This window comes from Acidovorax sp. 56, assembly GCF_002749705.1.
Taxonomy (GTDB): domain Bacteria; phylum Pseudomonadota; class Gammaproteobacteria; order Burkholderiales; family Burkholderiaceae_C; genus Acidovorax.
In genome coordinates this window covers 1,139,368-1,195,950 of the sequence record NZ_PEEV01000001.1, presented here as the reverse complement: position 1 = coordinate 1,195,950, position 56,583 = coordinate 1,139,368, and the positions used below count along the sequence as shown (strand labels likewise).

The 56,583-nt window shown below is 63.7% G+C and carries 52 protein-coding genes and 1 tRNA gene (2 of these 53 cut by a window edge); 35 read left to right on the top strand and 18 right to left on the bottom strand.

Annotation, left to right across the window (positions count from 1 at the left end):
- On the bottom strand, positions 1-2,522 hold the 5' portion of the coding sequence (locus tag CLU88_RS05200) for a GGDEF domain-containing phosphodiesterase (protein WP_143225951.1). 241 nt of this gene lie to the left of the window's left edge; only the first 2,522 of its 2,763 coding nucleotides appear in the window; the start codon lies at positions 2,520-2,522; its stop codon lies beyond the left edge, outside the window.
- A gap of 133 nt (positions 2,523-2,655) precedes the next feature.
- Positions 2,656-3,792, bottom strand: a complete 1,137-nt coding sequence (locus tag CLU88_RS05195; RefSeq protein WP_099655677.1) for an iron-containing alcohol dehydrogenase — start codon at positions 3,790-3,792, stop codon at positions 2,656-2,658.
- Between the two features lie 112 nt (positions 3,793-3,904).
- On the opposite strand from CLU88_RS05195, the gene CLU88_RS05190 reads away from it, so the two are divergent.
- From CLU88_RS05190 to CLU88_RS05180, 3 genes are read left to right on the top strand one after another with little or no spacing between them, the layout of a single operon-like run.
- Positions 3,905-4,774 (top strand): 2-keto-4-pentenoate hydratase, encoded by an 870-nt coding sequence (locus CLU88_RS05190; protein ID WP_099655676.1) that lies wholly within the window; start codon positions 3,905-3,907, stop codon positions 4,772-4,774.
- 55 nt (positions 4,775-4,829) lie between these two features.
- Positions 4,830-5,798, top strand: a complete 969-nt coding sequence (locus CLU88_RS05185) for an alpha/beta hydrolase (RefSeq protein WP_233205378.1) — start codon at positions 4,830-4,832, stop codon at positions 5,796-5,798.
- A gap of 5 nt (positions 5,799-5,803) precedes the next feature.
- Complete coding sequence (locus CLU88_RS05180) at positions 5,804-6,661, top strand: YbgC/FadM family acyl-CoA thioesterase (protein WP_099655675.1); 858 nt, start codon at positions 5,804-5,806, stop codon at positions 6,659-6,661.
- A gap of 69 nt (positions 6,662-6,730) precedes the next feature.
- Here the strand turns inward: CLU88_RS05180 and CLU88_RS05175 are convergent, their stop codons facing one another.
- Positions 6,731-7,657: a folate-binding protein YgfZ gene (locus CLU88_RS05175; protein ID WP_099655674.1), complete on the bottom strand. Its 927-nt coding sequence runs from the start codon at positions 7,655-7,657 to the stop codon at positions 6,731-6,733.
- 45 nt (positions 7,658-7,702) lie between these two features.
- On the opposite strand from CLU88_RS05175, the gene mltG reads away from it, so the two are divergent.
- From mltG to CLU88_RS05145, 6 genes are all read left to right on the top strand, one after another.
- Positions 7,703-8,692, top strand: a complete 990-nt coding sequence (gene mltG / locus CLU88_RS05170; protein WP_304528991.1) for an endolytic transglycosylase MltG — start codon at positions 7,703-7,705, stop codon at positions 8,690-8,692.
- Between the two features lie 28 nt (positions 8,693-8,720).
- On the top strand, positions 8,721-9,398 hold the full coding sequence (gene tmk / locus CLU88_RS05165; protein WP_099655672.1) for a dTMP kinase: 678 nt from the start codon (positions 8,721-8,723) through the stop codon (positions 9,396-9,398).
- Entirely contained in the window at positions 9,395-10,423 is a 1,029-nt protein-coding gene (locus CLU88_RS05160; RefSeq protein WP_099655671.1) for a DNA polymerase III subunit delta', read from the top strand. Before tmk ends, CLU88_RS05160 begins: the two co-directional genes overlap by 4 nt.
- Positions 10,424-10,428: 5 nt before the next feature.
- A complete protein-coding gene (locus CLU88_RS05155; RefSeq protein WP_099655670.1) occupies positions 10,429-10,788 on the top strand; it encodes a PilZ domain-containing protein in 360 nt (119 codons plus the stop codon).
- A 62-nt stretch (positions 10,789-10,850) separates the two neighbouring features.
- A complete protein-coding gene (locus CLU88_RS05150; RefSeq protein WP_099655669.1) occupies positions 10,851-11,672 on the top strand; it encodes a TatD family hydrolase in 822 nt (273 codons plus the stop codon).
- Positions 11,666-12,337 carry an ankyrin repeat domain-containing protein gene (locus tag CLU88_RS05145; RefSeq protein ID WP_099655668.1) on the top strand — a complete coding sequence of 224 codons (672 nt, stop codon included), beginning with the start codon at positions 11,666-11,668 and terminating at the stop codon, positions 12,335-12,337. Before CLU88_RS05150 ends, CLU88_RS05145 begins: the two co-directional genes overlap by 7 nt.
- 86 nt (positions 12,338-12,423) lie before the next feature.
- On the opposite strand, the gene msbA is transcribed toward CLU88_RS05145, so the two are convergent.
- The gene (gene msbA, locus CLU88_RS05140; RefSeq protein WP_099655667.1) at positions 12,424-14,211 is read right to left on the bottom strand and encodes a lipid A export permease/ATP-binding protein MsbA; all 1,788 of its coding nucleotides are present in this window, start codon (positions 14,209-14,211) and stop codon (positions 12,424-12,426) included.
- A gap of 330 nt (positions 14,212-14,541) precedes the next feature.
- On the opposite strand from msbA, the gene tolB reads away from it, so the two are divergent.
- The 5 genes from tolB to CLU88_RS05115 all read left to right on the top strand — a co-directional run bounded on the left by tolB (position 14,542) and on the right by CLU88_RS05115 (position 18,183).
- Positions 14,542-15,867, top strand: a complete 1,326-nt coding sequence (gene tolB, locus CLU88_RS05135) for a Tol-Pal system beta propeller repeat protein TolB (RefSeq protein WP_369827601.1) — start codon at positions 14,542-14,544, stop codon at positions 15,865-15,867.
- Positions 15,868-15,911: 44 nt separating this feature from the next.
- Entirely contained in the window at positions 15,912-16,448 is a 537-nt protein-coding gene (gene pal, locus CLU88_RS05130; RefSeq protein WP_099655665.1) for a peptidoglycan-associated lipoprotein Pal, read from the top strand.
- A complete protein-coding gene (gene ybgF, locus CLU88_RS05125; RefSeq protein ID WP_099655664.1) occupies positions 16,448-17,230 on the top strand; it encodes a tol-pal system protein YbgF in 783 nt (260 codons plus the stop codon). The genes pal and ybgF overlap by 1 nt, the downstream gene beginning before the upstream one ends.
- Before the next feature lie 19 nt (positions 17,231-17,249).
- Positions 17,250-18,059 carry a ThiF family adenylyltransferase gene (locus CLU88_RS05120; RefSeq protein WP_233205579.1) on the top strand — a complete coding sequence of 270 codons (810 nt, stop codon included), beginning with the start codon at positions 17,250-17,252 and terminating at the stop codon, positions 18,057-18,059.
- Between the two features lie 48 nt (positions 18,060-18,107).
- Positions 18,108-18,183: transfer RNA gene (locus CLU88_RS05115), tRNA-Lys, on the top strand.
- A gap of 143 nt (positions 18,184-18,326) precedes the next feature.
- Here the strand turns inward: CLU88_RS05115 and CLU88_RS22705 are convergent.
- On the bottom strand, positions 18,327-18,524 hold the full coding sequence (locus CLU88_RS22705) for a hypothetical protein (protein ID WP_143225950.1): 198 nt from the start codon (positions 18,522-18,524) through the stop codon (positions 18,327-18,329).
- Between the two features lie 332 nt (positions 18,525-18,856).
- Here CLU88_RS22705 and CLU88_RS05110 point away from each other — a divergent pair, with 332 nt between their 5' ends.
- From CLU88_RS05110 to CLU88_RS05065, 11 genes are all read left to right on the top strand, one after another.
- On the top strand, positions 18,857-19,570 hold the full coding sequence (locus tag CLU88_RS05110; RefSeq protein WP_099655662.1) for a YebC/PmpR family DNA-binding transcriptional regulator: 714 nt from the start codon (positions 18,857-18,859) through the stop codon (positions 19,568-19,570).
- A 151-nt stretch (positions 19,571-19,721) separates the two neighbouring features.
- Positions 19,722-20,003 carry a DnaJ domain-containing protein gene (locus tag CLU88_RS05105; RefSeq protein WP_099655661.1) on the top strand — a complete coding sequence of 94 codons (282 nt, stop codon included), beginning with the start codon at positions 19,722-19,724 and terminating at the stop codon, positions 20,001-20,003.
- Positions 20,000-20,575: a hypothetical protein gene (locus tag CLU88_RS05100; RefSeq protein ID WP_099655660.1), complete on the top strand. Its 576-nt coding sequence runs from the start codon at positions 20,000-20,002 to the stop codon at positions 20,573-20,575. Before CLU88_RS05105 ends, CLU88_RS05100 begins: the two co-directional genes overlap by 4 nt.
- Positions 20,576-20,607: 32 nt before the next feature.
- The gene (locus tag CLU88_RS05095; RefSeq protein WP_099655659.1) at positions 20,608-21,360 is read left to right on the top strand and encodes a hypothetical protein; all 753 of its coding nucleotides are present in this window, start codon (positions 20,608-20,610) and stop codon (positions 21,358-21,360) included.
- A gap of 169 nt (positions 21,361-21,529) precedes the next feature.
- Positions 21,530-22,822 (top strand): hypothetical protein, encoded by a 1,293-nt coding sequence (locus CLU88_RS05090; RefSeq protein WP_099658665.1) that lies wholly within the window; start codon positions 21,530-21,532, stop codon positions 22,820-22,822.
- Between the two features lie 114 nt (positions 22,823-22,936).
- A complete protein-coding gene (locus tag CLU88_RS23445) occupies positions 22,937-23,155 on the top strand; it encodes an EAL domain-containing protein (RefSeq protein ID WP_199173509.1) in 219 nt (72 codons plus the stop codon).
- 104 nt (positions 23,156-23,259) lie between these two features.
- Complete coding sequence (locus CLU88_RS05085; RefSeq protein WP_233205377.1) at positions 23,260-24,432, top strand: GGDEF domain-containing protein; 1,173 nt, start codon at positions 23,260-23,262, stop codon at positions 24,430-24,432.
- 164 nt (positions 24,433-24,596) lie between these two features.
- A complete protein-coding gene (locus CLU88_RS05080; protein WP_099655657.1) occupies positions 24,597-25,205 on the top strand; it encodes a DUF1569 domain-containing protein in 609 nt (202 codons plus the stop codon).
- Between the two features lie 289 nt (positions 25,206-25,494).
- Positions 25,495-26,592, top strand: coding sequence for an HlyD family secretion protein (locus tag CLU88_RS05075; RefSeq protein WP_099655656.1), 1,098 nt, complete (start codon positions 25,495-25,497; stop codon positions 26,590-26,592).
- Entirely contained in the window at positions 26,589-29,345 is a 2,757-nt protein-coding gene (gene rbbA / locus CLU88_RS05070) for a ribosome-associated ATPase/putative transporter RbbA (protein WP_099655655.1), read from the top strand. Before CLU88_RS05075 ends, rbbA begins: the two co-directional genes overlap by 4 nt.
- A gap of 1 nt (position 29,346) precedes the next feature.
- Positions 29,347-30,537 (top strand): ABC transporter permease, encoded by a 1,191-nt coding sequence (locus CLU88_RS05065; RefSeq protein ID WP_099655654.1) that lies wholly within the window; start codon positions 29,347-29,349, stop codon positions 30,535-30,537.
- 180 nt (positions 30,538-30,717) lie between these two features.
- On the opposite strand, the gene CLU88_RS05060 is transcribed toward CLU88_RS05065, so the two are convergent.
- The 8 genes from CLU88_RS05060 to CLU88_RS05020 all read right to left on the bottom strand — a co-directional run bounded on the left by CLU88_RS05060 (position 30,718) and on the right by CLU88_RS05020 (position 39,488).
- Positions 30,718-31,986: an amidohydrolase family protein gene (locus CLU88_RS05060; RefSeq protein ID WP_099655653.1), complete on the bottom strand. Its 1,269-nt coding sequence runs from the start codon at positions 31,984-31,986 to the stop codon at positions 30,718-30,720.
- Between the two features lie 65 nt (positions 31,987-32,051).
- Complete coding sequence (locus CLU88_RS05055) at positions 32,052-32,597, bottom strand: hypothetical protein (protein ID WP_199173424.1); 546 nt, start codon at positions 32,595-32,597, stop codon at positions 32,052-32,054.
- The gene (locus CLU88_RS05050) at positions 32,594-33,517 is read right to left on the bottom strand and encodes an ABC transporter permease (RefSeq protein WP_099655652.1); all 924 of its coding nucleotides are present in this window, start codon (positions 33,515-33,517) and stop codon (positions 32,594-32,596) included. Before CLU88_RS05050 ends, CLU88_RS05055 begins: the two co-directional genes overlap by 4 nt.
- Before the next feature lie 114 nt (positions 33,518-33,631).
- On the bottom strand, positions 33,632-34,693 hold the full coding sequence (locus CLU88_RS05045) for an ABC transporter permease (protein WP_099655651.1): 1,062 nt from the start codon (positions 34,691-34,693) through the stop codon (positions 33,632-33,634).
- Complete coding sequence (locus CLU88_RS05040) at positions 34,690-35,535, bottom strand: DUF2971 domain-containing protein (protein WP_099655650.1); 846 nt, start codon at positions 35,533-35,535, stop codon at positions 34,690-34,692. Before CLU88_RS05040 ends, CLU88_RS05045 begins: the two co-directional genes overlap by 4 nt.
- Position 35,536: 1 nt before the next feature.
- On the bottom strand, positions 35,537-37,096 hold the full coding sequence (locus CLU88_RS05035; RefSeq protein ID WP_233205376.1) for an ABC transporter ATP-binding protein: 1,560 nt from the start codon (positions 37,094-37,096) through the stop codon (positions 35,537-35,539).
- Between the two features lie 186 nt (positions 37,097-37,282).
- Positions 37,283-38,254, bottom strand: coding sequence for a 5'-methylthioadenosine/S-adenosylhomocysteine nucleosidase (locus CLU88_RS05025; RefSeq protein ID WP_199173423.1), 972 nt, complete (start codon positions 38,252-38,254; stop codon positions 37,283-37,285).
- Between the two features lie 223 nt (positions 38,255-38,477).
- Positions 38,478-39,488 (bottom strand): BMP family protein, encoded by a 1,011-nt coding sequence (locus CLU88_RS05020; protein WP_099655648.1) that lies wholly within the window; start codon positions 39,486-39,488, stop codon positions 38,478-38,480.
- 395 nt (positions 39,489-39,883) lie between these two features.
- Between CLU88_RS05020 and CLU88_RS05015 the strand changes: the two genes are divergently transcribed.
- Positions 39,884-41,617, top strand: coding sequence for a nitrite reductase (locus tag CLU88_RS05015; protein WP_099655647.1), 1,734 nt, complete (start codon positions 39,884-39,886; stop codon positions 41,615-41,617).
- A gap of 160 nt (positions 41,618-41,777) precedes the next feature.
- Here the strand turns inward: CLU88_RS05015 and upp are convergent, their stop codons facing one another.
- A complete protein-coding gene (gene upp, locus CLU88_RS05010) occupies positions 41,778-42,407 on the bottom strand; it encodes a uracil phosphoribosyltransferase (RefSeq protein ID WP_044394847.1) in 630 nt (209 codons plus the stop codon).
- Positions 42,408-42,511: 104 nt separating this feature from the next.
- Positions 42,512-43,486 (bottom strand): threo-3-hydroxy-L-aspartate ammonia-lyase, encoded by a 975-nt coding sequence (locus tag CLU88_RS05005; RefSeq protein WP_099655646.1) that lies wholly within the window; start codon positions 43,484-43,486, stop codon positions 42,512-42,514.
- Between the two features lie 204 nt (positions 43,487-43,690).
- Here CLU88_RS05005 and CLU88_RS05000 point away from each other — a divergent pair, with 204 nt between their 5' ends.
- Together CLU88_RS05000 and CLU88_RS04995 are read left to right on the top strand one after the other, a co-directional pair.
- Positions 43,691-44,467 (top strand): basic amino acid ABC transporter substrate-binding protein, encoded by a 777-nt coding sequence (locus CLU88_RS05000; protein WP_099655645.1) that lies wholly within the window; start codon positions 43,691-43,693, stop codon positions 44,465-44,467.
- 97 nt (positions 44,468-44,564) lie between these two features.
- On the top strand, positions 44,565-45,332 hold the full coding sequence (locus CLU88_RS04995) for an amino acid ABC transporter permease (protein WP_162995947.1): 768 nt from the start codon (positions 44,565-44,567) through the stop codon (positions 45,330-45,332).
- 9 nt (positions 45,333-45,341) lie between these two features.
- On the opposite strand, the gene CLU88_RS04990 is transcribed toward CLU88_RS04995, so the two are convergent.
- From CLU88_RS04990 to CLU88_RS04980, 3 genes are all read right to left on the bottom strand, one after another.
- Positions 45,342-46,199 carry an enoyl-CoA hydratase-related protein gene (locus tag CLU88_RS04990; RefSeq protein ID WP_099655643.1) on the bottom strand — a complete coding sequence of 286 codons (858 nt, stop codon included), beginning with the start codon at positions 46,197-46,199 and terminating at the stop codon, positions 45,342-45,344.
- Positions 46,200-46,541: 342 nt separating this feature from the next.
- Positions 46,542-47,384, bottom strand: a complete 843-nt coding sequence (locus tag CLU88_RS23085) for a hypothetical protein (protein ID WP_099655642.1) — start codon at positions 47,382-47,384, stop codon at positions 46,542-46,544.
- A gap of 200 nt (positions 47,385-47,584) precedes the next feature.
- Entirely contained in the window at positions 47,585-49,135 is a 1,551-nt protein-coding gene (locus CLU88_RS04980) for a helicase HerA-like domain-containing protein (RefSeq protein WP_099655641.1), read from the bottom strand.
- A 242-nt stretch (positions 49,136-49,377) separates the two neighbouring features.
- On the opposite strand from CLU88_RS04980, the gene CLU88_RS04975 reads away from it, so the two are divergent.
- From CLU88_RS04975 to rng, 7 genes are all read left to right on the top strand, one after another.
- Positions 49,378-50,097, top strand: coding sequence for a YebC/PmpR family DNA-binding transcriptional regulator (locus CLU88_RS04975; protein WP_099655640.1), 720 nt, complete (start codon positions 49,378-49,380; stop codon positions 50,095-50,097).
- A gap of 218 nt (positions 50,098-50,315) precedes the next feature.
- Positions 50,316-51,611, top strand: a complete 1,296-nt coding sequence (gene purD / locus CLU88_RS04970) for a phosphoribosylamine--glycine ligase (RefSeq protein WP_099655639.1) — start codon at positions 50,316-50,318, stop codon at positions 51,609-51,611.
- Positions 51,612-51,757: 146 nt separating this feature from the next.
- Complete coding sequence (gene hemF, locus CLU88_RS04965) at positions 51,758-52,702, top strand: oxygen-dependent coproporphyrinogen oxidase (protein ID WP_099655638.1); 945 nt, start codon at positions 51,758-51,760, stop codon at positions 52,700-52,702.
- Between the two features lie 226 nt (positions 52,703-52,928).
- Entirely contained in the window at positions 52,929-53,849 is a 921-nt protein-coding gene (gene rsfS, locus CLU88_RS04960) for a ribosome silencing factor (protein ID WP_099655637.1), read from the top strand.
- Between the two features lie 74 nt (positions 53,850-53,923).
- Positions 53,924-54,391 carry a 23S rRNA (pseudouridine(1915)-N(3))-methyltransferase RlmH gene (gene rlmH, locus CLU88_RS04955; RefSeq protein ID WP_066690244.1) on the top strand — a complete coding sequence of 156 codons (468 nt, stop codon included), beginning with the start codon at positions 53,924-53,926 and terminating at the stop codon, positions 54,389-54,391.
- A gap of 101 nt (positions 54,392-54,492) precedes the next feature.
- Complete coding sequence (locus CLU88_RS04950; RefSeq protein WP_099655636.1) at positions 54,493-55,128, top strand: nucleoside triphosphate pyrophosphatase; 636 nt, start codon at positions 54,493-54,495, stop codon at positions 55,126-55,128.
- Positions 55,129-55,160: 32 nt separating this feature from the next.
- A protein-coding gene (gene rng, locus CLU88_RS04945; protein ID WP_099658662.1) for a ribonuclease G crosses the window boundary here: on the top strand, positions 55,161-56,583 show its 5' portion. Its footprint extends 68 nt past the window's final position; 1,423 of the gene's 1,491 nt are visible here — the first part of the coding sequence; its start codon is at positions 55,161-55,163; its stop codon lies beyond the right edge, outside the window.

Here is a 56,583-nt window from a genome sequence, read left to right as displayed (position 1 = left end):
GCGCCAGCAATTGATCGGTCAATCTTCAGCGTGTCCGCGGGCACCTGGGCTACCCAGGCCAGGGTGGCTTTGCCAATGCCAAAGTCGTCAATCGCCCAGCGCACCCCCAGCGTCTGGTGGCAGTGCTGCATCAGGGCTTGCAGGGCCTGGGGCTCGTGCAGCCCTGCGCTCTCTTGCACCTCCAGCTGCAGCAGGTGGGCGGGCAGTGGGGCAAACAGGGCCAGCAGGTCTTGCAGCCGTGCGGCAAAGTTGCTGCGCAGCAGGTGCTGCGTGGCCACGTTCACCCCCACGGTCCAGTCCAGCCCTTGCGCGTGCCACAGCCGCAGCTGGGCCAGGGCCTCGGTCAGCACCCATTCGCCCAGTTCGGCCGCCAGGTCGGCGTCGTCGATCAGCGGAAGAATCTGCTCTGGCCCTTGCAGGCCGCGCTCAGGGTGTTGCCAGCGCAGCAAGGCCTCCACGGCCACGATCTGGCCGTTGGCCAGGTTGACCTGGGGCTGGTAGTGCAGGCGCATTTCGCCGGTGCGCAGCGCCTGAGCGATGCGGGTTTGTTGCGTGTGGGGGGTTTGCAGCGCGGCATCGTTTTGTGCGTCAAAAAAGCGCACTTGCTGGCGGCCTGCCTGCTTGGCCTGGCACATGGCCTGGTCGGCCTGGCGCAGCAATGTGGTGGGGCAGGCCTGCAGCTGCGGGTACACGGCCACGCCTATGCTGGCGGTGATGTGCAGTTGCAGCGCATCGATGGCATAGGGTTGCCCCAGTTGCTCCAGCAGTTGGGCAGTGCGCGCCTCGATGGCTTGCAGGTGGGGCTGGTGCCCCAGCAGCAGCACAAATTCGTCTCCGGCCATGCGGGCCACGGCGTCGTGCGGGCCGGCAAAGGCGCGCAGACGCAAGGCCACTTCGCGCAGGGCGCGGTCGCCGGTGGCGCTGCCGTGCTGCTGGTTCAGGCGCTGGAAGTGGTCCAGGTCGATCATGCACACGGCCAGCAGGGTGCCTTGCTGTTGCGCGGTGAAGAGGGCATGCGTGAGGCTCTCGGCCAATGCCGCCCGGTTGTGCAGGCCGGTCAGTGCATCGTGGTGCGACTGCCAGGACACCTGGTGGCGAAAGTGCCTGCTTTCGGACACATCGTGGAACACCAGCACGCAGCCCACGGCCACGCCGTTGCTTTTGCGGATGGTGGAGGCGGTGTATTCAATGGCGTAGCGCTCGCCCGAGCGGTGGATCAGGATCGGGTGTGCGCGCGGTGGGCTGTCTGCAAGGGCGGTGATTTCTGTCTCTTGCGCATCTGCATTCAGCGGCGGGTGCAGTGCATCGGCCAGCCTAAAGACCTCTTCCAGGGGCCGCCCCATGGCCTGGTGGACCTTGCAGCCAGTGAGGAACTGGGCCGTCTCGTTGATGGTTTCGATGGTGCCGTGCAGGTCGGTGGTGATGATGCCATCGCCCCCTGGCAAATGGGGCGCAGCGGCGTGCGCCTGGCTCAGCGCCTGCCGGGTGCGCTGCCGGTCGCTGGCCGTGACCAGGGTGCCTATGGTTCCGGGGATAGGGGCTGCGGGTGGCTTGGCGGGTGTGGGCTGTGCGTCCGGTGTTGGTGGGGTCTGCGCTTGCAGTGCGAGAGGGGGTTGTGGAAGGGCCGCGGGCTGAGCTTCATCTGTGGCCATGGGCAGGGGGCTTTGAAACAGGCGCTGCCATTCTTCGCGCACGTCCAGGCACACGCCGTCGCTGCGGCGCACGGTCACGGGCATGGGGGCGGCTTCAATCAGCAACTGTGCCAGCTCCAGTTGCTGTGCGTGCCGTTGCAGACTGTCTTTCTGGCCCTGCACCTGGGTCTGCAATTGCAGAGCCGTGGCGTTGAAGCTGTGTGCCACGGCGCGCTCTGAGGGTGATCCCCGCTCCTGCATCCTGGCCGTGAGGTGGCCGCGTTGCAATTGGCGGTGTGCGTGCAGCAGCCGCCGCATCAGGCCCACATGCTGGTGCACCAGCCAGGCCAGCAGGGTCAGCACAAACACCACGTTGAACAGCGATATGCCGGTCTGCACCTGCAGGTTGTCCCAGATCTGGTCCACCAGCACATGGCTTTGCAGCGCAATCTTCAGGCGGGCCACCGTGCCGTCGGGCAGGGTTTCGCTCAGCTCCAGGGTGGGGGGCTGCACTTGGACCCATTTGGCAAACCAGGCGGGCGCGTCAGGCGTGCCTGGGGGCTTTTGGGCCGAGACACCCGTGCGGCCCTGCACTTGCCATTGCACGGTGTACAGCGAGGAGGCAAAGTACACCGTGCTGTCTTGCAGCACGCGCTGTGCTTGTTCGGGCTGGTCTGGCGGCAGGCGCTTGAGGGCCGTGAGCAAGGCGCCGCCGATGCGCGTGGCCTCTGCCTGGGCGCGTTCGTGGGCAGCGGTCACCTCGGACTCGACCATGTAGTGGTAGCGCACTGCGCTGACCGCCAGAATCACCAAAAGCAGCGGGACAAAAACGCGCAGGTAGACGCTGCGGGCTTGCCACGGCGTCTTGGGCGTTTCTTCGGAGAGGGGCATGGGGTCGGTCACGGGCGACGTTCTGCGGGCTGGGCCCAGCGGTCAAAACGGTCCGTGAGTGTAAAGGCGCAGGGTGCCGCCCGGCGATGGCCTGCGCCCAAGAGAAGGCGCCGGCGATGCCTATCGCAGGCGCCTAAAGGCTCTGGGCCAGCATCTCGCGGTATTCCTCGGGCGTGGCAATGCGTGGATTGGTCTTGTGGCAATGGTCGGCCAGGGCGCCTTTGATCACATCGTCAAACTCCTCGGGCGTGACCCCCATGGCCGCCAGGCCCGTGGGCAGGCCCAGGCGGGCGTTCATGTCTTGAATGGCGGGGGCCACGTCGCCCGCAGAGGCCAGGCCCATGGCGTGTGCCATGCGTTCGAGCCGACGCTCTGCCTGCACCGATGCGCAGGTGGCGTTGAAGCGAATCACAGCGGGCAAGAACATGGCGTTGAGCGTGCCGTGGTGTAGGCGCGGGTTCACGCCGCCCAGGCTGTGGCTCAGGCTGTGCACGCAGCCCAGGCCTTTTTGGAACGCCATGGCGCCTTGCATGCTGGCGCTCATCATGTTCAGGCGCGCTTGCCGGTCTGCGCCGTTGCGGGTGGCCTGCTCAATGCTGGCCCAGCCGCGCTGCAGGCCATCGAGCGCAATGCCGTCGGCAGGCGGATTGAAGGCGGCCGACATGAAGGTCTCCATGCAGTGCGCAATCGCATCCATGCCGGTGGCGGCCGTGAGCATGGGGGGCAGGCCCAGGGTCAGCTCCGGGTCGCAAATGGCGGCCTTGGGGACCAGGTTCCACGAGTGAAAACCGAGCTTGCGGTGGTCGTCCACGATGATGATGGCGCCGCGCGCCACCTCGCTGCCGGTGCCACTGGTGGTGGGCACGGCAATGACGGGCGCCGTGCGTTCGCTGATGCGGGGCGAGCCACCCTCGATCGTGGCGTAGTGGGTCAGGGGGCCTTCGTGGGTGGCGGCAATGGCAATGCCCTTGGCGCAGTCGATGGCCGAGCCGCCGCCCACGGCAATCAGGCCATCGCAGCCCTGGGCCTGGTACACCTGCACGGCCGCACGCACAGCGGCCTCGGTGGGGTTGGCGGGGGTTTGGTCAAACACTGCCACCGACAAGTCAGGCAGGGCGTCCAGCGCCTTTTGCAGCACGCCAGCGGCTTTCACGCCGGGGTCGGTCACGATCAAGGGGCGGGTGATGCCCACGCGCAGGCACTCCTGGTGCAGCAGCTTCACTGCGCCAAACTCGAACTGGATCTGGGTCACGTAGTTGATGAAGGCCATGGTGTGTGAGCGTGTGTGAATAAGGACGCCAGCGATTACGATAGCCCGCCGACGCGTTGAACAGGTTCTCAGGACAGGTTCCCAAACCCCACTTTAAAAGCAGGAGACGCAGATGAACACGAAGCAAACCCTGATGGCGGCCCTGGTGGCCGTCGCCTGCGCGACAAGCGCCCAAGCCCAATGCCTGAGCGATGCACAGGCCGCCGAGCTGGTCGCCAGCTATGTGGCCAAAACACCGGCCGCCAATGTGGAGGGCTTGTCGGACGCAGACGGCGCCTGCACCCGTGCCAAGGTCAATGCGCTGCTGGCCCAGCGCCTGGGCAAGGTGGTGGGCTACAAGGCGGGGCTGACCAACCCGGCGGTGCAAAAGCGCTTTAACACCGACAAGCCGGTGTGGGGCAAGCTGTACGAAGGCATGGTGCTGGCCAACGGCGCTGCCGTAGATGCGGCCTTTGGCGCCCGCCCGTTGTTTGAGGCCGACATGCTGGTGCGCGTGAAAAGCGCCGACATCAACCAGGCCAAAACCCCCATGCAGGTGCTGGAGGCCATCGACCAGGTGATTCCGTTCATCGAACTGCCCGACCTGCTGGTTCAGGCGCCGCCCAAGCTCAACGGTGCGGGTGTCAGCGCCATCAATGTGGGGGCACGCTTGGGCGTGGCGGGTGCACCGCTGCTGGTGCCGGAGTACCGGGCCGAGCGTTATGCGCTGCTGCAAGCCTTGGCCGACATGCAGGTCAGCCTGACCGATGCCTCGGGTGCCCGGCTGGGCGGTGGCAAAGGCAGCGATATTCTGGAACACCCCCTCAACGCCGTCGTCTGGCTGGCGGGCGCCTTGGCGCAAGAGGGGCTGGCGATGCAGCCGGGTGATCTGATCAGTCTGGGCTCGTTCTCGCCGCTGTTGCCGCCCAAGGCGGGCCTGTCCGTCACGGCCACCTTTGATGGCCTGCCGGGCGCAGCGCCTGTGCGCGTGACCTTCAAATAAGTCCGAGGCCACCCCCAGCCCCCATCCCAGATATTGTCGACAGGAGCTTTGCGTTTTGACCGATTTGCACATTCACCACACCCGCCTGACCCCGCAGATGCGCGGCGTGCTACAGAGCATGGCCCGCGCGGGCCATCCTCCGCTGCACACCCGCACGCCCGAGGAGGCGCGCAAAGCCTACGAGGCGGGCGCGGGCGTGCTGGAGGTGGCCAAGGCGGCACTGCCCCGCGTGGAGGACTTTCACATTCCCGCGCGTGACGGCCACCGCCTGCCTGCGCGCCTGTATGCGCCGGTAGCGGCTGGGGGTAGTGCGCTGCCCTTGCTGCTGTACACCCACGGGGGTGGCTTCACCATCGGCAGCATTGCCACGCACGATGTACTGTGCCGCGAGCTGGCTCGCCTGTCCGGGGCCATGGTGGTGTCGCTGGACTACCGCCTGGCGCCTGAGCACCGTTTCCCCACGGCGTCCAACGATGCCTGGGACGCATTGGCCTGGCTGGCCCAGCATGCGGCCACGCTGGGGGCTGACCCGGCGCGGCTGGCGGTGGGCGGCGACAGCGCAGGCGGCACGCTGGCCGCCGTCAATGCCATTTGTGCCCGCGATGCAGGCTTGCCCCTGGCACTGCAACTGCTGTTTTACCCCGGCTGCGCAGCGCACCAGGACACGCCTTCTCACGCCACGTTTGCCCGTGGCCTGGTGCTGGAGGAGCCCGCCATCAGCTGGTTCTTTGGCCACTATGTGCAAACCCGCGCCGAGCGTGAGGACTGGCGCTTTGCCCCCTTGCATGCACCCGATGTGGAAGGCGTGGCCCCGGCCTGGATCGGGCTGGCCGAGTGCGACCCGCTGGTGGACGAGGGCGTGGACTACGCCGACAAGCTGCGCGCCAGCGGTGTAGCGGTGGACCTGGAAATCTACCGGGGTGTGACCCACGAATTCATCAAGATGGGGCGGGCCGTGCCAGAGGCACTGAAAGCCCACGCCGATGCAGCCCTGGCGCTGCGACAAGCCTTTGCCATGGAGTGAGCCTGATGCAACGCCAGAACTTCCGTTGTGTGCACCGCCTGCGGGTGCGCTGGGCCGAGGTGGACATGCAGAAAATCGTGTTCAACGCCCACTACCTCATGTACATCGACACCGCCATGTCGGACTATTGGCGCGCCCTGGCGCTGCCGTACGAGGCCAGCATGCAGACGCTGGGCGGCGAGATGTATGTAAAAAAAGCCACGCTGGAGTACCACGCCTCGGCCAAGCTGGACGACACCCTGGAGGTGGGCCTGCGCTGCGCCCGCATTGGCAACTCGTCCAGCCTGTTTGAAGCGGGCATCTTCAGTGGCGACAAGCTGCTGGTGAGTGGCGAGCTGGTGTATGTGTTTGCCGACCCCTCGATGCAGACGTCCACCCCGGTGCCCCCTGCGCTGCAGGCCATGCTCGAAGGTTTTGAAGCAGGTGCAGACATGGTGGAGGCGCGCACGGGCGACTGGAACGCCCTGGGCCGCGATGCAGGCCGCCTGCGCACGGCGGTGTTTGTGAGAGAGCAAGGCATTGCCGCCGATGTGGAAGCCGATGCGCTGGACGCCAGCGCACGCCATGCTGTGCTGTACAACCGCCTGGGCCAGCCCGTGGCCACCGGGCGGCTATTGCAGCAGGCCCCAGGCGTAGGGCGCATTGGCCGCATGGCGGTCGATCGATCTGTGCGTGGCGCCCAATGGGGCCGTGTGCTGCTCAACACCTTGATGGATGCCGCCCGCGCGCGCGGCGATCAACAGGTGCAGCTGCATGCGCAGTGCAGTGCCCAGGGGTTTTATCAGCGTGCAGGGTTCGCTGTGGCGGGCGAGCCCTACCAGGAGGCTGGCATTGCCCATGTGCTGATGGCGCGGTATTTTTAGGTTGGAGCGAGTACAGCGGGGCAGTGTGCGCGCTCCCAGCTTGACTGCCTGACTGCCCCGGTTTCTCGCTCAAATGTCGTCGAGCAACGGGTAAGGCAGGGGCAGCAGTTGCAGCGCAATGCCATCGGCCGCGCCTGCAGGCACAACGCTCAAGGCGTGCTCGGTGGCCGCAATTTGCAGGGACACCAGGGCATCCACCCCGCTGCCCTCGGGGCTGGGCGCCACCTGCACCACGGTGCCGCAGGGCTGCTCCGGGTCGTTGGCGGCAAACACCTCGCTGCCCACCGCAAAGCCGTTGTCGGCATGGGCCAGGTAGGTGCGGCGCTTGAGCGTGCCACGGAACTGGCTGCGGGCCACCACCTCTTGTCCGGGGTAGCAGCCCTTCTTGAAGTTCACTCCGCCAATGGATTCGTAGTTGAGCATTTGCGGCACAAAGGCATCGACCAGCGGCGCGGTCAACGTGACTACGCCACTTTGGACTTCGCTCCACAGCCAGACGGAGGCATCAAGCAAGGGGCCTTGCGGGGCGGCGCTGCCTTGGGGTGTGATCCACAACGCGCGTGGCTGGCCTGCGGCGGGGTACAGGTGAACGAGGGTGTTTTGATCCAAATCGGCCTTGGACCAAGCAGGATAAGCGCTGCCAGCTATCGAATTGATAGTTTCCCCGGCCAGTCCATACAGCGCAAAGTCAGCGGAGGCGTCGCTGAGCTTGGCCTTGGCGCGCAGCACAAACATCGAAAGACGTTTGAGTGTGGGGGGCAGCAGGTCTTGGCTGCAAATCAGCAGCACTTCGGTGGCGCTGCGCTTGAAGCCGATGAAGCTGGCCTGCATGCGGCCTTTGGCCGAGAGGAATGCGGCCAGCCGGGCGTGCTGCATGTCCAGCAGCGCAAAGTCTTGTGTGAGCTGGCCTTGGAGAAATTTGGTGGCGTCTTCGCCTGTTACGCGAATCACGCCAAGGTGGGACAGGGGGGCAATACCGTTCAAAAGCTGCGTCATGGCTGAATTATGATGCCCCCTCCTTTTCACACAGGCAGCAGGGTTGTGCGACGTTTACTGGCATGGGTGTTTGTTTTATTGATCGCCAGCGGCGCCGCTGCCGCATGGTGGTTGCACGAGCCCTTGACCACCGGCGCAGAGCCGCTGGAGCTGGCCATTGAGCCCGGAACCACTCCGCGCGGCGTGGCCCGCGATGTGGTGGCGGCGGGCGCCCAAGCCAATGCGCAATTGCTGTACGCCTGGTTCCGGCTGTCGGGGCAAGACCGCTTGATCAAAGCGGGCAACTATGAAATTCCGGCGGGCACCACGCCGCGCAGCTTGCTGCGCATGCTGGTGCGGGGTGAAGAGGCCTTGCGCACGCTGACCCTGGTGGAGGGCTGGTCCTTCAAACAAGTGCGCCAGGCGCTGGCCAAGGAAGAGTTGATCAAGCAAGACACTGCGCAGCTGAGCGCCGAGCAGATCATGGAGCAGCTTGGCCGCCCAGGGGTGCCTGCGGAGGGGCGGTTCTTCCCCGATACCTATTCCTACGCCAAGGGCTCCAGCGACCTGGCCCTGCTGCGGCGCGCATTGCATGCGATGGACCGCAAGCTTGAAGCTGCCTGGGCCTTGCGCTCGCCCGACCTGCCGCTCAAGACCCCTGCCGAAGCCTTGGTGCTGGCCAGCATCGTGGAAAAAGAAACCGGCCGCGCCAGTGACCGGTCGCAGATCGCCGGGGTGTTTGCCAACCGCCTGCGCACCGGCATGCTGCTGCAGACCGACCCCACGGTTATCTACGGCATGGGCGACAAGTTTGATGGCAACCTGCGCCGCCGCGACCTGCAGACCGACACGCCCTGGAATACTTACACCCGTCCTGGCCTGCCACCCACACCCATAGCCATGCCGGGCAAGGCGGCGCTGCTGGCGGCGGTGCAGCCTGCGCCCACCCGCGCGTTTTACTTTGTGGCCAAGGGCGATGGCAGCAGCCATTTCAGCGCCAGCCTGGACGAGCACAATCGGGCCGTGAACCGCTACCAGCGCGGGCAATCCCAATAAAGACGGCCGTCCACCATTGAAGGGTTTCATGTCACGTACTGGCTTGTTCATCTCGTTTGAAGGCATCGACGGTGCGGGCAAGTCCTCGCACATCGAGGGCCTGGCCCAGGCCTTTCGCGCCCAGGGGCGCACCGTCACGCTCAGCCGCGAGCCTGGTGGCACGCCGCTGGCCGAGAAGCTGCGGGACCTGGTCCTCAACGACCCCATGGACGCGTTGACCGAGGCCCTGTTGATTTTTGCGGCCCGGCGCGACCATTTGCGCCAGGTGATTGAGCCCGCCCTGGCCCGGGGCGATGTGGTGCTGTGCGACCGCTTCACCGATGCCACCTTTGCCTACCAAGGTGCCGGGCGCGGCTTTGATCTTGAGTTGCTATCTATTTTGGAGCGTATGGCGCAGACAGGGCTTGCGCCAGAGCCTGGTTTTATGCGAGAACCTGATTTGACTGTGTGGTTTGACCTGGCCCCTGAGATTGCCGCGCAGCGGCTGGTGGGCGCGCGCGTACCCGACCGCTTTGAGTCGCAACCCGTGGCCTTTTTTGAGCGCGTAGCCCAGGGCTATGCCGACCGTGCTGCAGGGGCCCCGCAGCGCTTCGCACGCGTCGATGCTGCCCAAGACCGCCACCGCGTGTGGCAGCAACTCACCAGCGTTTTTGTGCGCAAAGGTTGGTTGTCCATCATGGTGCCCACACCCGGGCTGGCCCCATGAGCGAACGTCCCACCGCCGATACCCCGCCTCTGGCGCCCTGGATTGCGGCGCAGCGGGCCACGCTGCTGGCCCAGCGCGGCCATGCCTGGCTGCTGCAAGGCCCTTCGGGCATGGGGCAATATGCCTTGGCGCTGGAGCTGGTGCGCGCCTGGATGTGCGATGCCCCCACGGCCCAAGGCGCCTGCGGCCAGTGCGCCAGCTGCCACGCCATTGACGTGCGCACCCATGCCGATGTGTGCGTGCTGATGCCCGAAGTGCAGATGCTGGCGCTGGGCTGGCCCCTGTCCGAAAAAGCCCAGGCTGAAATTGACGACAAGAAACGCAAGCCCAGCCGTGAGATCCGTGTGGAGGCCATGCGCGATGCGGTGGAGTTCTCGCAGCGCACCTCGGCGCGGGGGCGCGGCAAGGCGGTGCTGGTGTACCCGGCCGAGCAAATGAACCACGTCACGGCCAACGCGTTGCTCAAGACCCTGGAGGAGCCGCCCGGCGATGTGCGGTTTGTGTTGGCCAGTGAGGCTGCGCACCAGTTGCTGCCCACCATTCGCAGCCGTTGCCTGGGCCACACCATGGTGTGGCCCAGCCAGTCGGAAATGCTGCCCTGGCTGCAATCGCAAGGCATTGCTGCTGATGCGGCCACGGCATTTTTGCGTGCCGCAGGCGGGCGGCCAGACGATGCCCTGGCCGTGGCCCGCTCGGGGCGCAGTCCGCAGGCTTGGGGCTCGTTGCCGCAGGCCATGGCGCGGGGCGATGTGACGGCTTTGGGCGATTGGGCTCCGGCCCAGGCCATCGATGCCTTGCAAAAGCTGTGTCACGATTTGCTGTCGGTGGGGGTGGGCGCGGCTCCGCGCTACTTTGCTGTAGCCGACCTGCCCAAGCCACCGCCGTTGGCGGCCTTGACGCGCTGGTCCAAGGCCCTGGCCAAAGAAGCGCGCACGGCAGACCATCCGTTCAACGCAGGCCTGATGCTGGAGGCGCTTGTCGCCCAGGCGCGAAACACCCTACACTCCAGGCAACCAACGCATTGATCACCATGAGCAGTCCATCCACCGCACCCCGTCCCAGCGTCATGCAGCTGGCCATCAAGGAAAAGGGCGCCTTGTATGCCGCATACATCCCGTTTTTCGTAGAGGGTGGCATCTTTGTGCCCACCCAGCGGGATTACAAGCTGGGCGACGATGTGTATGTGCTGCTGACGCTGCCTGACGATACGCAGCGCTACCCCGTGGCAGGCCGCGTGGCCTGGGTGACGCCCGCACGGGCTGCGGGCAATCGCACCCAAGGCGTGGGCATTCAGTTTCCAAAAGACGACAAGTCGCGTCTGCTCAAGCTCAAGATCGAAGAAATTTTGGGAACTGCGCTCGGCTCCGAACGTCCTACCCAAACCATTTGATGGCGCCTTCTCGCCCTGTGCCGACCCGCGCTGGCGGGTCGGCTTTTTCATTTTGAGTCCGCATGTTTACCGATTCGCACTGCCACCTCTCGTTTCCTGACCTTGTGAGCCAGTTGCCAGCCATTCGCCAGGCCATGGCCGATGCGCAGGTGGAGCGGGCCCTGTGTATTTGCACCACCATGGAAGAGTTTGGTGACGTGCATGCGCTGGCCCTGGGCTACGACAACTTTTGGAGCACCGTGGGGGTGCACCCCGACAACGAGGGCGTGCAGGAGCCCAGCTTGCAGGATTTGCTCGACAAGGCAGCGTTGCCGCGTGTGGTGGCCATTGGTGAAACGGGGCTGGACTACTACGGCATGGAAGACCGCAAAGGCGGTCGCAGCATTGCCGATCTGGAGTGGCAGCGCGACCGTTTTCGCACCCACATCCGCGCAGCGCGCGCCTGCTCCAAACCTTTGATCATCCACACCCGCAGCGCCTCGGACGACACCCTGGCCATCTTGCGGGAAGAGGGCGAGGACGGGGCGGGCAATGTGGCTGGGGGCGTGTTCCACTGCTTCACCGAATCCATGCAGGTCGCCCGCGCCGCGCTGGACCTGGGCTACTACCTGTCGTTCTCCGGCATCATCACTTTCAAGAATGCGCAGGATCTGCGCGACGTGGTGGCCTTTGCGCCGCTGGACCGGATCCTCATCGAAACCGACAGCCCTTATCTGGCGCCGGTGCCTTACCGGGGCAAGACGAACAACCCTTCGTATGTGCCGTATGTGGCGCAGCAGGTGGCCCAGTGCAAGGGTCTATCGGTGCAAGAGGTGGCGCAGGCCACCAGCCGCAATTTTGATACCTTGTTCACGGGGGTTGTGGCAGGAGGCGTGGCATGCTGACGCGCCGTGCCGCCTTGCTGGGTGCCGCCCTGGCCGGAGCCGCAACATGGGCTGTGGCTGGCTCGTACGATGATTTCTTCACGGCCATTTTGCGGGATGACCCGGACACCATCACAGCCTTGTTGCGCAGGGGTTTTGATCCCAACACGCGGGATGCCAAGGGGCAGGTGGGCTTGGTGATCGCCCTCAAGGAAGAGTCGCACAAAGCCTTTGCTGCACTGATGGCGGCGCGCAATACCCAGGTCGAGGCACGCAACGCCCAGGACGAAAGCCCGCTCATGATGGCGGCCATCAAGGGCAATGAGGACGCCGTCAAGCAGTTGATTGCGCGGGATGCCGATGTCAACAAAACCGGCTGGACGCCCCTGCACTACGCGGCATCGGGTGGCACAGAGCAGCACCTGCGCATCGCCGTGCTGCTGTTGGAAAACCACGCGTACATTGATGCCGCATCGCCCAACGGAACCACGCCGTTGATGATGGCAGCGCAATACGGGTCGTCCGACATCGTCAAGTTGCTGTTGGCTGAGGGGGCTGACCCTACGCTGAAAAACCGGCTGGGGCTGACGGCCGTGAACTTTGCCCAGCGTGTCAGCCGCGCTGAGGCAGCTGCGCAAATCGCTGCGGCCATTCGTAAGCGGCAGCCCAATGCCGGGGCCTGGTGAGCTGACCGCTGCTGATTGAGGCCGACTGTGGCGTCCGTGCCCTAGCCCAGTGGCACGGGGCCGTGGTCGCTCTGCCAGGGCGTTCGTCAGTGGGCGCTTGTTGCTCCTGGCCGGCTTTGCAGCCGTGCATACAGACCGCCAGCGGCCATCAACTGCGTGTGGCTGCCTTGCTCCACGATTTTTCCGCGCTCCATGACCACCACACGGTCTGCGTGCTCGATGGTGGAGAGCCTGTGGGCAATCACCAGCGTCGTGCGGCCCTGCATCAGGCGCTGCAGCGCGTCTTGCACCAGCCGTTCTGATTCGGTGTCGAGGGCCGAGGTGGCCTCGTCCAGGATGAGGATGGGCGCATTTTTGTACAGCGCGCGAGCAATCGCCAGGCGCTGCCGTTGGCCGCCTGAGAGCTGGGCCGCGTTGTGCCCTGCCACGGTGTGAATGCCTTGGGGCAGGGCGGCAATGTGCTCTGCCAGGTTGGCGGCAGCCAGGCATTCATGCACGCGCTGCTCATCCATGGCACTGCCCAGTGCCACGTTGGCGGCAATGGTGTCGTTGAACATCACGACGTCCTGGCTCACCATGGCGAACTGGCTGCGCAGCGATGCCAGGTTCCAGGTGGTCAGTTCTTGCCCGTCCAGTGTGATCTGCCCCTGGCTGCTGTTGATGAAGCGTGGCAACAGATTGACCAGCGTGGTCTTGCCTGCACCCGATGGGCCCACCAGCGCCACCACTTCGCCGGGGGCAACCCGCAGGCTGATGTCGTCAAGCGCCGGGGCCTGGTCAGTACCAAATTGCACGCTCACATGGCTCAGCACGATTTCGCCGCGCACCCTGCCTGCGGTGTGGGTGCCCTGGGCTTCGGCGCCTGTGTCTCCAAGCAATGACAAGCCCCGCTCCAGCGCTGCTGCGCCGCGGGTGATGGGGTTGGCCACATCGGCCAGTCTGCGGATGGGGGCAATCAGCATCAGCATGGCGGTGATGAAGGAGACAAAGCCGCCCACCGTCACATCTTTGGTGTCCACGGCGCCTCGGCTTTGCCAAAGTGCAATGCAAATCACCACCGAGAGGGCTGCAGCTGCCAGCAGCTGGGTTAGCGGGGTCATCGCGGCCGATGCAATGGTGGACTTGATGGCCAGCCTGCGCAGGCTCTGGCTGAGTGCGGCAAAACGCCCGGCTTGCCCCTGCTGCGCTCCATGCAGACGCACCATGCGGTGGGCGAGCACGTTTTCTTCCACTACATAAGCCAGTTCGTCCGTGGCTTGCTGGCTCACCTTGGTAAGGTGGTACAGCCTGCGCGACAGCGTCTTCATGATCCAGGCGACCCCGGGAACGACCACCGCCACAATCAGTGTGAGCTGCCAATTCAAATAAAGCAGATACCCCAGCAGTGCCACCAGGGTGAACCCGTCACGCGACAGCCCCAGCAGGGCCTGCACCAGCAGGTTGGAGCCGTTTTGCACCTCATACACCACGGTGTTGGACAGCGCACTGGCCGACTGGCGGCCAAACAAGCCCATTTCTGCGGAAAGCACGCGGTCAAACAGCGCCTTGCGCAGCAGCAGCATGCCTTCGTTGGCAATTTTCGCCAAAGCGTACTGCCCCACAAATTGCGCGAAACCGCGCACCAAAAACACCCCCATGATGGCCAGGGGGACAGTCCACAGTTGCAGGGTCCCTTGGGTGAATCCTCTGTCCAGCAGGGGTTGCAATAGCGCTGGAATCATGGGCTCTGTCACTGCACCCACCAGCGTGGCGGCAATGGCGAGGCCCCAGGCAAGGCGCTGGTGTCCAAAATAAACGGCCAGCCTGGCCAATCGGGTCATCAATGGGAGGCTGGGAGTTTGGGCCTGTGCGGCTCTGGTTTCTTGTGCTTGCATGTGCGGGGGATTCTACGTTTTGCTACGAGCTGTAGCCCTGGGCCTGCTGCCAGATGCCCACAGAGGGCTCGCCCTGCACAAGTTCGTGGAACTTCGGGCTGAAAGTGTCAACAAACCTGCGCGGCTGCAAACGGCGCGCGTCCGCAGTGCCAAAATTGCAGCCTTTGGAAAATGCGCTTGTGTTGAAGAACCATGTTCCATCACAGGTTTGTCGCCCGTAAAAGTGTCTTCACCCCACAAGGGCCGCACAGTTTGTCACAGGGGGGCGTCGCCTGTGTGTAACATTCGGGCCTGTCTTACGCCATGCGGCGATTGTTCGGCTACTGCTGGATGCCAATGACCATCGAACAAAATTCACTCCAAACTTTCCTTGCGGCTGTGCCGCATCCCCATCGCCGCCATCTGTTGGCGGCCGCTGCAGCCACGTCGGCAATGCCCGCCTTGGCGCAGTTTCGCGTTGAAGTCGTTGGCGTGGGGTTGAACCAGCTGCCCATTGCCATTGCACCGTTTCGTGGTGATGCGCAATCTCCCCAAAAAATCGCAGCCATCGTGCAGGCCGACTTGGAGCGCAGCGGGCAGTTCCGGTCCGTCGATGCCTCGGGTGCCGCATTGGACGAGTCTTCTCGCCCGGATGTCGCCCTGTGGCGGCAAAAGAGTGCGGACTCCTTGGCGACGGGCAGTGTCACCCGCATGGCCGATGGGCGCTACGATGTCCGATTTCGTCTGTGGGATGTGGTGCGTGGGCAGGATTTGGGCGGCCAAAGCTTTGTCGTCACGCAGGGCGATTTGCGTCTGGTTGCGCACCGCATTGCAGATTTCATCTACGAAAAGCTCACAGGCGAGCGCGGGGTGTTTTCCACCCGCATCACCTACGTGACCAAAACAGGCCCACGCTACAGCCTGTGGGTGGCCGACGCGGACGGTGAAAACGCCCAGTCTGCTTTGTCCAGCCCCGAACCCATTATTTCACCCGCATGGTCCCCGAGCGGCGGGCAGATCGCCTATGTGTCGTTCGAGTCGCGCAAGCCTGTGGTCTACGTCCACGACGTAGCATCGGGCCGGCGCCGTTTGATTGCGAATTTCCGTGGCTCCAACAGTGCACCTGCCTGGGCGCCGGACGGTCGCACGCTGGCTGTCACGCTCAGCCGTGACGGCGGCTCGCAGCTCTACACCATTGATGCCAATGGTGGTGAGCCACGGCGCCTGATGCAAAGTTCTGGCATCGATACCGAGCCGGTTTTCTCGGGGGACGGGCGCAGCATTTACTTTGTCAGCGACCGTGGCGGTGCCCCGCAGATTTACCGTGTGCCCGTGGGCGGCGGCAATGCCGAGCGGGTCACGTTTTCTGGCACCTACAACATTTCGCCCAGCATCAGCCCCGATGGGAAATGGCTGGCCTACATCTCGCGGGTGGGCGGTGCGTTCAAGCTGCACGTCATGGATTTGGCAACGGGTACGGCCAATGCCATCACCGACACCACAGCGGATGAAAATCCCAGCTTCGCCCCCAACAGTCGTTTGCTGGTCTACGCGACCCAGCAACAGGGTCGCGAGGCGCTGATGACCACCACGTTGGATGGGAAAATCAAGGCTCGCTTGGCCGGACAAGCGGGAGACATCCGTGAGCCCGATTGGGGCGCGTTTCAAAAACAATGAATTTTTGAGTTTTCTTAGCAATCTGTATTTTTGGAGATTTTTGGATGATCAAACAAGCAACCCTGGCACTTTCCCTCGTCGCATTGATGGCCGCTGGCTGCAGCTCTGGCGTCAAGCTTGACGATGTGCCTGTGGAAGACAAAACAGCCTCGTCCACGACTGGCAACGGTGCCAACTCGGGTGGCACCAACCAAAGCGGCGTGGCCGGTGTGGATCTGAACCAATCGGCCCGCGATGGCGCTGGCCCCGTGGGTGTGAGCCGCATTGTGTATTTTGACTACGACAGCTATGTCATCAAGCCAGAGTTCCAGGCTGTGATCGAAGCGCATGCCCGTTTCATCAAGGCTGGCGGTAACCGCAAGCTGATGGTGGAAGGCCACACCGATGAGCGCGGTGGCCGTGAATACAACCTGGCCCTGGGCCAAAAGCGTGCGGAGGCTGTGCGCCGCGCACTGGCCTTGCTGGGCGTGCAAGACGCTCAAGTCGAAGCCGTGAGCTTTGGTAAGGAAAAGCCTGCAGCCCAGGGCGGTACCGAAGAAGTCCACGCCAAGAACCGCCGCGCTGAACTGTCGTACCGCTGATGCAATCGCCACTGATCGTTAAGCCGGTCAAAACCCTGCTGGCAGCCTTGCTGGCAGGGCTTTTTGCCACGGCCAGCCAAGCCGCCATCTTCGAAGATGGTGAGGCACGCAGGGCTATCTTGGAGCTGCGCCAGCGCGTGGACTCCATGCAAGCGACCCAGCAACGATCGGCCGAGGAGTTGCGCCAGGACAGCGAACAGCTCCGCCGCAACCTCCTCGATCTGCAGAACCAGATCGAGTTGCTGCGCTCTGAGCAAGCCAAATTGCGTGGCCAGAATGAGCAGCTTTTGCGCGACGTGGCAGACCTGCAGCGCCGCCAGAAAGACATTGCCCAGGGGGTGGATGAACGCCTGAGCAAGTTTGAACCGGTGAAGGTGACTCTGGATGGCCAGGAGTTCCAGGCCGACCCCAGTGAAAAGCGGGATTTTGAAGCCGCGCTGGCGATCTTCCGCTCTGGCAAGTTCGCAGAAGCCAGCACCGCCTTTGCGTCGTTCGTGCGCCAGAACCCGCGCAGTGGCTATGTGCCTTCGTCGCGTTTTTGGCTGGGCAATGCCCAGTATGCGCAGCGTGACTACAAGGAAGCCATTGGCAACTTCAAGCAGTTGTTGACGGATGCTCCGACCCATGCCCGTGCCCCTGAAGCTGCGCTGTCGATTGCCAACTGCCAGTTGGAGTTGAAGGACAACCGGGCTTCCCGCAAGACGCTGGAAGACTTGGTTCGCGCGTACCCGCAGTCTGAGGCAGCCGCAGCGGCGAAAGAGCGACTTGCCCGGCTCAAGTGATCCCTTGGCGCCCGTTGACCTGAGTGGTTCTGGTGCCGTGTCTGGCTCAGTGGCCCCTGACGAGGTCACGCAACGCCGGTTTGGCGGACTGGAGCGGCTCTACGGCGTAACGGGTGCGCAGCGCATTCGCGGCGCGCATGTGGTCGTTGTGGGTGTGGGTGGTGTGGGCTCCTGGGCTGCTGAAGCCTTGGCCCGCAGCGGCGTGGGGCACCTGACACTCATCGACATGGACCATGTTGCAGAGTCCAACATCAATCGCCAGATCCATGCGCTCTCGGGCACCGTGGGCCAAGCCAAGGTGCTGGCCATGCGCGACCGCATTGCCCAGATCAACCCCATTTGCAGGGTGGATTGCATTGACGACTTTGTGGATGCCGACAACTGGCCGGGTTTGCTGGTGGGCGTTGCTGTGGATGCTGTGATCGACGCGTGCGACCAGGTGAAGGCAAAGACCGCCATGGCGGCCTGGGCGCTTTCGGGCAAACATCGCCTGATCTCGGTGGGGGCGGCAGGGGGGAAACGCCTGGCCCACAAAGTGGATATCGACGATCTGTCTGCTACAACCCACGACCCCTTGCTGGCGCAGCTGCGCTACCGCTTGCGCAAGCACCATCGGGCTGCGCGCGATGGGAAAAAAATGGGCGTGGTGTGCGTCTTCAGCCGTGAAGCGGTTGCGCCACCCGATGCGTCTTGCATGCTGGCTGGCGAAGGGGATGGCTCGCTCAACTGTCACGGCTATGGCTCGGTGGTTGCGGTGACGGCCACCTTTGGTCAGTGTGCCGCCGGATGGGTGATCGACAAAATAGCAGAGACTTCTTTGAAGTCCTGAAATTCAAGCTATAATTTGAGTCTTTACAGAAATGTAAAAGCCCCGGTTGGGACGTTAGCTCAGTTGGTAGAGCAGCGGACTTTTAATCCGTTGGTCACTGGTTCGAATCCAGTACGTCCTACCACCCAATTCGGCATTTGCCGCAAAACCCGCTCTTGAAAAAGTAGCGGGTTTTTGTTTTTGGTCGATGGGTTGAATGGTGCTGTGGTGCCCCCTGGAAAGGGGGCTAGGGCGAACCTGCCGCCAAAGCAGGTTGGCCCTGGGTATTTATCGTTGTGTGCCAGCCTTGTTGGTGTGTGGCTTTGCAGTCCTTCGGTGGCTGCTGGGCTTGGCCTTGTTGCGGTGGGTGGGCTTGGCGTGAGCGCTTTTCTGCACAGAATGTCCTTTCGTGCTGTGGTTGACGCTCTTGGCCATGATGACCGGTGACATTGCGAGCGCGAGCGCGAGGACAAGGATTTTTTTCATGTTGTGATTACTCCTGGTTGCCGAAATTGGCGCAGCGATGTTGCGTGAAGTCGGGCCGCTTTGCAACTGATAGCAGAGTAATTCATCGGTTTGTCGTTTGTATGTTCCATGCCTGCATGACGGCATGACGGCACTGAGGACTGACGTGGGACAAGTGAGGTCGTAAACAGGTTCTAAGACCTGCTGGATGGGGCTGCACGCGGTGGTGGTGCGCTCGCATCAAGGAAAATACAGCAATGCGTGTAGTCTGGGCTTGCAAGAGCGGCCCTGCGCACCGATCTATCAACCAACCAGCGCCGTCGCGCGCTACAACACCTAGAAAGAGAACCGCCATGGGCGCACAGTGGAAAGCAAAAGGCAAGGCCCTTGTGGCCGACGCCAAAGGGAAGCTGTTTGGCAAGCTGGTCAAGGAAATCACCGTGGCTGCCCGTGGTGGCGCCGACCCCGCCAGCAATTCCCGCCTGCGTTTGGTGGTCGAGCAGGCTCGCAAGGCGTCCATGCCCAAAGACACTCTGGAGCGCGCCATCAAAAAGGGCTCTGGCACAGGTGCTGATGCGGTCAACTACGAGCGCGTCATTTATGAAGGTTTTGCGCCCCATCAGGTTGCAGTGATGGTTGAATGCCTGACGGACAATGTGAACCGGACGGCCCCTGAAATGCGGGTGTTGTTCCGCAAGGGGCAATTGGGCACTTCTGGCTCGGTGGCGTGGGATTTCAACCACGTGGGCATGATTGAAGCGGAACCCGCCAAGCCTGACGCAGACCCTGAACTGGCTGCCATTGAGGCGGGCGCCCAGGACTTTGAAGCCGGGGATGAAGAGGGCACGACCACGTTCTGGACAGACCCAACGGACCTGGACTTGGTTAGCCGTGCACTGCCCGCGCAAGGCTTTACCGTGTTGTCTGCCAAGCTGGGCTACAAGCCCAAGAATCCTGTCAATCCCGCCAACCTGACGGCCGAGCAGCTGGAAGAAGTGGAAAATTTCTTGGCTGCGATTGATGGCAACGACGATGTGCAAAATGTTTTTGTGAGCTTGGCAGGCTGAGCGTTTGCGCTGGCATGGGCTGCCTTCGTCTTGCATGGCGGCCACCAGCGCTGGCGCATTGCCGCCGCTGGGCTCTGGCTGACGCCTGCACCCATGCATGCACGGATGCACTGCCTTCAGTGCCCGTACTGTTCAACTGGATAGACACCCGATGACCGACCATTACGCAGCCTTGGGGCTAGCGGCCAACGCCTCGCTGGCCGATATCAAAAAGGCTTTTCGGCAAAAGGCTTCGTTCTATCACCCTGACAAGAACGATGCCCCCGATGCAGCCCAGCGCTTTGCCTCCGTGCAAAAAGCCTATGAGGTGCTGTCCGACGACGAGGCGCGCCAAGCCTATGACGACAACCGCCGCCGTAACCTGCTGGACGATCCGCTGCAGACCGCCCAGGAAATCTGGCAAACCTACACCCACAACATCCTTGCCCCGTGAAAATCTCTCCTTACTTCCATGACCTGCGATCTGCTTACCAAGCCGAGATCGATGACCTGACCGAAGACTCCGAAGGCAAAGACGTTCTGCGCAAGCGGCTTGCCCAAAAGCGGTCTGAAATCGGCTTTTTGGTGAAGATGATGGAACTCGCCCCTGAGATGGTGGCGGTGGTGTTTCACCAGGGATTTCGGTTTGGCCGAGCCAGTGCGTTGGAGCAGGTGCTGGCCTGTGGTCAGGACGAGCTGCCGCAGTGGTCCGCGCTGGACAGCGTTGTCACCCTGGAGCCCTGGGCGGCCGCCCTGGCCAAAACCGTGCTGAGTGAGCCGGGTGGAGAGCGCTTCATGGTGGTGGCTGCGGGGCTGGAGTATTTGCTGCAGCACGCGCGCTTTGCCGCCGCAGCCCAGGGCGACGATGAGGGCCAGTCCGATGAGGACGATGCCGATGCTGCGGAGCACGACGATGGCTACGATGCGCTGAGCGCGGACGATGCGGCCGACCCGCACAACAGCCGCAGCCGCGAAGAAGCCAGTTCCAACTGGCTGGCCGATGTGGGCTTTGAGCGCAAAGACTGAACTGCACACCAACCATCCACGTACCGATTTTTATGAGCAACCACCTGGCACTTATCACCAAGACCACCAGCCTTATTGCAGCCGGCGATATCGTGGGTGCCGAGTCGGCACTGGCTGAGTTGGCAGACACCGATGGCGACAACGCTCTGATGGTCGTGCTGGACCAACTGGCGCCCAAAGATATTCTGGCGGTGATGCGCGAGTACGACGACTCGAAGGCGTCTGTGGTCAATATGTTGGTCACGCCCGAGCAATTTGCCCGGGCCATGGTGCTGGAGAAACAGTACAAGGACCTGACCCACACGCACCTGCGCAGCATGGTCAACGCGGTGGTGTTCCGCGACGATGCCGACCCTATCGAATTCTTGACGGCCATTGGCGACCTGGACGGTGGCGCCGAAGCCCTGGCCAACTACTTTGCGGAAAAGTGGAGTCGCGTGGAGTCCTTTGCGCGCACTGGCACCTTCGATGCCACCGAAGACTATGGACTGATGCTGAGCGACGATGAGCTGCTGGCCTCAGGCTATGTGCAACCGCGCGTGGACTTGGACGAAGTGGCCGACCGCGACTGGATGCAGATGGCTTGGCTGCTGCGCTATGAGTGCCGCGATCTGTTCATTGAAACCTTGCTGGTGCTGCGGGCCAAGGCCAGGGCTTTTGATTTGGGCCTGGACGAAACCGATGAGCCTGCAGAGGAAGACGACGGCAAGTTTGAAACCAGCGAAACAGACCGGGGCAAGGCCACGCCTGCCGCCCGGGTGTCAGACGAAGAGTCTGCCATTTAAAGACTGCCAGTCCCTGAGGCCTTTTGCGCCTTTCTCCCTCCTTGGAGCGGCTGAGCCACTGCTGAGGGGACTCGCCAGTGCGGCCGGGCTGTCCCTGCGCGGCGGGGCCTGGTGGGGGCTGCGCGAGCTGCATGGCCCGTGAACAATACATAGCGCGATGGATACCAACATGACCCTGCCTGATACGCCTTCCTCCGATGTCCATCCGGTGGGAGCCGCTCACGCCCTGCAGCTGCACGATGCCCGTCCGTTCTTTGACAAGGTACTGGCCCATGGCGTGCAGCACGGCATCATTGATGCGCAGCGGCTGGCTGCCATCCACACCGACGCGCCCAAAGGCATTGTGCAGATTGCCCGGTACTTTGGCAGCGAGTTCCTGCGCCCCGAGCTGGAGAAGGCCCGTGACCGCATGGTCAACCTCATCAGCTTGTACCTGCTGGATACGACGGGGGGAGATTTGACCAAAGCAGCCGTCTCGCTGCGCGACAACTCCTTGCTGTCGCGCTCCAAAGGCGGCTCGGACATGCTCAAGCGCCTGATTGCCATGCCTGAGAGCAGCAACTTCGGCATGGCGGGCTACGACGATGCGCAAACGCCGCTGTTGGCCGTGTGGTCGCTACGCAGCCATGCCGAATACCAAGCAGAACTGGCCCGGCGCAGCCACATCGGCCAAGCCATCGCTGCGGCCCAATGGCTGGCTGAGCAGTACGACCTGGACGTGGACGAGCTGGAGGCGGCGGGGGCAGATGCCGAGGCGGTGATTCGCACCGGGTTGCTGATGCAAGCACTGGCCCCGCAGGCCATGGCGATGGGCGAATGGCCCCACACGGTGGCATTTGAAAAACTGGTGACCACGCTGCGCAAAAAGAAGCAACCTGTGCCTGCCGTATTGCGCCTGCCCACGGGCCTGCCTGCGGCCTTGCGCGATGCTGTGCAGGCGCAATGCCAAGCCGTGCTGGCCGATATGCGCAAGCTGCTGGATGCTGCGGTGCCATTGCGGACCCTGTTGCGGCCCACTGGCGTGTTCCGGGCCCGGTACTTTTTGCTGGACGACCCCTTGGCCGAGGTGGACAGCTACCACCGAAGCCTCGATGCGCTGCAAGAGGGGGATGAGCCTCCTTTGCCCGCCAGCAAGCTGTGGCTTAAAACCACCCAGGGCAATGAGGACGAACACTCCTTGCTCACGCTGTTCGCGTGCCTGGCTGCAGGGGCCCCGAAAAAGACCCTGTTGACTGAAAAAACGGCCACCAGCCTGGTGCGCAAAATCCGCAAGAGCGGCTGGCAGCCGGAGCTGACGGCCCAGTTCATTCGCGACAACGCCCCTGGCGTGTACCAGAACGATTACCTGGCGCTGTGGGCCGGCTTTGTCCAAGACGCGGCCAAGACCCTGACCAGCGACATGGACTACCAGATGCACGACGCGCTGGCGCTGCTGCGGCGCGAGTGCAGTGTGGTTGGCTGACAAGTCAATCGCCATGGCGGCTGTGTGTGGCCTAAAGTCGGCCATGCGATGCGCGCCTGTAAAGCTCTGCGCAGGGCCATCCCATCGCAACTGCTGGTGCACTAGCAGCCCCAGATCGATCAGCACAAGGGCTTGCTCGGGGCGGAGGTTCTGGTGCGTTGGCGCCACCCCGAGCAAGGGGTGATATCGCCCGCGCGCTTTATCCCGCTGCATGTGTACGCTTTGGCGTGTGTGGCCCCGTCCATCGCGTGCGGTGCCTGGTGCGCATCGGGGCGACATGCCAGAGTCTTTGGCCCCCTAAATGCTTGCGTCACCATTGCCCCCTTCGGTTAACATTTGATACAAATCCTCATCTGCATGGCCGGGCGCGCACAACGCAGCCCTATGGCATGCCGCCAAAGAGCCGACCCGCCTGCAGTTTTCGCCCTCGTTTTCCTGTGCACAGCCCCACGCTCATTGTTCTTGCAGCCATCCTTGCGGCGCTGGTCACCACGGTGCTGTATGCCGTGTGGTTCTTCAACAAAAACATCCCCGGCCTGCGCCTGTGGACCTTTTCGTTCCTGAGCGCGTCGGTCTTTTGCACCAATTTGCTGGTGCGCGACCTATTTCCCGAGCTGGTGTCCGTGGCACTCACGCAAAGCAGCATTGCCCTGGCCGCGTACTTTTGCTTCTTGGGCAGCCGCTCGTACATGGGGCGCACCTTGCCATCGCATGCTTATGCAGTCGCGGCCATCGCTGCGCTGGTGGGCGTGTCTGTCTACTTCACGGTCGAGTTACCCCATATGGGGGCGCGGTTTGCGTTGTCGGGGCTGGTGAGTGGTGTGTACTTCGTGCTCACAGCCGTAACTTTGGCCCGTGGCGGGTTTCGCAACGTACCTGCCCGTTATATTTTCTCTGGCTTGGTGGGTTTCCATGGCATCTTTGTCTTGCTGCGGCCTTTGTTGTTTCGCCTGACAACGGTGGACTCCTTGGGGGTGCCTGATGCCCGGCTGATCGATCAGCTGTCGCAGTACGTGGTGCTGGAGTCCACCGTCGCGCTGGTGATGATGGCCTTTGGCATCTTGATGCTGACCAACGAGCACATCACGACCGAACTGCGCCACCTGGCCGAGGTGGACCCGCTGACCAGCGTGTTCAACCGCCGCGCGTTTCTCACACTGCTGGAAAAAGCCATCAGCCAGGCCGAGCGCACGCGCCAGAGCCTGCCCGTGCTGGTGCTGGACTTGGACCATTTCAAAAAAATCAACGACACCTGGGGCCACAGCGGCGGAGACGACGTGCTGCGCCAGTTTGTGCTGCTGTCCAACCGCTGCCTGCGCAAGGAAGATGTGATGGGGCGGCTGGGGGGCGAGGAGTTCGCGATTTTTCTGCCCAATGCCGATGGCCCCGGCGCCCAAGCGGTGGCAGAGCGCCTGCGCACTTTGGTGCAGGCGCAACCCGTGCAATCCGGCCCGCAGTCCATCGCGCTGACGGTGAGCATTGGCGTGGCGCTGTGCGTGCGTGGTGACTCTGCCGACGCTGTGCTCAAGCGGGCCGACACCGCGATGTACCTTGCCAAACAAAACGGCCGCAACCGGGTGGAAGTGGCCGAGACACCGCTGTTTGTGTAGCCTCCTGTTTGGGGCCACCCCTGGCTTGCGGCAGGCCACGGCAGCGCCGTGCAGCGGCCATGCTGTGCTTATGTCGGCTGCCTGACGCACAGCGTCTCCGCCCTGCAGCACTGGGCCTTGCAGCCCCCGCAGAATGCATTTTTTGCTTCTGCAGACGCCCACGCATGCCCAAGACAACGCTCTCCGCCCGCCAAGGGCAAACTCCCTCGCGGCGGCGCTGGATCAAGCTGGGGGCGTGGGCTGCGGGGGCCACGGCAGCTGCGGGTGTTGCAGGCACAGGCGTGTGGATGTACCAGCCGGACAACGACCGGCAGCTGGTGTTTGCCACCCTCGAGCAGGCCATGCAAGAGGTTGACCGCTTGAGCGAAGTAGGCGCGCAGGCACTGGAGCCCGCCACGGCCTGGAGCTGGTCGCAAACCCTGGAACACTGCGCGCAGAGCATCGAGTTTTCTCTGCGCGGCTTTCCTGCGCCCAAGGCGGCGCTGTTTCAGCACACGGCAGGCGCTGCGGCCTTTGCGGCGTTTGCAGCACTGGGCCGCATGCGCCACAGCCTGGCCGAGCCCATTCCGGGGGCGCCAACGCTAGCCGCTGCGGTGCCCGATGCGTCGGCCGCCCTGGTCCGGCTGCGCCAGGCGGTGCAAGACTTTGTGGCGCACCCCGGCCCGCTGCAGCCCCACTTTGCCTACGGCCCCCTGGGCCGCACCCAGTACGAGCAGGCCCACGCCATGCACCTGGCCAACCACCTCTCGGCCTTTGATGTGCGCCCTGGGTGAGGAGTTTGCTATTAAAAATATAGCTGTCAGCGCTTTTAAATAGAGCGCTAGAGGCACTTTTGCATTGAATACGCTGAGGGCCTGCCCAACGAGCGCTCCCTGGTGCTCCCTTGTGTTCCATGGCTTGGTGCAGGGCCCTCGCCGCAAGCGCATGGGTGTGCCCTCCATGCGCCCGCATCGTTGATGCAGGTCAAGTGATGCTTGCGCTGCGTCCCTGTGCGCCATGGCCTTGGTCTAGCATGTCGGCAAGGCCATCAAGGCGCTTGGGTGGCGCCCACAAGGAAGAACCATGAGCAAGAAGCTGAAGACCTTTGCCGCCATTGCGGTGCTGTTGGCAGGGGTGGGGGGAGGGCTGCTGTACTGGCAGCCATGGAAGACCCAAGGCCCCGGTGAAGGCTTCGTCAGCGGCAACGGCCGCATCGAGGCGACCGAAGTGTCGGTTGCCACCAAGCTGGCGGGCCGGGTGCTGGAGATATCGGCCAGCGAGGGCGATTTTGTGACCGCTGGGCAAACCGTGGCCCGCATGCAGATCGACAGCCTGCAAGCCCAGCGCGACGAGGCTGTGGCCCGGCTACAGCAAGCCCGGCTGGCCGTGAGCAGCGCCCAGGTGCAAGTGGCCCAGCGCGAAAGCGACTACCAGTCGGCCCTGGCCGTGGTGGCCCAGCGCGACAGCGACCTGGACACCGCCAAGCGGCGCCTGCCGCGCTCTGAGCAACTGGCGCGCGATGGGTTCTTTTCGACCCAACTGCTGGACGATGACCGCGCCAAGGTGCGCAGCCTGCAGGCGGCCCTCACGGCAGCCCAGGCCCAGTCCAAGGCCGCGCAGGCGGGCATTGGCGCTGCCCGCACGCAGGTGACCAGTGCCGAGGCCAATGTGCGCGCCCTGGAGGCCACGCTGGCCCGCATTGACGTGGAGCTGGCCGACAGCGACCTGAAGGCCCCGCGCGACGGGCGTGTGCAGTTCCGCGTGGTGCAGCCCGGCGAAGTGGTGGGCGCGGGGGCCCGCGTGCTGCAGCTGGCCGATTTGACCGACGTGTACATGACCTTCTTCTTGCCCGAAACCGTGGCGGGCCGCGTCGCCATGGGCAGCGAGGTGCGCATCGTGCTCGACGCCGCCCCCGGCTTTGTCATCCCGGCCAGCGTGTCGTTTGTGGCCAGCACCGCACAGTTCACCCCCAAGACGGTGGAGACCGCCAGCGAGCGGCAAAAGCTCATGTTCCGTGTGCGGGCGCAAATCCCCAAAGAGCTGCTGCTGCGCCACCGCGAACAGGTCAAGACGGGCCTGCCCGGTGTGGCCTGGTTGCGCATTGACGCGAACGCCCCGTGGCCGCAGCAACTGGCGGTCAAAGAAAGCATGCAGACGGCAGCCCCCAAGGCCGCACAGTGACCGCACCCGTCGTCACCCTCGCAGGCGTCGGCCAGCGCTACGCCGCCACGGTGGCGCTGGCGGGCATCGACCTGCAGGTGCCTGCCGCCTGCATGGTGGGGCTGATCGGGCCGGACGGCGTGGGCAAATCCAGCCTGCTGGCCCTGGTGGCTGGGGCGCGTGCCGTGCAGCAAGGACAGGTGATGGTGCTGGGGGGCGACATGGCCGATGGCCGCCACCGCGACGCCGTGTGCCCGCGCATTGCCTACATGCCGCAGGGCCTGGGCAAGAACCTGTACCCCACGCTGTCGGTGGAAGAGAACCTGCAGTTCTTTGGCCGCCTGTTTGGCCACGACACAGCCGAGCGCCGCCGCCGCATTGACGACCTGACCCGCAGCACCGGGCTGCACCCGTTTCTGGCGCGGCCCGCGGGCAAGCTCTCAGGCGGTATGAAGCAAAAGCTGGCCTTGTGCTGCGCCCTCATCCACGACCCGGACCTGCTCATCCTGGACGAGCCCACCACCGGCGTAGACCCGCTGGCCCGCGCCCAGTTCTGGGATCTGATCGCCCGCATCCGCGCAGGCCGCCCCGGCATGAGCGTGCTGGTGGCCACGGCCTACATGGAAGAAGCCCAGCGCTTTGACTGGCTGGTGGCCATGGACGAGGGCCGCATCCTGGCCACAGGCACGCCCGCCGAGCTGATGCAGCGCACCGGCCACGCCAGCCTGGAGGCCGCGTTTGTGGCCCTGCTGCCCGAGGCCAAACGGCGCGGGCACCAGCCGGTGGTCATCACCCCTTTGCTGGCCGACGCGGCGGCAGAGATCGCCATCGAGGCCCAGGGCCTGACCATGCAGTTTGGCGACTTTGTGGCGGTGGACCATGTGAGCTTTCGCATCCAGCGCGGCGAGATTTTTGGCTTTCTGGGCAGCAATGGCTGTGGCAAGTCCACCACCATGAAAATGCTCACCGGCCTGCTGCCCGCCACCGACGGGCAGGCCTGGCTGTTTGGCCAGCCGGTGGACCCGAAAGACATGGCCACGCGCCGCCGCGTGGGCTACATGTCGCAGGCGTTCTCGCTGTACAGCGAGCTGTCGGTCGAGCAAAACCTGGTGCTGCACGCCCGGCTGTTCCATGTGCCCGAGGCCGAGGTGCCCCAGCGCGTGCAGACCATGCTGGAGCGTTTTGACCTGCAGGCCGCACGCAGCACGCTGCCCATGCAGCTGCCGCTGGGCATGCGCCAGCGCCTGTCGCTGGCCGTGGCCATGGTGCACCAGCCCGAGCTGCTGATCCTGGACGAGCCCACCTCGGGCGTGGACCCGATTGCGCGCGATAACTTCTGGCGGCTGATGGTGGAGCTGGCCCGGCGCGACAAGGTCACCATCTTCATCTCTACCCACTTCATGAACGAGGCCGAGCGGTGCGACCGCATCTCGCTCATGCACGCGGGCCGGGTGCTGACCAGTGCCGCGCCGGCCGACATCGTGGCCCAGCGTGGCGCCGCCACGCTGGAGGAGGCTTTTATCGGCTACCTGCAAGAGGCCGCAGGCACCCCGGCAGAGCAGGGGGGCGATGCCCTGGCCTCTGCGGCCGCCCCGGCGGTGCCGGTGTCGCACGCAGCACCTGCACGCCCCGGCTGGGCCGCACGCCTGCGCCAAAGCCTGGCCCGCATCCACAGCACGCAGTGGCGCGAGTCGCTGGAGCTGCGGCGCGACCCGGTGCGCAGCGCCCTGGCGCTGCTGGGCTCGCTGCTGCTGATGTTTGTGATGGGCTACGGCATTAGCATGGACGTGGAGAGCCTGCGCTTTGCGGTGCTGGACCGCGACCAGTCGGCCACCAGCCGTGCCTATGTGCTCAACCTCTCGGGCTCGCGCTACTTTGTGGAGCGCGCCCCTTTGAGCGAATACACCGAGTTGGATGCGCGCATGCGCTCGGGCGAGCTGTCGCTGGCCATCGAGATTCCGCCCGGCTTTGGCCGCGATGTGGAGCGGGGCAAGGCGGTGCAGATTGCGGCGTGGGTGGACGGCGCCATGCCCCAGCGCGCGCAGACCGTGCTGGGCTATGTGCAGGGCATGCACCAGCAGTGGCTGGTCGATGCGGTGCGCAGCCGCACCGGCGTGGCCCCCGTCGGCTTGCTGGAGGTGGAAACCCGCTACCGCTACAACCCCGATGTGCGCAGCCTGCCCGCCATGGTGCCTGCCGTCATCCCGCTGCTGCTGCTCATGCTGCCCGCCATGCTGACTGCGCTGGCCGTGGTGCGCGAAAAAGAGATGGGCTCCATCATCAACCTGTACGTCACGCCCACCACGCGCACCGAATTCATGCTGGGCAAGCAGCTGCCCTATGTGGCGCTGGCCATGCTCAACTTTGGGCTCATGGTGCTGGCGGCCGTCACGGTGTTTGGCGTGCCCATCACCGGCAGCCTGGCCACCCTCACGGGGGCGGCGCTGCTGTTCAGCCTGTGCTCCACCGGCATGGGCCTGCTGGCGTCCACCGTCACGCGCAGCCAGATTGCGGCCATGTTCTTTGCCATGGTGGGCACGCTGATCCCGGCGGTGCAGTTTGCGGGGCTCATCAACCCGGTGTCGTCCCTGGTGGGCGTGGCCCGTTGGATTGGCGAGGTCTACCCCGCCAGCCACATGTTCACCATCAGCCGGGGCGTGTTCAGCAAGGCGCTGTCGCTGCGCGACCTGCAGCCCGAGTTCTGGGCCCTGGGCATGTCGGCCCCGGTCATCATCGGCGTGGCGATTGCGCTGCTGCGCAAACAAGAAAGCTGACATGCCAGCAGCCCCATCTTCTTCATCCGGTTCGCCTGTGCACACCCCCCGCCGCTGGGCGGCCCTGCGGGGGCGTTGCGCCACCATCTTTCGCCTGGGCATCAAAGAGCTGTGGAGCCTGTGGCGCGACCCGATGATGCTGGTGCTCATCGTCTACACCACCACGCTGGCGGTGTACAGCGCGGGCAAGGCCCAGCCCGAGACGCTCTCGCACGTGCCCATTGCCATCGTCGATGAAGACGTGTCCACGCTCTCGCAGCGCATTGCCACCGCGTTTTTTGCGCCGCAGTTTGTGGGGCCCGATCTGATCACCCCGCAGGACGTGGACCCCGGCCTGGACGCGGGCCGCTACACGCTGGTGCTGCACATACCGCCCAACTTCCAGCGCGATGTGCTGGCAGGCAAGGTGCCGCGCGTGCAGCTCAACATGGACGCCACGCGCATGATGCAGGCCTTCAGCTCCAACGGCGCGGTGCAGCAGATCGTGCAGCTGGAGGTGGCCGAGTTTGTGCAGCGCTACCGGGCCGTGTCCACGCCCGCCATCGATTTGTCGGTGCGCGCCCGGTTCAACCCGGCGCTCACGCCCGCGTGGTTTGGCTCGGTGATGGAGCTGATCAACATCGTCACCATGCTCTCCATCATCCTCACCGGCGCTGCGCTGATCCGCGAGCGAGAGCACGGCACGGTGGAGCACCTGCTCGTCATGCCCGTCACCCCGGCCGAGATCATGCTGGCCAAGGTGTGGGCCATGGCGCTGGTGGTGTTGGTGGCCACCTGGGTGTCGCTCACGGTGGTGATTCGCTGGGCGATTGGCGTGCCCATCGAAGGCTCGGTACCGCTGTTTTTGCTGGGCACCGTGCTGCACCTGTTTGCCACCACGTCCATGGGCATCTACATGGCCACGCTGGCGCGCAGCATGCCGCAGTTTGGCCTGCTGATGGTGTTGACCATGATGCCGCTGGAGATGCTGTCGGGCGGCGTCACTCCGCGCGAGAGCATGCCGCTGTGGGTGCAGTACGTGATGGCGCTGGCCCCCACCACGCATTTCACCGAGCTATCGCAGGCCATCCTGTACCGGGGCGCAGGGCTGTCGGTGGTGTGGTCGTCGCTGGTGTGGCTGCTGGCGATTGGGGTGGCGCTGTTTGCGCTGGCGCTGGCACGGTTTCGCAAGACTATCGCCAGGATGGCTTGACTTTTTGATGCTATCTTTTGTGTAGCTGCCAGCGCTTATTAGATGAGCGCTAGAGCCCGATTCTTTCAATAACCGTAGGTCGTAGGTCGTAGGTCGGGTTAGCGCAGCGTAACCCGACGCGTTCGGCCCAGCGGAAGGTGTCGGGTTACGCCCTTGCGGGCTAACCCGACCTACGGGCTTTCACATAAAGCCCACGGTGCCCGGCCGCCCAGGCAGGTTCAATGCCGCCGTGGGCGCAGGCTGGCTGGCCACCTGCTTGCCGCGCCGCCACACCCCCAGGCGCGCCGCCCGCAGGCGGATGGCTTCTGCCGGGTTGCGCGCATGCAGCAGCACAAAGTCCGCATGTGAGCCGGGGGCGATGCCGTAGCCCTCCAGCCCCAGCAGGCGCGCGGGGTGGGTCGTTACCGCGTCAAAGCACTGGCGCATGCCCGCCTGGCTGGTCATCTGGCCCACGTGCAGGCCCATGTGCGCGGCCTCCAGCATGTCGCCGCTGCCGCCGCTGTACCAGGGGTCGAGCACGCAGTCGTGGCCAAAGGCCACCGTCAGGCCAGCGGCCATCAGCTCGGGCACACGGGTCATGCCCCGGCGCTTGGGGTAGGTGTCGTGGCGGCCTTGCAGGGTGATGTTGATGAGCGGATTGGCCACCACGCCCAGGTCGGCCTCGCGCATCAGGGCAATGAGCTTGCTCACGTAGTAGTTGTCCATGCTGTGCATGGAAGTCAGGTGCGAGCCCGTCACTCGGCCGTGCAGGCCCAGGCGCTGGGTTTCGTAGGCCAGGGTCTCCACATGGCGCGAGTGCGGGTCGTCGCTCTCGTCGCAGTGCATGTCCACGCGTTTGCCGCGCTCGGCAGCCAGCTCGCACAGCAGCCGCACGCTCTCGGTGCCATCGGCGTAGGTGCGCTCAAAGTGCGGAATGCCGCCCACCACGTCCACACCCAGGTCGAGGGCGCGCTGGATGTTCTCCAGCCCGCCGGGGCGGCGCAGCACACCGTCTTGCGGAAAGGCCACCAGCTGCAAGTCCAGGTAGGGCGCCACGCGCTGCTTCACATCCAGCAGGGCCTGCACCGGTAGCAAGCTGGGGTCGCTGGTGTCCACATGGCTGCGGATGGCCAGCAGCCCGCGCGCCACGGCCCAGTCGCAGTACTGCAGCGCGCGCTGCACGATGGCATCGTGCGTGAGCTGGGGTTTGAGCTCGCCCCACAGCGCAATGCCTTCGAGCAGCGTGCCGCTCTCGTTCACGCGCGGCTGGCCGTAGCTCAGGGTCGAATCCATGTGGAAATGTGCGTCCACAAACGGCGGGCTCACCAGCAGGCCGCCCGCATCCACCGTTTCGTGCGCGGGGGCTTGCAGGCCTTCTGTCACTTCGGCAATGCGGCCGCCTTGCACGGCGATCGACATGTTCTGGCGCCCATCGGGCAGGGTGGCGTGGGTGAGGAGCAGATCCAGCATGGGCATGGGGTGAGGCTGTGAGCGAGTGAGCGAGCGGGTGGCGGGCGTGCAGGGATGGGGCCGCGTTACGGTGTCTTGGGGGCTGTGAGACGTTGGCTGCCGCCCGGCCTGCTGGGCGGTGGCGACACGGTGGTGCGCCGTGCAGGCGTGCGGCGGTACCGCAGGTCACCAGGGCGGTGGCCGGCCTCCAGGGTCACGTCAAAGGTACCGTCCTCGTGGCCAGACTCGGCCTTGGCGGTGATCCGAATGCCCTGGGCCGTGGCTTGGCAGCGCAAGCGGCTCAGCTGCCATTCGGCGTGGTCGTTGTTGATCTCTGGCACGCCCACCGTGGCAACTTCGATCGCGCTGTCGCTGCGGTCACGCTGCAGCCACTGCACATAGATGAAAGATTGCGCGTACTGGCTGGCGTGCACGACGCGGTAGGTGCCGCCACCGGGGCTCTCGTCGCGTGGCGCGGGCCATGCGCCACACACCTGGACCCAGTCCACATTGGGCGGCGTGGCGTGCGCGGAGTAGGGCGCCTCAACGCCCAGGGCCCATGCGGTTTGGCACATGGCGGTCAGGGCCGCACAGGCCCAGGCCAGCGAAACAATGGTGGTGCGACGGATCAACGTTCCCCCTTGCGGTATGGCTTCATCAGGGCCTGAGGATAAGCCGCCTTGCGCGCCACCAGCACCAGCGCCAGGATGGACAGCAGGTACGGCAGCATCAAATACACCTGGTACGGCAGCCACGCATCGCCCGCCTGTTGCAGCCGCAACTGCAGCGCATCAAAAAAAGCAAACAGCAGCGCACCCAGCAGCGCCTTGCCGGGCCGCCACGACGCAAACACCACCAGCGCCACACAGATCCAGCCGCGCCCGTTGACCATGTTGAAGAAAAACGCGTTGAAGGCCGACAGCGTGAGGAACGACCCCGCCACCCCCATCAGCGCCGACCCCGTCACGATGGCGCCCGTGCGTGTGGCCGCCACCGAGATGCCCTGGCCCTCGGCCGCCTGCGGGTTCTCGCCCACCATGCGCACCGCCAAGCCCAGCGGCGTGCGCATCAGCACCCAGGCCAATAGCGGCACCAGCAGCAGCGCCAGTAGCGTGAGTGGGGTTTGTGCCGACAGGATAGGAATGCCCAGCCATTCCATCGGTGCAAAGGGCTCGATGGTGGGTGGCGTGTTCACCTTGGGGAAGCTCACCCGGTAGCCGTAGTAGCTGAGCGCCGTGGCCAGCAGCGTGATGCCGAGGCCCGACACATGCTGCGACAGCGCCAGCCCCACGGTGAGCCATGCGTGCAGCAATCCAAACACTGCGCCGGTGAGCGCCGCCACCAGCACCCCGGCCCACAGTCCATGGCCCGTGTACACCGTGAGCCAACCAGTGAAGGCGCCAGCGACCATGATCCCTTCAATGCCCAGGTTGAGCACACCGGCGCGTTCGCACAGCAAAACCCCCAGCGTGCCCAGAATGAGCGGGGTGGCGACCCGCAGGGTGGCGATCCAGAAGGCGGGGTTGGCGAGGATGTCGAGCAGCTCGGTCATGTGCCTACCTCGGTGCTGCTTACTTCATTTTTGATAGCTGCCAGCGCTTGTTGGATAAGCGATAGAGGCTGATTTGGCTTGAGACTCAGATGCATTGGCTTGTTCATGGCGTGCTCACTTCCAGCGCACCCGGTATTGCGTGAGTAGCCCAGCCACCAGCACCGCAATCAGCGAAGTCGCCACGATCACATCCGCAATGTAGGTGGGCACGCCCACCGCGCGGCTCATGCTGTCCGCCCCCACCAGCACGCCCGCCACAAAGGTGCCCGCCGCAATCACGCCCAGCGGGTGCAGCCCCGCCAGCATGGCGATCACGATGCCGCTGTAGCCGTAACCGGGCGACATGTCGAGCGTCACATAGCTGGTGCGGCCCGCCACCTCAATGGCGCCCGCCAGCCCAGCCAGTCCGCCCGAAAGCAGGGCGACCAGAACGACTGTGCGCGTAACGGGTACGCCCGCAAACGCCGCAGCCCGCGCATTGGCCCCGGCGGCGCGGATGTCAAACCCCGGCACCGTGCGCGCCAGCAGCGCCCACAGCATCACGGCCAGCGACACGGCCCACAGCAGGCCCGTGTGCAGCCGCGTCTGTGGCACCAGCTTGGAGAGTTCCAGGTCGCCCTGCAGCGCCACGCTCTGCGGCCAGCCCATGGAGAGCGGGTCTTTCATCGGCCCGTCCAGCAGGGCCGAGACGAGCAGCAGCATGATGAAGTTGAGCAGCAGCGTGGTGACGACCTCGTCCACCCCCAGCCGCGCCTTCATCAGCGCCGGGCCCAGCAACAGTGCGGCCCCGGCCAGCGCAGCCGCCAGCATCATGAGTGGGAAGAGCAGGTAGGGCGACCACTCCAGCCCCGTGCCCCCATGCATGCCGCCCACGGCCACGGCGGCCAGCGCCCCGGCATAAAGCTGCCCCTCGGCCCCAATGTTGAACAGCCGCGCGCGGAAGGCCACGGCCGCCGCCAGCCCGGTCAGAATCAGCGGCGTGGCGCGGGTGAGGGTTTCGGTCAGCGCGAACACCGAGCCAAAGGCGCCCTGTAGCAGCAACGCATAGGTCTGGCCCACGGGGGCGCCAGCCCACAGCACTAGCAGGCCGCTGATAAGCAGTGTGAACACCACGGCGCCCACCGGTGCCAGCACGTAGGCGGCGGGGGAGGTGTGGTTGCGTTTTTCAAGTCTCATGCCCCGGGCACTTCTGGTAAGTCTTCGACATTTATATTCAGAAATCGAAGCCTAAAGTCCAAAGGGTCTGGAACGGCTAACTTGAGGTGAACATGGCGCCAGTCTTCGCTTGTGGCTAATGCGGACTTTAGTGCAGCCATTTCTTTTGTAGGACATCGCGCCCCAATAATTATTATTTTTATAAATTCTTTGGGAATTTCGTAAAGTTGAATTTTCTTATTGTAGGAGTCTATTTTTATTTCGTTTTTTTCATTTTTTGCTATTTTTAGGTTTTCATCTTGAAAATTTTGTATTCTCCATTCTTGTTCATAGCTCCAGTGTGTGCTTTTTGTTGAGAGTATTCTATGAGAGCGTCCGTATCCGTAATCTTTGAAGCCGAAGGATTGATTTATGGGTCTACTCTCACGATACATTACTCTTCTAATTTTCAGTCCGCTTGGACGGGCCTCGGATTTTTGTTTTTCCAAAAAGTGTTGAGGATCGATGGCAACAACAAATCCTTGATGTTCGGATCCATAGTGAGACCACATGAGTAAGTTGTCATATGTCTCTGAAAAGCATATTGTTCCGTGCTCGAAATCTGTTGTCGGAGTTTCTGCGTTGCTTTTTGATATGATTTTTTGGATCAGTGATTTTGAACATTTGCTGTTGTCTTTGAAAGGTGCTTTGAGCGCAATGGCCTCTTCTGTGGTGAGTTCGTCTAAGAATTTTTCATCACTAGGCGATTGCTCAAAGGGATCATTGAGCACCTCCCTTTGGGTGACTCTTAATGCTGGGTTATTAAAAAATGGCGTATCTTTGGGTAGATATTTATAAAAATAATCGGGGTAATTTAATTCCATTTCATGCCTCCACTATCCCTGCCATTGCTAATCCAATCGATTTACGAGACCAGTGTTCAGATGACTGGGCTTTACTCAGCTGCCCATCGTGCATCACCGCCACACGGTCACCCAACGCCAGCACTTCGTCCAGGTCGTCAGAAATGAGCAATACGGCGGCCCCCGCATCGCGCGCGGCAATGAGCTGCTGCTGCACAAACATCACCGCGCCAATGTCCAGCCCCCAAGTAGGCTGGTGGGCCACGATGAGCTGGGGCGCAGGCGCGGTGTAGCCTGCTGCGTCCTTCGGCGGCATCAGCGCCCGGCCCAGGATGAGCTTTTGCATGTTGCCGCCGGACAGCGACCGGGCGGGGGTGTCCGGCCCGCCGCCGCGCACGTCAAAGGTCTCGGCCACGCGCTGCGCATGCTGGCGCGCGGCGCGGCGCTTGACCCAGAAGGCACGGAACCACGGGTGCGCAAACCAGGGGCCGCGCAGGCGTTCGGACACCGCGTTCTCCCACACGGGCAGGTCACCCACCACGCCCACGGCGTGGCGGTCTTCGGGGATGCGGGCCACGCCCTGGCTTACTAGCCAGGCAGGCCGCGCTTGCAACGGTGCGCCGCGCAGCGTGACCTGGCCGGTGGAGGCGCTGCGCACGCCGCACAGCAGGTCGGCCAGTGCCACCTGGCCGTTGCCGCTCACGCCTGCAATCGCCACGATCTCGCCAGCGCGCAGGGTGAGGGACACATCGTTCAGCCGGTCGCGCCCCGTGGGGCCGGTGCTGACGTTGGTCAGGGTGCAGATGGGCTCGCCCACATTCTTGGCGGGGCGGCGTTCGGCCGCTTCAATCGCGTGACCCACCATCCACTGCGCCAATTGCCCTTGCGTGGTGCCCTGCGCAGGCGCTTCGGCCACCAGCTTGCCCTGGCGCAGCACGGCCACGCGGTGCGAGACGCGCAGCACCTCGCCCAGCTTGTGGCTGATGAAGATGATGGACAGGCCCTGCGCCACCATTTGCGCCAGGGTGTCGAACAGCGCCTCGCTCTCCTGCGGGGTGAGCACGGCGGTGGGTTCGTCCAGGATGAGGATGCGGGCACCCCGATAGAGCGCCTTCAGGATTTCAACGCGCTGGCGCTCGCCCACCGAGAGGCTGCCGACCTTCGCATCGGGGCTCACTGGCAGGCCAAACTGCTGCGACACAGCCAGCAACTTGGTGCGCGCCTCGCTGCGGCGCGAAAAGGGCTGCCACAGCGGCTCGCTGCCCAGCAGCACGTTGTCCAGCACCGTGAGGTTGTCGGCCAGCGTGAAGTGCTGGTGCACCATGCCAATGCCCGCCGCCAGCGCTGCACGCGGCTGGCCGGGCGGCAGGGGCTGGCCAAAGACTTCGATGCTGCCTTCGTCGGCCACGTAGTGCCCAAACAGGATGGACATCAGCGTGGACTTGCCCGCGCCGTTTTCGCCCAGCAGGGCCAGTACTTCGCCGCGCGCCAAGGTCAGGCTGATGCTGTCGTTGGCGACGAGCTTGCCGAAGCGTTTGGTGATGCCTGTGAGGCGCAGGACGGGGGGCATGTCAGCACGCATGGAGTCGTGCTCCGTCAGCGGTAAGCAAAACTGGCGCGGCCCAGGCCAGTGGGCGCCGCGCAAGGGCCGCCCCGCTGCCTAGGCGGCGCTTCGCTTGCGTGCGCTGGCGTCGTCCCACTGCCCGCTGTGCGCAGCACTGCGAGAGCGGGGGGAAGCGGCGTAGCCGCTCAGGGGGGTGTTTCTGCTTCACTTCCACGCCGCCAGAAACGCCCGCAACACCTTGGCCGAGTTGGCGGCCGCCAGGCCCATGAAGGTGCCCATTTCGTTCTCGCCATCACCACCACCGGCGAGATCGCTCAGCGACCGGAAGGCGATGTAGGGCACGCCGTTGCTGTGGGCGACCATGGCGGTGGCGGCGGTTTCCATGTCGAGCACGTTGGCCTCGAAGGTCTTGAAGGCGTATTCGCGGAAGGCCTTGTTGTCCACAAATGCCTGGCCCGATATGCCGTTGCCGCCCACCACGAGTTGTGGGCGCTGCTTGAGGCAGGTGGCGGCCAGGCAGTGCCCCAGGCCCACGTTCTGCAGGCTGCGGGCGGTGGCCAGCATCTCGGGGTCGGCTTCGAACCAGAACTTCTTGCTGAGCTGGGGCTTGGCGGCCGAACGTACTTCTACCGGGCGCGGGTGCATCATGCCGAAGGCGGGCATCGTCAGCTCGCTTTTCATCCAGGCGGGGGCGCTGTACTGGCCGGGTTGGTCTTCACGCGCCATCAGCCATTCCATGTACTGGCCCCATTGCGCGGGCACGGTCACGTCGCCAATGTGCAGGCTGGGGTTGACGCCGCCCGCAATGCCGCTGAAGACCACGTGGCTCACGTGGAAGCGGTCCAGCACCAACTGGGTGTTCATGGCCGCGTTGGTCATGCTGATGCCCGACAGGAACACCACCACGGGTTTGCCTTCGAGCGTGCCGGTGGTGAATTCCACGCCGTTGATGCTGTGCTTGGCGGGCTGCTGCACCTGCGGCAGCAGCACGGTCAGCTCGGGCGCAAAGGCGGAGATGACGGCGATGCGGGGCGTGTCGTCCAGCCGCACTGCAGCCTTGCCTGCGGGGCTGGACGCACAACCGGCCAACCCGCCAGCCAATGCCAGAGCTCCCAGCAGGCGGGTGAAACGAGAGGCGATGGATTGGCCCAAAAGGGGAGACGAGATGGTGGTCATGGGCATGCCAAGTAGGTGCAGAGACGGACGGGTAAAAGCAACGAAAAGGGCCACCGCGATGCGTGGTGGCCCAGGTATTTACCCGCTTTGTCTCGCATTGGTGATTTGGAGTGGCTGACAAAGCTCAGCGCAGCGGTTCTGGCTAGGCGCTGTGTCGCAGGCAGTACTGCAAGTACGACAAGACACAGCAACAACGCCAGAAGAGCTTTGTCATCCACTCCCCTTATTTGGCCGTCGACTTGGGCTGGCTGTCGTCCACCTTCACGGTGAACTTGCCGGCCAGGATGTCAGCCTCCTTGGCCTTGACCTTGGCGACGATGTCGGCCGGCACTTTCTTCTCGAACGTGCCCAGCGGGGCGAGTTCCGAGCCCTTGTGCTTCATCATCGAATACGGGCCGTAGTCCTCGGCGGTGAACTTGCCGTCCTTGACCAGTTTGAGCGCGCGCTCAATGCTGGGCTCCATGTGCCACAGGGCCGATGCGACCACGGTGTCGGGGTACTGCGGCTGGGTGTCGATCACGTTGCCGATAGCAAGTTTCCCTTTTTCCTTGGCGGCGTCGCTCACGCCAAAGCGCTCGGCGTAGAGCACATCGGCGCCCTTGTCGATCATGGCGAAGGTGGCTTCCTTGGCCTTGGGGGGGTCAAACCAGCTGTTGATGAAGGTGATGGTGAACTCGACCTTGGGGTTGGTCTCCTTGGCGCCCGCCATGAAGGCATGCATCAGGCGGTTGACTTCGGGGATGGGGAAGCCGCCGACCATGCCGATCTTGTTGGTCTTGGTCATGCCGCCCGCGATCATGCCGCTGAGGTAGGCGGGCTCCTGGATGTAGTTGTCGAACACGCTGAAGTTGGGCGCCTGCGGCTTGCCGGAGGAGCCGAGCAGGAACGAAGTCTTGGGGAAGTCCTTGGCCACCTTGCGGGCGGCGGCTTCCACCGCAAAGGCTTCGCCCACGATGAGCTGGTTGCCGCCGGTGGCGTACTCGCGCATCACGCGCTCGTAGTCGGCGTTGCTGACGTTTTCACTGGCCTTGTATTCGATCTCGCCGCGCGCTTCGGCAGCCTTCAGCGCCTTGTGGATGCGGCTGACCCACTGCTGCTCAAAGGGCACGGTGTAGATCGCCGCGACCTTGAGCTTGGACTGCGCTGCAGCCAGTGTGGGCGCCATCGCCATGGCGGCCGAGAGGGCCATGGAGGTGCAGAGCAGGCGTCCGGTGAAGATGCGGCGAGTGGTCATGGTGCGGTTCCTTGGGTGGGACTGGCGAAGGAGAGGCCGTGCACGGCCTCCAGAACACAATGAAACTAGCAATTTGCACGCCAGCAATGGCCCGCGCATGCAGCTGTGCGGCGGGCGTTCCATGGCGGGATTGCGCTGCACAGTCTGCCAGAAGTGCATGGCGGGCTGCCTTCCAGGCCGGTCGTGACGTGATCAAGGATTTCCCTCTAGGCAGCCGTTGGATGTTGGTTTAATGGTGCATGTTGAATGAATCATTTGACAGGTATCAAAGCGGCTGTGGGGAGGCTGGCGAAGAATGGCTGCGAGCCTGCTGAAACCCAGTCGTCGCAGCCCGCAGCAGGCCAGTTGGAGGGATGGAATGAGCCATCTTGGGCCGCGACATACAAGGAGTCCCCATGACAACCCGAAAGCTGGCGCGCCTTGCGGCACTGGCAATGTCCACTCTGGCCCTTACGGCGTATGCCGATGACAAGAAGAGCGTGACACCCGCCGAGATGAACTACCAGGCAGGCTCGTCCCCTTTGGCCAATCAGCCGATGTACCAAAGCACAAACCCTGCCGCGCCCAAAATGACGCAGGCCGAGTTTGACCGTGCTCGCCAAACTTACTTCGAGCGTTGCGCTGGCTGCCACGGCGTGCTGCGCAAGGGCGCCACTGGCAAGCCCCTGACGCCCGATGTGACGCTGCCCAAGGGCACGGATTACCTCAAGGTGTTCATCGCCTACGGCTCGCCCGCTGGCATGCCGAACTGGCAGACTTCGGGTGAGATGAGCGAGTCCGACGTGGACATGATGGCCCGCTACATCCAGCAAGACCCCCCTATGCCTCCCGAGTGGAGCATGGCGGACATGAAGAAGACCTGGAAGGTGCTGGTGCCGCCGAAGGACCGCCCAACCAAGAAGATGAACGACTACAACATCGCCAACATCTTCTCGACCACGCTGCGTGACGCGGGCGAAGTGGCGCTGATCGATGGCGACACCAAGCAGATCATCAACATCATCAAGACCGGCTACGCGGTGCACATCTCGCGCACCTCGGCATCGGGCCGCTACCTGTTCGTGATCGGCCGCGATGGCCGCGTGAACATGATCGACCTGTGGATGGCCAAGCCCGACAACGTCGCTGAAATCCGCATTGGTCTGGAAGCCCGTTCGGTGGACACCTCCAAGTACAAGGGCAAGGAAGGCGACTTCACCGACAAGCTGGCCATTGCTGGCGCCTACTGGCCCCCTCAGTTCGTCATCATGAATGGCGACACGCTGGAGCCCATGAAGATCGTCTCGACCCGTGGCATGACCGTGGACACGCAGGAATACCACCCCGAGCCCCGCGTGGCTTCGATCGTGGCCTCGCACTTCAAGCCTGAGTTCATCGTGAACGTGAAGGAAACCGGCAAGACGCTGATGGTGGACTACAAGGATGTGGACGCCCTCAAGATCACCGAGCTGGGCTCGGCCCGCTTCCTGCATGACGGTGGCTGGGATTCGACCAAGCGCTACTTCATGGTGGCTGCCAATAACAGCAACAAGATTGGCGTGGTAGATGCCAAGGAAGGCAAGCTGCAAGCCGTGGTGGACGTGGGCAAGATCCCTCACCCCGGCCGTGGCGCCAACTTTGTGCACCCCAAGTTCGGCCCTGTGTGGTCCACAGGTCACTTGGGTGACGAGACCATCTCGCTGATCGGCACCGACCCCAAGAAGCATGCCCAGTATGCGTTCAAGGAAGTGGCCAAGATCAAGGGCCCAGGCGGCGGCGCTCTGTTCATCAAGAGCCACCCCAAGTCGCAGCACTTGTACTCGGATGCTCCACTGAATCCTGATCCAAAGATCTCGCAGTCGGTGGTGGTGTACGACATCAAGAACCTGGACAAGGGCTACACCGTTCTGCCGATCGCCGAGTGGGCAGGGCTGCCCGACGACGGCGGTGCCAAGCGCGTGGTGCAGCCAGAGTTCAACAAGGCGGGCGATGAAGTGTGGTTTGCCGTCTGGTCTGCCAAGGACAAGCAATCTGCCCTGGTGGTGGTGGACGACAAGACCCTCAAGCTCAAGGCTGTGATCAAGGACCCACGTCTGATCACCCCCACGGGTCACTTCAACATCAACAACACGCAGCACGACGTGTATTGATGGCCCAAGGCACTGTGCGACTTGCCCGCACAGTGGGTAGAGGCATCAGTGCCTCGGCTTGAAAACCAGAGCACAAAAAAAGACGCCGCAAGGTTTTTTACCCTGCGGCGTTATTATTTTGCCCATGCAACGCCTGCGGTGCAGGCGCAGGGCTTTCGCCTTACTTGGTGCCGAAGATGCGGTCGCCTGCGTCACCCAGGCCGGGCAGGATGTAGCCGTGGTCGTTGAGTTCGCGGTCGATGGCGGCGGTGAAGATTGGCACATCAGGGTGCGCTTTTTGCAGTGTGGCCACGCCTTCAGGGGCGGCCAGCAGGCACACGAACTTAATCGAGCGGGGCTTGAGCTGCTTGAGCCGGTCTACGCAGGCCGCAGCCGAATTGCCGGTGGCCAGCATGGGGTCCACCACGATGATGTCGCGCTCTTCCATCTCGGAAGGCATCTTGAAGTAGTACTCGACCGGCTGCAGCGTGTTGGGGTCGCGGTACAGGCCGATGTGGCCCACACGCGCGCCGGGCACCACGTTGAGCATGCCGTCCAGAAAACCATTGCCTGCGCGCAGGATGGAGACGAGCACCAGCTTCTTGCCGTCGATCATCTTGCCGGTCATGGTCTCCAGCGGGGTTTCGATCTGCACGTCTTGCAGCGGCATGTCGCGCGTCACCTCGTAAGCCATCAGCGTGGACAGCTCGCCCAGCAGGCGGCGAAAGCTGTTGGTGCTGGCGTCTTTCTTGCGCATGAGCGTGAGCTTGTGCTGGACGAGGGGATGGGTGATGACGGTGACATTGCTCATGAGAAAACTTGTATTAGCGTGAAAAGGGCACAAAGGTGCAGCCCGTATTTTCTACCATTGGGTAAAACCCGCGGCTTTGACTTGCGGCATGGATCGGGGTGGGGTCAATCGGCCAGAAAGCGGGCGTAGCGGGCCAGGTCCACATTGCCGCCACTGATGAGCACGCCCACGCGCTTGCCGCGCACGTCCACACTGCCGTTGCACACCCCGGCAAAGGCCAGGGCCCCCGTGGGCTCCACCACCATCTTCATGCGCTCTGCAAAAAAGCGCAGGGCCTGCACCAGCTGCTCGTCGGTGGCGGTGACCATGTCTTCCACCCCCTTGGCAATGATGGGAAAGGTGAGTTGCCCCAAGGCCTGCGTTTGTGCGCCGTCGGCAATGGTGTGGGGCGTGGCAATCTGCACGATGTGCCCGGCTTTGAAAGACTGCTGCCCGTCATTACCCGCCTCGGGCTCCACGCCCACCAGGCGGCATTGCGGGGCCACGGCCTGCGCGGCCAGTGTGCTGCCGGCCAGCAGGCCGCCACCGCCCACGCAGACGAACAGGTAGTCCAGGTCGGGCACCTCGTGCAGCAGCTCCAGGGCGGCAGTGCCTTGCCCGGCGATGACGTGGGGGTGGTCAAACGGCGGCACCAGGGTCATGCCGCGCTCTTGCGCCAGGCGCTGGCTGATGGCTTCGCGGTCTTCGGTGTAGCGGTTGTAGGTCACCACCTGCGCGCCGTATTCGCGGGTGGCGGCCATTTTGGCGGCGGGTGCGTCTTCGGGCATGACGATGACGGCAGGCATGTCCAGCAGCCGGGCCGACAGGGCGATGGCCTGGGCGTGGTTGCCTGCAGAAAACGCCAGCACGCCGCGCTCGCGCTGCTCGGGCGTGAACTGTTGCAGCGTGTTGTACGCCCCGCGAAACTTGAAGGCGCCGGTGCGCTGCAGGTTCTCGCACTTGAAGAAAATATGTGCCCCGGTGCTCTCGTCGGCACTGGTAGAGCGCAGCACTGGCGTGCGGTGGGCAATGCCTTGCAGCCGCTGTGCGGCTGCGGTGATGTCATCAAAGGTGGGCACAGGCAAGCGGGTCATGGTCATGAAAGGGGGCCTCCGCGCGAGCGGCTGGCCCGCGCACGACAAAACGCTGCAAACACTGTGCATCATAGGCATTGCACCAACTGCGTGCAAAAAATGGGTTCTGGCGCCCGCAAACAGGGCGCAAGCAGCTATGAAATTTGAAGTCCTTCAAAGGACTGCTGGTTATACTGCAGGCCTCCTTTTCCCCCCATGGGTCCTATTCTTATGCAACAGTCTCGACGCATCTTTGCCCTGGGCTTTGGCCTGGTCGCCTCGCTTGGTTTTACCGTGGGGGCTTTGGCCCAAGGCACCCCGGCGCGGGAACTCACTGTCGCTTCCAGCGCCACTTACGCGCCCTTTGCGTTCGAAAACAAAGACAAGCAGATCGTCGGTTTTGACATCGACATCATCAACGCCATTGCCAAGCAGCAAGGGCTCAAGATCAAGGTCATCAACACCCCCTGGAGCGGCATTTTTGCGGCCCTGAACAATGGCGATGTGGACCTGGTGATCTCTGGCGTCACCATCAACGACAAGCGCCGCCAAAGCTACGACTTTTCCAACCCGTACTTCGCAGCGCACCAGCTGATTGCCGTGCCCAAGAGCAGCACGGTGGCCACCCTCAAGGACCTGAACGGCAAGAAAATTGCCGTGGTGAATGCCTCGACGGCCGACGATGTGGCCTCGCGCGAGTTCGGCAAGACCAGCCCCAACATCCGCCGCTTTGAAAGCACCCCGCTCATCATCTCCGAGCTGGCAGGTGGCGGCGTGGATGCCGCCATTGGCGACAACGGCGTGATTGCCTACCGCGTGAGCCAGAACCCCGCCCTCAAGACGGTGGAAGACCCGAGCTTTCCGGAAGAGGGCTTTGGCATTGTGGTGAAGAAGGGCGACAAGCCCCTGCAAGACAAGCTCAACGCAGGCTTGGCCGCCATCCGTGCCGATGGCAGCTATGGCGAAATCTACAAGAAGTGGTTTGCCAAGGAATACAAGGCCCGCTGATCGCTGCCTGTGGGTTTGCCATGCACTGCGGCCGCGTTTGCGGCCGTTTTTGCTGGGGCGCAACGCTATTTGCTATTGCTATTGATTGGGAGGGGTGATGGAACCTGAACTGTGGTTTGGCTGGTTCCGGCCGGACATTCTGGTGGAGTACCGTGAGCTGTTTTGGCGCGGCGCGCTGATGACGCTGGGCATGACGGTGGTGTGTGTGCTGCTGGGCGGTACCTGGGGCCTGTTGCTGGCGCTGGCCCGACTGGCCCAGGCACGCCACGCGCCCTGGAACTGGGTGTGCCGCTTCTTGCTGCGCTGGCCCTCGACGGTGTATGTGAGCTTTTTCCGGGGCACGCCGCTGTTTGTGCAAATTTTGCTGATGCACTTTGCGGTGATGCCGCTGTTCATCCACCCCGTGTCAGGGCTGCTGATTGATGGCGAGCTGGCGCGCACGCTCAAGCAAGAGCATGGGGCGCTGATCTCGGGCATTGCAGCGCTCACGCTCAACTCGGCCGCCTACATCTCAGAGGTGTTCCGCGCGGGCATTCAGTCCATCTCCAAGGGGCAGTTTGATGCGGGGCGCTCGCTGGGCTTCACTCCCATGCAGGTGATGCGCTATGTGGTGCTGCCGCAGGCCTTTAGGCGCATGCTGCCGCCACTGGGCAACAACATGATTGCGCTGCTCAAGGACACGTCGCTGGTGTCTGCCATCGGCCTGGCCGAAATGGCCTACGCCGCACGCACGGTGGCGGGGGCTTATGCGCGGTATTGGGAGCCATACTTGGCCATTTCATTGGCCTACTGGCTCATGACGCTGGCGCTGACCACCGCCTTGCGGCGGCTGGAATACCACCTGGCGCGCAGCGACCGCAGCTAGTTTGACTTATTAACCCGCCGAATCGCTGAACCGCTGCAGTGGCGTGAGCGCAGGGAAGTTGCCCGCGCGCTTTTGCTTCATGGCGGTGACGGATTCGCGCACATGCTGGTTGCTCCAGATCGCGCCCTGCAGCCAGCCCATCTGGCGCAGGCTGTCTTCCACCGAATGGTCGCGGGCGTAGTGGATGGCCTGCTTGGTCCCCCAGATGGCCACGGGTGGCTTGCTGGCAATCTCTTGCGCGCACTGAAGGGCTGCGGCCACCATGGTCTCTTGCGTGTCAAACACTTCGTTGACCAGGCCATAGCCCTGGGCCTTGGCCGCGCCCAGGCGGCGGCCGGTGTAGGCCAGCTCTTTCATCACGCCCAGCGGGATGAGTTTGGGCAGGCGTTGCAGCGTGCCCACGTCGGCCACCATGCCGATGTTGATCTCCTGGATGCAGAAGAACGCATCCTGCGTGGCGTAGCGGATGCAGGCGGCTGTCACCATGTCCACCGCGCCGCCAATGCAGCCGCCGTGGATGGCTGCAATGACGGGAATGCGTAGGTTTTCCAGCCGCGTGAAGGTGGCCTGCATGTCGGTCAGCAGGTCAAAAATGGCTGCGCGGCCCTCGGGGCTTTGGTCGTCCATGGTGATGGCGCCGCCAAAGGTTTCGAGCGCCATGCCCGCACTGAAGTGTTTGCCCGTGCTGCTGATGACCAGCGCCCGTGCCTCGCCCGCCTGGTGCAGGTGGGCCAGCACCGCGTCCAGCTCACGCCAGAAGGTGGGATGCATGGTGTTCAGGGCCTCTGGCTTGTTCAAAACCAAGTGGGCCACCTGCGCGGTGGTGCTGAGGGTAAAGCAGGTGAGGGCGGTGATGTCGGTGTTCATGGCCTGACACTCTAGGGCGCCCGCCTGTTGCTGTTCGTCGCCTGGGCGACTTTGGGTTAAATGGGCCTCTAGCGCTTGAAGTAAAAGCGCTGGCAGCTATTGTTTTGATAGCGATTTGCGATTTGCGATTGGTGCTGGGCTGTCGCGGGTGCCCGCTAGGGATGTCCTGCATAACCCTCGCGAGGCGGTGGTAGTGCGGGTCGGGATGGGCCACAAGGCATCTTTTTGCAGCCAATAGCGTGCTATTGGCAAGAAAAGCAACGCAGTGGATCGCCCGAAGCCGTGCTATCACAGTCCGCAGGGAGTTATGCCGGACATCCCTAGGGCCTACCCGGCGTGGACTCAATCGCCGCCCCCGCCGCAGCCACCTCCACAGCCACCCCCGTCGCCGCCGCCATCGCCTCCTCCACCCCCGCCCCCGCCTCCGTCCGAGCTGTCGGCCCCGCCAAAGTCGCCTGAGCTGCCGCTGTAGCCGCCGTCCGAAAAATCGGTGCCGCAGTAGGGGGAGCCGCCGCAGCCGCTGTTCGAGCTGGCCGCTGTGGTGCTCGGCGCGCCCGTCAGGCGGCAGTCGGGTACATAGTGAAACCCGTTGGGGATGGCGAACTTGGCATCCAGGGCAAACAGCAGGGGCAGGCGGCTGGGGGCCTTGGGGTCGATGGACTCTTCCTTGCAGGCCCAGAACCAGGCGCGCCGCAGGCCGTCGTTGTGCATGCCCCTGCGGCCCAGGGCTTCGGCCGGGGTGTGGTGCAAAAAGCGGCCCAGCGCATGGGTGCACCACAGCTTGTAGGCCTGCGTGTGCAAGATGAATTCATGCCACAGCACATCGACCGCCTGTGAGGGCATGGCCACAAACTGGCGGCTGCGCAGGCAGGCGAGGAAGAACTGCCGCAGGCCCCGTTCGACCAGCTCGCCATCCTTGGCGCTCAACTGCGGGTAGGCCTCGCGCAGTTTGCGCTGCAAAAAGCGGGGCAAGGGGGCTTCGCGGATGTAGCGCTCACGCGCTGCTGTGGTTCGCTGGATGCACAGCGCGGTCATCGCCACGGTGGCAATGAAATACAAGACCCAGTACCAGTGAGGGCGCCACAGGCCTGCGGCCACCCCGACAAAGCCCAGTATCCAGCCCACGATGGCGGCGAACATGGGCAGCTGGCCCCAGCGCAGCAGTGCGATTTCGGTTTTTGTCATCGATCCTCCTTTGTTGTTGTTTTTGTTGGGATCGATTCAACGCCTGTTTTGTGACGAATTGGTGACTGTCATATGGAAGTCACAGGTCTCCTGGTGGTGCGCTGCCTAAAGATTGGGTGGGCTGTAGCGCTGGGGATACACCGGGCAGCGCCTGCGCTGGCAACCGCCCGGGTTTTGCTGTGAACCGGCTTTGAGCGAAATCAGCGCCGCTTGCCGCTGCCGCCAAAAATACTGCCCAACACGCCGCGCAAAATCTCCTTGCCCAGCGTTGTGCCCATTGTGCGCACGGCGGACTTGGCCATGGTCTGGGCCAGGCCATCGCGTTTGCCGCCGCGGGGGCCGGTGGTGCCAAACAGCACGTCGTTGAGCCCGCCCAGCAGCCCTCCGCCCGCATCGGCTGGTGCTGCTGGCGTGCCAGGGCTGGATGTGCCATTGGTGCCGTTGCTGCCCGTGGACGGCGCCTGCGTTGTGGCTTCGTTGGTGCGGCCTTTGAGCTTTTCGTAGGCCGATTCACGGTCGATGGCCTTTTCATACACGCCTGCCACCAGGGATTGCGCCAATAGTGCCTGGCGCTGCGGTGGGGTGATGGGGCCCAACTGGCTGGCCGGGGGCAGCACAAACACGCGCTCGGTCACGCTGGGGCGGCCCTTGGCGTCCAGAAAGCTCACCAGCGCCTCGCCCACGGCCAACTCGGTGATGGCGGTTTCAATGTCCAGCCCGGGTTTTTGCCGCATGGTGGTGGCCGTGGCCTTCACGGCCTTTTGGTCGCGGGGGGTGAAGGCGCGCAGCGCGTGCTGCACGCGGTTGCCCAGCTGCGCTAGCACGCTGTCGGGGATGTCGAGCGGGTTCTGCGTGACAAAGTACACGCCCACGCCCTTGGAGCGCACCAGGCGCACCACCAGCTCAATGCGCTCAATGAGCACCTTGGGCGCTTCGTTGAACAGCAAGTGGGCTTCGTCGAAGAAGAACACCAGTTTGGGCTGCTCGGGGTCGCCGATTTCGGGCAATTGCTCAAACAACTCAGACAGCATCCACAACAAAAAGGTGGCATACAGGCGCGGCGCGTTCATGAGCTTGTCGGCCGCCAGGATGTTGATGACGCCATGGCCATCCACGGTCTGCATGAAATCCTGGATGTTGAGCATGGGCTCGCCAAAGAACTGCGTACCGCCTTGCTGCTCGATCTGCAGCAGCCCGCGCTGGATGGCTCCCACGCTGGCGGAGCTGACGTTGCCATACTCGGTGGTGAAGTCCTTGGCGTTGTCGCCCACATACTGCAGCATGGCCCGCAAGTCCTTGAGGTCCAGCAGCAGCAGGCCGTTGTCATCGGCAATCTTGAACACCAGGTTGAGCACGCCCAGCTGGGTTTCGTTCAGGTTGAGCATGCGGCCCAGCAGCAGCGGGCCCATGTCGGAGATGGTGGCGCGCACGGGGTGGCCTTGCTCGCCAAACACATCCCACAGCGTGGTGGGGCAGGCCTGGGGCGCTGGCAAGTCCAGCCCGCGCTCTTTGAGCACGCCTGCCAGCTTGTCGCCGATCTTGCCCGGCTGGCTGGCGCCGGTGAGGTCGCCTTTCACGTCGGCCATGAACACCGGCACGCCGATGCGAGAAAAATTCTCGGCCAGGGTTTGCAGGGTCACCGTCTTGCCGGTGCCCGTGGCGCCGGTGATGAGCCCGTGGCGGTTGGCCAGCCCTGGCAGCAGGTGGCATTCGGTGTCGGCGTGCTTGGCAATCAGCATGGGGTTGGCCATTTGGGGTTTCCTCGGGGTACGGTCTAGGAGCCTGTCGGACTTGGAAATCGTCGGCTGTAAATCGACCGCAGCGGTCCATTTTCCACCGTCTTTTTGCCCCATAGCTGGGCTATGAGGCTGCAAATCCGGCAAAAACTGTCCTCGCTGGGGCCGATTTTCGCTTTCGACGCTCCAAGTCCGGCAGGCTCCTCGCAAAAAGTAAAATCAGCAGGCTAGATTAAATCAATACAAAAGGATCTCTCGTGGCAGGACACAGTAAATGGGCGAATATCCAGCACCGTAAGGGGCGCCAGGATGAAAAGCGCGGCAAGATCTGGACCCGCATCATTCGTGAAATCACTGTGGCGGCCCGTGCCGGTGGCGGCGATCTGTCTGCCAACCCCCGCCTGCGCCTGGCGGTGGACAAGGCCAAGGCGGCCAACATGCCCGCCGACCGCATCAAATACAACATCGACAAGGCCACGGGCAACGCCGAAGGCCTGACCTACGAAGAAATCCGCTACGAAGGCTATGGCATTGGTGGCGCCGCCATCATGATCGACACCATGACTGACAACCGTGTGCGCACCGTGGCCGAAGTGCGCCACGCGTTCAGCAAGCACGGTGGCAACATGGGCACCGAGGGCTCGGTGGTGTTCCAGTTCAAGCACTGCGGCCAGCTGATTTTTGCCCCCGGCACCAGCGAAGACAAGGTGATGGAAGTGGCGCTGGAGGCGGGCGCTGAGGACGTTGTGACCGATGACGACGGCGCGGTAGAAGTGCTGACGGCCCCGGCCGACTTCGAAGCGGTGAAGAACGCCCTGGAGGCCGCAGGCCTGACGCCTGAGGTGGCCAGTGTGACCATGCGGCCTGAGAACACGATTGAGCTGACGGGCGACGATGCCGCCAAGATGCAAAAGCTGCTGGACGTGCTGGAAGACCTGGACGATACGCAAGAGGTTTATCACAACGCGGCGCTGTGAAGCTCCCCCTGAGCGGCTTTGCCGCTTCCCCCTCTCTCGCTGCGCGGGAGGGGGACAACGCCCTCGCTGCGGGGCGGCCCTTGCTCGGCGTTCCTGGCCTGGGCCGCGCCAGTTGCGCCGTCTTGTGTGCGTTGTCTAGCGCAATGAATAACTGAGATTTTCCCCGGAGTTTTGGCTGCCAGCAATGTTGCAGCGCCAGGATTTCACTAAAGGTTCCTATGAAAGTACTTGTGATTGGTGGCGGCGGCCGTGAACACGCAATGGCCTGGAAACTGAGCCAGTCGCCCAAGGTGACGAAGGTGTACGTGGCCCCAGGCAATGGCGGCACGGCTTTGAACCCCAAACTCGAAAACGTGGCCCTGAGCGATGTGCGCGAGCTGCGCCAGTGGGCCCAGGTCGAGAAGATCGCCCTGACGGTGGTGGGCCCCGAGGCACCGCTGGCCGCAGGTGTGGTGGACGAGTTCCGCGCCAATGGCATGCGTATTTTTGGCCCCACCAAGGCGGCAGCGCAGCTGGAAAGCTCCAAGGCTTTCTCTAAGGCGTTCATGCGCCGCCACGGCATTCCTACGGCCGATTACGACACCTTCACCGACCCAGCCGAAGCCCACGCCTTTGTGGACCGCCTGGGCGCCCCCATCGTCATCAAGGCCGATGGCCTGGCCGCTGGCAAGGGCGTGGTGGTGGCTATGACGCTGCAAGAAGCCCACGACGCCGTGGACTTCATGCTGGTGGACAACAAGTACGGTGTGGCTCACAACGAGGGCGGAGCCCGCGTGGTGATCGAGGCGTTTTTGGAGGGCGAAGAAGCTTCCTTCATCGTCCTGTGCGACGGCAAGAACGTGGTGGCTCTGGCCACCAGCCAGGACCACAAGCGCCTCAAGGACGGCGACGAAGGCCCCAACACGGGCGGCATGGGCGCGTATTCGCCCGCGCCTGTGGTCACGGCCGATGTGCATGCCCGCGCTATGCGCGAAATCATCCTGCCCACCATCCGTGGCATGGAAAAAGACGGCATTCCCTATACCGGCTTCTTGTACGCCGGTTTGATGATTGACGCCAAGGGCCAGCCCAAGACGCTCGAGTTCAACTGCCGCATGGGTGACCCAGAGACCCAGCCCATCTTGATGCGCCTGAAAAGCGACTTCAGCGATGTGATGGCCGCCGCCGCCGATGGCAAGCTCGACCAGCTTGAGCTGCAGTGGGACCGCCGCACCGCCTTGGGCGTGGTGATGGCTGCACACGGCTACCCAGACAGCCCACGCAAGGGCGATGTGATCACCGGCGTGCCGCTGTTCAACGAGTCGGACACGGCTTTGGACCATGCCGTGGTGTTCCACGCGGGCTCCACATTGGAAGATGGCCAGTTGAAGGTGTCTGGCGGCCGCGTACTGTGCGTAACGGCGCTGGCCGATACCGTCAAGCAAGCGCAGCAAAAGGTGTACGAAGTGGCCAAAAACATCCAGTTCGACGGCGCGCAGTACCGCACCGACATTGGCTACCGCGCTGTGAAGTGAGGCCTCTTTTGCCGCCACGGCGTTCCCCGCTCAAGGGGCGCCGTGGCGGCAAGGCTGTTTTTGTTCGGCGCCTTTGAATAGGTTCTTGTGCCTGCGCCGCGCCAGTTTGCGGGTGTGCTCGGCACCCCGCGCAACGGACCACCAAAATGCAACAACCCGGATTGAACCCCGCCACCACTGTGGCCACTGTGCGCAGCTACTTGCTGGGCCTGCAAGCGCGCATCACCGAAGCGCTGGAGGCTCTGGAAGGCGAGGGCGGGGCGCGCTTTTTGGCCGATGCCTGGAGCAAGCCACCGGGCGAGCCGCTGCAGGGCGATGGCGTCACCAAGATCATGGAAGGCGGCCGGGTGTTCGAGCGCGCAGGCTGCGGCTTCAGCCATGTGCGTGGCCCGCAGCTGCCGCCCTCGGCCACGCAGCACCGGCCCGAGCTGGCGGGCGCGCCGTTCGAGGCCATGGGCGTGTCGCTGGTGTTCCATCCACGCAATCCCTATGTGCCCACGGTGCATATGAATGTGCGCATGATTGCGGCCGGCCACCCTGGCCAGGCACCGACCTGCTGGTTTGGCGGTGGTATGGACCTCACGCCGTACTACGGGTTTGAGGAAGACGCCGTGCACTTTCACCGCACCTGCCGCGATGCGCTCAGCGCCTTTGGTGACGACAAGTACCCGCGCTTCAAGCAGTGGTGCGACGAATACTTCTACCTCAAGCACCGCAGCGAGCAGCGCGGTGTGGGCGGCGTGTTCTATGACGACTTTTCGGAGCTGGGCTTTGACCAGAGTCTGGCGATGACGCAGTCGGTGGGCGACGCCTTCCTCAAAGCCTATTTGCCCATCGTGGAAAAGCGCCAGGACACACCCTATGGCGAGCGCGAGCGCGACTTCCAGCTCTACCGCCGGGGCCGTTATGTCGAGTTCAACCTGGTGTGGGACCGGGGCACGCACTTTGGCCTGCAGTCGGGCGGGCGCACCGAGTCGATCCTGCTGTCCATGCCGCCGTTGGTGGCCTGGTCGTACCAGCGCCAAGCCGAGCCGGGCTCGCCCGAAGCGGCCTTGATGCAACAGTTTTTGGTGCGGCGCGACTGGCTGTAGCCAGTGCACTGCCGTGTTTTAGGGCCTGCCAATCAGGGGTCTTGAACCCCGCCACGGCCCAAAAGCTATAATTTCAATAGCTGGCAGCGCTTGATCTATAAGCGCAAGAGGCCAAAAACACCTATTAACGCCTCTGCGCCCGTGCGCAACACCCAAGGCGTAGCCCCTCTGGCTGTGCGCTGCGTTGCGCGCTATATTGATTCCACCCTTTCTACTTCTCTGCCTGATGACCACCTCCACCAAATCGGAAACCGCTGCCAAAAAAGACGTGACCAAGCTCCAGCGTGCCATCGTTGATGGCCTGGAAGACGTCAAGGCGCAAGACATCCAGGTCTTCAACACCGAGCACTTGTCGCCGCTGTTTGAGCGGGTGATCGTGGCATCGGGCACCTCCAACCGCCAGACCAAGGCGCTGGCCGCCAGCGTGCGCGACGCCGTGAAGGAAGCGGGTTTTTCCAAGCCCCGCATCGAGGGTGAAGACAACGGCGAATGGATCATCGTGGACTGCGGCTCGGCCGTGGCACACATCATGCAGCCCGCCATCCGCCAGTACTACCGCCTGGAAGAACTGTGGGGCGAAGTGCCCGTGCGCCTGAAGCTGGGAGCGGCCAAGCCGTCTTCCACGGCTGCCGCCGATCTGGCTGACAAGAAGTCGGCCCAGAAGGCTGCCAAGTCGGATGCGAAGACTGCAGCCAAGAAGGCCCCCGCCAAAAAGGCGGCGGCTGCACCTGCAGCGCCTGCCCGCTCTGGCAAGGCCACCGTGAAGGCTGTGGCCAAGACCGCGGCGAAAACGGCTGCAAAAACCGGTGCCAAGGCAGCGCCTGCCAAATCGGCCGCCGCAAAAACTGCCAGCGCCAAGCCCACCGCAAAGACTACGGCCAAGACCACCGCAGCCAAACCTGCCAGCAAGGCAGCTGGCACTGCAGTCGCCAAGAAGCCCGCAGCCACCAAGGCACCGGTCAAGACCGTGGTCGTCAAACCTGTGGGCGCCAAGAAGCCTGCGGCCAAGAAGTCGCCCGCCGCCAAGGCCCCCGCACGCGCAGCGGCCAAGCCCGCTGCAAAAACCGCAGCCAAGGCCGCCCCGAAAGCTGTAGCCAAGCCTGCCGCAAAGCCCGCCGCCAAAAAGGCCCCGGCCCGCAAGGGCTGATCGGTCTGCACGCTGCGCGCCCGGCGGGTCTGGGCGTGCCAGCAGCCCTCTTTCTCACGCACCCAGGTTGATCCATGAAGCTGCTGATTGTTGCCGTCGGGCAGCGGGTGCCCGATTGGGCGCAAACCGCCTACGACGACTACGCCAAACGCTTTCCGCCCGAGCTCAAGGTCGAGCTCAAGGCCGTCAAAACCGAGCCACGCGGCTCCAAGACGCTGGAGACGCTGTACGCCGCAGAGCGTGAGCGCATCGAAGCCGCCATCCCACGCGGCACCCGCGTGGTGGCACTGGACGAGCGCGGTACCAACCTCACCACCAAGGCCCTGGCCGATCGGCTCAAGGGCTGGCAGCTGGGTGGCGACGACGTGGCCCTGGTCATTGGCGGGCCCGACGGGCTGGACCCAGCCTTTCGCCAGGCGGCGCATGAACGTATCCGCCTGTCGGATTTGACGCTGCCCCACGCCATGGTGCGTGTGCTGCTGATAGAGCAGCTGTACCGGGCCTGGTCTGTGAACGCTGGGCACCCTTACCACCGCGAGTGAGGCGTGCGTGCTTTGCGCTGGCTTACAAATTGCTCTTGTTTTTATAGCTGCTGGCGCTTGGTGAGAAAGCGCTAGAGCCGATTTTTATTCAAAATCTGTTCATGCCTGACTTCATCTACCTCGCCTCCCAAAGCCCGCGCCGCCGCCAGTTGCTGGAGCAACTGGGCGTGCGCCATGAGCTGCTGTTGCCCAACGTTCAGGGCGACGTGACCGAAGACGCCGAGGGCATCGAAGCCGTGTTGCCTGGCGAAAGCCCCGACGACTACGTCATGCGTGTCACCGGCCTCAAGCTCGATGCCGCCGTGGCCCGCTGCGCCCGCCGTGGGCTGCCCTCAGCCCCCATCCTGTGCTCCGACACCACCGTGGCGCTGGGCCCCACCATCTACGGCAAGCCCGACGATGCCGCCCATGCGGCGCGCATGCTGGCCGAGCTGTCGGGCCAGACGCACCGGGTGCTCACAGCGGTGGCCGTGCAGGCGGGGCAGGGTGGGAAAGGCGCAGTGGCCCAGCGGCTGCAGGCGTTGTCGGTGTCTGAGGTGACCTTTGCACCGCTGACCCCTGCGCAAATCGCCGCCTATGTGGCCACGGGCGAGCCCTTGGGCAAGGCCGGGGCCTATGGCATTCAAGGCGCAGCCGCTGCCTTCATCCCTGTGCTGCATGGCAGCTATTCAGGCATCATGGGCCTGCCTATGTTTGAGACGGCCCAGCTGCTGCGCTCCATCGGTTTTGCTGTCTAAGTCTTCACTGCATTCACACCATGGCCGCCTCCATCCAACAAGACATTCTGATCAACTGGTCACCCCAGGAAACCCGCGTGGCCGTGGTGGAGCATGGCGCAGTGCAAGAGCTGCACCTGGAGCGCACGCTGGAGCGCGGGCTGGTGGGCAACGTCTACCTGGGCAAGGTTTCGCGCGTGCTGCCGGGCATGCAGTCGGCCTTTATCGACATTGGCCTGGAGCGCGCAGCCTTCTTGCATGTGGCCGATGTGTGGCACCGCCAGCCCGATGGCGAACCACCATCGTTTGCCCGTAAGACCGAGCCGCAACTGCCCATTGAAAAGCAAGTGTTCGAGGGGCAGTCGCTCATGGTGCAAGTCATCAAAGACCCCATCGGCACCAAAGGCGCGCGGCTGTCTACACAGATCAGCATCGCGGGCCGCCTGCTGGTGTTTTTGCCGCAAGACGACCATGTGGGCGTGTCGCAGAAGATTCCGCCTGCCGAGCGCGATGCTCTTCGGTCTCGCCTGCAGGCCCTGGTGGGTGACAAGTCCACGGGTGGGGGCGGTGGCTTTATCCTGCGCACCAACGGCGAAGACTCCACGGACGAAGAGTTGGCCGAAGACATTGCCTACCTGCGCAAGACCTGGGCGCGCATCAAAGAAGCCTCGCTCAAGCTGCCTGCGGGCTCGCTCTTGCACCAGGATCTGGATTTGCTGCAGCGCGTGCTGCGCGACCTCGTGGGTGATCACACGCAGACCATCCGTTTGGATTCGATGGAGCAGTTCCACCGCCTGCGCGCGTTTGGGCAAGAGTTCATGCCCGCCGCCGCTGGCAAGCTGCAGCATTACAAGGGCGAGCGGCCCATCTTTGACCTGTACTCCATCGACGAAGAAGTGGCCAAGGCCCTGGGGCGCCGGGTGGAGTTGAAATCGGGCGGCTACCTCATCGTGGACCAGACCGAGGCGCTGACCACTATCGACGTGAACACCGGTGGCTACGTGGGTGCCCGCAATTTCGACGACACCATCTTCAAGACCAACCTGGAGGCCGCGCAGGCCATTGCCCGCCAGCTGCGCCTGCGCAACCTGGGCGGCATCATCATCGTGGACTTCATCGACATGGTGCGCGAGGACCACCAGCAGGCCGTGCTGTCCGAGTTCAAGAAGCAGCTCGCGCGCGACCGGGTCAAGACCATGTCGTCGGGCACGTTCTCGCAACTGGGCCTGGTGGAGATGACGCGCAAGCGCACCCGCGAGTCGCTCGCCCACATGCTGTGCGAGCCTTGCGAAGCCTGCCAGGGCAAGGGCAGTGTGAAGACTGCGCGCAGCGTGTGCTACGACATCCTGCGCGAGATCTTGCGCGAAGCCCGTCAGTTCAACCCGCGCGAATTCCGCGTGGTCGCCTCCGCGCGGGTGGTGGAGCTGTTTTTGGACGAGGAAAGCCAGCACCTGGCTGGCCTCTCGGATTTCATCA

What these genes read in the sequence shown, in the direction of transcription:
- CLU88_RS05195 (WP_099655677.1), bottom strand. Translation starts at nt 3,792, where the DNA reads ATGGCCTTCATCAACTACGTGACCCAGATCCAGTTCGAGTTTGGCGCA.
- CLU88_RS05190 (WP_099655676.1), top strand. Translation starts at nt 3,905, where the DNA reads ATGAACACGAAGCAAACCCTGATGGCGGCCCTGGTGGCCGTCGCCTGC.
- CLU88_RS05180 (WP_099655675.1), top strand. Translation starts at nt 5,804, where the DNA reads ATGCAACGCCAGAACTTCCGTTGTGTGCACCGCCTGCGGGTGCGCTGG.
- CLU88_RS05175 (WP_099655674.1), bottom strand. Translation starts at nt 7,657, where the DNA reads ATGACGCAGCTTTTGAACGGTATTGCCCCCCTGTCCCACCTTGGCGTG.
- tmk (WP_099655672.1), top strand. Translation starts at nt 8,721, where the DNA reads ATGTCACGTACTGGCTTGTTCATCTCGTTTGAAGGCATCGACGGTGCG.
- CLU88_RS05160 (WP_099655671.1), top strand. Translation starts at nt 9,395, where the DNA reads ATGAGCGAACGTCCCACCGCCGATACCCCGCCTCTGGCGCCCTGGATT.
- CLU88_RS05155 (WP_099655670.1), top strand. Translation starts at nt 10,429, where the DNA reads ATGAGCAGTCCATCCACCGCACCCCGTCCCAGCGTCATGCAGCTGGCC.
- CLU88_RS05150 (WP_099655669.1), top strand. Translation starts at nt 10,851, where the DNA reads ATGTTTACCGATTCGCACTGCCACCTCTCGTTTCCTGACCTTGTGAGC.
- CLU88_RS05145 (WP_099655668.1), top strand. Translation starts at nt 11,666, where the DNA reads ATGCTGACGCGCCGTGCCGCCTTGCTGGGTGCCGCCCTGGCCGGAGCC.
- msbA (WP_099655667.1), bottom strand. Translation starts at nt 14,211, where the DNA reads ATGCAAGCACAAGAAACCAGAGCCGCACAGGCCCAAACTCCCAGCCTC.
- tolB (WP_369827601.1), top strand. Translation starts at nt 14,542, where the DNA reads ATGCCAATGACCATCGAACAAAATTCACTCCAAACTTTCCTTGCGGCT.
- pal (WP_099655665.1), top strand. Translation starts at nt 15,912, where the DNA reads ATGATCAAACAAGCAACCCTGGCACTTTCCCTCGTCGCATTGATGGCC.
- ybgF (WP_099655664.1), top strand. Translation starts at nt 16,448, where the DNA reads ATGCAATCGCCACTGATCGTTAAGCCGGTCAAAACCCTGCTGGCAGCC.
- CLU88_RS22705 (WP_143225950.1), bottom strand. Translation starts at nt 18,524, where the DNA reads ATGAAAAAAATCCTTGTCCTCGCGCTCGCGCTCGCAATGTCACCGGTC.
- CLU88_RS05110 (WP_099655662.1), top strand. Translation starts at nt 18,857, where the DNA reads ATGGGCGCACAGTGGAAAGCAAAAGGCAAGGCCCTTGTGGCCGACGCC.
- CLU88_RS05105 (WP_099655661.1), top strand. Translation starts at nt 19,722, where the DNA reads ATGACCGACCATTACGCAGCCTTGGGGCTAGCGGCCAACGCCTCGCTG.
- CLU88_RS05095 (WP_099655659.1), top strand. Translation starts at nt 20,608, where the DNA reads ATGAGCAACCACCTGGCACTTATCACCAAGACCACCAGCCTTATTGCA.
- CLU88_RS05090 (WP_099658665.1), top strand. Translation starts at nt 21,530, where the DNA reads ATGACCCTGCCTGATACGCCTTCCTCCGATGTCCATCCGGTGGGAGCC.
- CLU88_RS05080 (WP_099655657.1), top strand. Translation starts at nt 24,597, where the DNA reads ATGCCCAAGACAACGCTCTCCGCCCGCCAAGGGCAAACTCCCTCGCGG.
- CLU88_RS05075 (WP_099655656.1), top strand. Translation starts at nt 25,495, where the DNA reads ATGAGCAAGAAGCTGAAGACCTTTGCCGCCATTGCGGTGCTGTTGGCA.
- CLU88_RS05065 (WP_099655654.1), top strand. Translation starts at nt 29,347, where the DNA reads ATGCCAGCAGCCCCATCTTCTTCATCCGGTTCGCCTGTGCACACCCCC.
- CLU88_RS05060 (WP_099655653.1), bottom strand. Translation starts at nt 31,986, where the DNA reads ATGCTGGATCTGCTCCTCACCCACGCCACCCTGCCCGATGGGCGCCAG.
- CLU88_RS05050 (WP_099655652.1), bottom strand. Translation starts at nt 33,517, where the DNA reads ATGACCGAGCTGCTCGACATCCTCGCCAACCCCGCCTTCTGGATCGCC.
- CLU88_RS05045 (WP_099655651.1), bottom strand. Translation starts at nt 34,693, where the DNA reads ATGAGACTTGAAAAACGCAACCACACCTCCCCCGCCGCCTACGTGCTG.
- CLU88_RS05040 (WP_099655650.1), bottom strand. Translation starts at nt 35,535, where the DNA reads ATGGAATTAAATTACCCCGATTATTTTTATAAATATCTACCCAAAGAT.
- CLU88_RS05035 (WP_233205376.1), bottom strand. Translation starts at nt 37,096, where the DNA reads ATGCGTGCTGACATGCCCCCCGTCCTGCGCCTCACAGGCATCACCAAA.
- CLU88_RS05025 (WP_199173423.1), bottom strand. Translation starts at nt 38,254, where the DNA reads ATGACCACCATCTCGTCTCCCCTTTTGGGCCAATCCATCGCCTCTCGT.
- CLU88_RS05020 (WP_099655648.1), bottom strand. Translation starts at nt 39,488, where the DNA reads ATGACCACTCGCCGCATCTTCACCGGACGCCTGCTCTGCACCTCCATG.
- CLU88_RS05015 (WP_099655647.1), top strand. Translation starts at nt 39,884, where the DNA reads ATGACAACCCGAAAGCTGGCGCGCCTTGCGGCACTGGCAATGTCCACT.
- upp (WP_044394847.1), bottom strand. Translation starts at nt 42,407, where the DNA reads ATGAGCAATGTCACCGTCATCACCCATCCCCTCGTCCAGCACAAGCTC.
- CLU88_RS05005 (WP_099655646.1), bottom strand. Translation starts at nt 43,486, where the DNA reads ATGACCATGACCCGCTTGCCTGTGCCCACCTTTGATGACATCACCGCA.
- CLU88_RS05000 (WP_099655645.1), top strand. Translation starts at nt 43,691, where the DNA reads ATGCAACAGTCTCGACGCATCTTTGCCCTGGGCTTTGGCCTGGTCGCC.
- CLU88_RS04995 (WP_162995947.1), top strand. Translation starts at nt 44,565, where the DNA reads ATGGAACCTGAACTGTGGTTTGGCTGGTTCCGGCCGGACATTCTGGTG.
- CLU88_RS04990 (WP_099655643.1), bottom strand. Translation starts at nt 46,199, where the DNA reads ATGAACACCGACATCACCGCCCTCACCTGCTTTACCCTCAGCACCACC.
- CLU88_RS23085 (WP_099655642.1), bottom strand. Translation starts at nt 47,384, where the DNA reads ATGACAAAAACCGAAATCGCACTGCTGCGCTGGGGCCAGCTGCCCATG.
- CLU88_RS04980 (WP_099655641.1), bottom strand. Translation starts at nt 49,135, where the DNA reads ATGGCCAACCCCATGCTGATTGCCAAGCACGCCGACACCGAATGCCAC.
- purD (WP_099655639.1), top strand. Translation starts at nt 50,316, where the DNA reads ATGAAAGTACTTGTGATTGGTGGCGGCGGCCGTGAACACGCAATGGCC.
- hemF (WP_099655638.1), top strand. Translation starts at nt 51,758, where the DNA reads ATGCAACAACCCGGATTGAACCCCGCCACCACTGTGGCCACTGTGCGC.
- rsfS (WP_099655637.1), top strand. Translation starts at nt 52,929, where the DNA reads ATGACCACCTCCACCAAATCGGAAACCGCTGCCAAAAAAGACGTGACC.
- rlmH (WP_066690244.1), top strand. Translation starts at nt 53,924, where the DNA reads ATGAAGCTGCTGATTGTTGCCGTCGGGCAGCGGGTGCCCGATTGGGCG.
- CLU88_RS04950 (WP_099655636.1), top strand. Translation starts at nt 54,493, where the DNA reads ATGCCTGACTTCATCTACCTCGCCTCCCAAAGCCCGCGCCGCCGCCAG.